Below are 56,761 nucleotides of genomic sequence, written 5' to 3' on the forward strand. Positions count from 1 at the left end.
GCGATATCGGCCAGCTGGGCCTTGCGACGGTCACCGAAGCCGGGCGCCTTGACGGCGACAGACTTGAAGGTGCCACGGATCTTGTTCACGACCAGGGTCGACAGGGCTTCACCCTCGACGTCCTCGGCGATGATCAGCAGCGGCTTGCCGGCCTGGATGACCTTCTCCAGCAGCGGCAGCAGGTCCTTCACGGTCGAGATCTTCGACGACACCAGCAGGATGTACGGATCCTCGAGGACCGCTTCCTGACGCTCGGGGTCGGTCACGAAGTAACCGGAGATGTAGCCCTTGTCGAAGCGCATGCCCTCGGTGAGCTCCAGCTGGAGCCCGAAGGTGTTGCTCTCCTCGACGGTGATGACACCTTCCTTGCCGACCTTGTCCATCGCCTCGGCGATGAGCTGGCCGATGGCAGGGTCGCCCGCGGAGATACCAGCGGTAGCAGCGATCTGCTCCTTGGTGTCGATCTCCTTGGCGGTGTCGAGCAGCTTGGCGGTGACGGCCTCGACGGCCTTCTCGATGCCACGCTTCAGGCCGAGCGGGTTCGCGCCGGCCGCGACGTTGCGCAGACCTTCACGCACGAGCGCCTGGGCGAGCACGGTAGCGGTGGTCGTACCGTCGCCGGCGACGTCGTCCGTCTTCTTGGCGACTTCCTTGACCAGCTCGGCGCCGATCTTCTCGTACGGGTCCTCGAGGTCGATCTCCTTGGCGATGGAAACACCATCGTTGGTGATCGTGGGGGCGCCCCACTTCTTCTCGAGCACGACGTTGCGACCCTTCGGGCCCAGCGTCACCTTGACAGCGTCGGCGAGGGCGTTCAGACCCCGCTCGAGACCGCGACGGGCCTCTTCGTCGTACGCAATTGTCTTGGCCATTGCGTTGAGATCCTCCACATGTCTATGGCTGACACACGAGACGACCACAGGTTGGATCGCCCCAAAGTACGCTGGCCAGGAGGTGCCCGCGACGGACGACCGAGGGTGTCGATGGAACCCGATCTCACCGTCCCGACCTGGCACTCAACAGTGACGAGTGCCAAGCCATTTTTAGCACTCAGGTGGTGAGAGTGCAAGGTCGCGCCCGACGCGCGGGACATACCGGGCGCGACCGCCTCTCAGGCCTCGTCCTGCACCGAAGCCAGGAACTGGTTCAGCAACTCGACGAGTTCGGCCTCGACGACGGCCTTGTCAAGGCCCAGACCGCTGAGTACGCCCGCGCCGTTCTCCTGTTCCAGCAGAGCCAACAGGATGTGCTCGGTGCCGATGTAGTTGTGGCCGAGGCGCAGCGCCTCGCGAAAGGTGAGCTCGAGTACCTTCTTCGTGTCGCCGTCGAACGGGATGAGAGCGGGCACGTCACCGTCGGCGGCGGGCAACGAGGCGGTCGCGGCATCGCGCACCGCGTCCAGCGTGACGCCCCTGGCGACGATCTCCTTGGCGGCCAGACCTTCCGACTGACCGATCAGTCCGAGAATCAGGTGCCCGAGGGCGATCTGACTGCTCCCCGAGGCGCGGGCCGCCTCCTGGGAGCCGACGACCACCTGCCGGGCCCGGTCGGTGAACTTGGCGAAACCGGCCTGCGGATCCATCGCGGCCGTGTCGCTCGGCCCCTTGGGCACGAACCGTTTCTGGACGGCCTGCTTGCTGACGCCCATGCTGGCGCCGATATCGGTCCAGGAGGCGCCGGAGCGGCGCGCCTGGTCGACGAAGTGGCCGATCAGGTGATCAGCGGTCTCGCCGAGGTGATTGGCGGCGACCACGGCATCGGAGAGTTGGTCGAGGACATTGTCGGGGCGGGCCTTTTTGATGCCGTCGATGAGGTCGTCGAGGCGGAAGTTCGGAGTGCTCATGCGTCAACTGTAGGTTGACGATGCGTGGGCGTCAACGGTTGGTTGACGGTCAATTCCTGGCAAAGTGGCGTCATGGGGAGAATCCGGCGCTGGGCGCCGCGCGTGGCGGGGATTGTCGTGACGATGGCGTGCCTGGTCGGCGCTGGACAGCTGCTGTGGCCACAGCCGGGTTTGGACGAACAGCCGGGGTCGACGGCGCGACAGTTGACCTTCGTGCGTGGCGCGCTCGACGAAGGATCGGATACGGCTGCGCAAGAACTGTTTCCGGAGGGGTACGTCTTTTCGAACGTGCTCTACGGTCTGGCCTGGGTGCAGGCCGCGCACGCAGATTCAGGGCTGCGCGATAACGCGCTGCGTGAATCGCGGTGGGCACTGGCGCGATTGGAGTCCGACGAGGGTCGAGCGGTCTTCAACCCTCGGTTGCAGCCCACGTACGGGGTGTTCTGGGCGGGCTGGACCAACTGGTTGCGCGGGGCGATCTTGTCGCTGGATAGCTCCGATACCGCTGCGGTTCAGCAGTTTTCCACCCGAAGCGCCGAGATCGCACAGGCGTTCTCGGCGACCGACACGCCGTTCCTCCAGGCCTATCAGGGCCAGGCATGGCCCGTCGACTCGACAGTCGCGATGGCGTCACTTCGCCTGCACGACACACTGTTCGGCGCGCGGTACACCCCGGTGATCGACCGCTGGCTCGAGCAGGCGAAGACCCGACTCGACCCCGCGACCGGTCTCCTACCGCATCAGGTTTCACCGACCGACGGATCGATGACGACCGGTGCGCGGGCGACCTCGCAGACAGTGATCCTCCGGTTCCTGCCCGAGATCGATCCAGCGTTCGCGAGGAACCAGTACACGCGGTATCGCGACCAGTTCCTCGCTCACCCAGGAGGTTTCGGTCCCGCCGTTCGCGAGTATCCGAAGGGGGTCGACGGGAGCGGCGATGTCGACTCCGGCCCGCTGGTCGCCGGGATCAGCCTGTCCGCCACCGTCGTCGCCGTCGGAGCGGCCAGGGTGAACGGTGACCGGGCGTTGGCTGCCGCGATCGGATCAGAGGGCGAGCTGATCGGGTTGCCGATCGATCTACCGTGGTCCAAGCGCTATGCGTTCGGGCTGTTGCCGATCGGCGACGCCTTCGTGGTGTGGTCCTCCACAGCACGGCTACTGACGGCGGCCCCGATGGCGGTCGAGCACGATGTGCGCTGGTGGTGGCGGCTGCCGTGGTTGGGCGTGCTCGGCCTGATCGCCATCGCGCCCTGGGCATGGACCTCGGCCCGCCTCGTCAGAGGTCGGGCCGAGCGCCACGCGACCGGACCTACCGCAACCCCACGGTGAAGGCGGTCCCCCGCACGATCAGTTCCTTCATCACCACACCGATCCGACCGGTGAACACCCTGTCCGTCGGGGTGTCATCGGCCTTCACGAGCTGCAGCACCGCGTCATGGCGGCCGAGGCTGATGCACTGCGCGACGTAGCGCCCCTCCATCGGCTGCGGTTCGCGACCGCGCGCCCGCGCCGTGATCGCCCCGACCACGTACTGCCCGGCGGGAATCGCTGTCGCACAAGCCATCCGCAGCGGACGACCGTCCACCCCGGCCATCAGCGCGGAATCGCCGACGGCGTAGATGTCGGGGTGCGATACCGAGCGCAGCGTGTCGTCGGTGCGGATGCGACCGTCGGCGGCGACCTCCAGGCCCGCACGACGAGCCAGGTCGGGAACGGTGAAACCGGTGGTCCAGACGGTGGTGGCGGCGGGCACCAGGGTGTCGTCGGCGAGCCGAACAGCATCGGGCAGCACCTCGACAACCTTGACGCCGGAACGGATTTCGACGCCGAGACGGGTGAGCGCGGCACGGATCGCCTGGTGCGCGCGCGGCGAGAGCCAAGCGCCGGGATCTTCGGAACCGAGCAGGCTGATTCGCGAATCCGGGTGCGATTCAGCGAGTTCGGTGGCCAGTTCGATGCCGGTCGGGCCCGATCCGACGATGACGATCTGACCCGACAGCTCCGTCACGTCTTCGGCGGTGGCGACGAACTTCGCGTGCTCGGCGGCACCGGGCACGGCGTTGCGGTCGGCCTGGCTGCCGAGCGCGTAGACGAGGGTGTCGTAGTGCAGCGTCCACTCACCGTCGACGGCGATGACTTTGCGCTCCGGGTCCAGGTCGGTGACCCGTGCCTGGAGGAACTCGATGCCCTTGCGTCCCAGCGACTTCCGCAGGTCGAGCCGCTTCACCGGCTGACCCGCGGCGGCCTGGTGCAGACGCACCCGCTGCACGAATTCGGCGCGGGCGTCCACGACGGTGATCTGGGTGTCGCGAGTCTTCTTCGCGAGGGCGCGGGCCGCGGTGAGTCCCGCGTACCCGGCGCCGAGGACGACGATCCGATGCTGACCGATCATGGTGTGGCTCCTTCTCTCGAAATGCCTACACACACCAGACTGATCAGCCGCCGAGTTCCTGACAGGTTCTCGAAGTGACCTGCATCACACGGTTACGGCGGCCAATTTGATCGGGTTCACGACCGTGCGAACGGCCGCGATCGAACCCGCTTCGTCGAAGTCGAATACCAGCACACCCGCCGGGACCTCGTCCTGGAACAGGATCAGACCCACGTCGCCATTGATCTCGGTGAATTCGAACCGCGACGTGGGACCGAGGAAGCGCCGCAGGTTGGACAGGTAGCGCGCGACCACATCGCCGCCGACCACCGGGATCTTGGCCGCGACCACCCGGCCGCCACCATCGGCGACCGACACCACATCGTCGGCGAGCAGCGCGCGCAGACCGCCCACATCGCCGGTCGTCGCCGCCTGCAGGAACTTCTCGATCATCGTGCGCGCGTGCTCGGCCGACACCACGTAGCGCTGTTTGCCGGTGCGCACGCGCTGACCGGCTCGATGGAATATCTGCTGGGTATTGGCCTCGGTGAGATCGAGCATCTGCGCGATCTCGGCATGCGGGTAACCGAACGCCTCGCGCAGCACGAACACGGCGCGCTCGATCGGGCTGAGTCGTTCCATCGCGGTGAGCACGGCCAGCGAGACCGACTCACGTTCCTCGACGGTCCCCAACGGACCGAGCGCGCCTGCGCCGGTCGGCACCGGCTCCGGCAGCCACTGACCGACATAGGTCTCGCGGCGGGCACGGGCCGAAACGAGCTGGGTGCGACACAGATTCACGGTGACGGTCGTCAACCACGCTTCAACATTGGCGATCTCTGCCCGGTCGGCCAGCGCCCACCGCAGATAGACCTCCTGCACCACGTCCTCGGCCTCGGTCGCCGCGCCGAACATCCGATATGCCAGCGAGAACAACCGCTGCCGATGCTCCATGAACTCGGCGACGCTGTCGGATTCCACCTGTGCCCCTTTGCCGGACGGCGTTCTACTCGTCGTTGCGCGGCCGACGCAGACGCAGGCGCGCGGATCCACGGATCGCCGGACGGCGGATCGCGGGCATCCGCCGCTGCGCACGCCGTTGCGCCCGCCGCTCAGCCGGCTTGTGCTGCCAGGTTTCCGGCCGTGCGGCCACCCAGCGGGCCGACCGCCAGGCGAACGGGATGTGCGCCAGGTACAGCGCCACCAAGATCAGCAGCAGCACGATCGGGAAGGTGACCAGCAGTGCCGCGGCCAGAGCGGTCAGCACGAGCAGGCCCGCCGCCGCCTGCGGGGCCACCGACACCGACTTCATCGCCAACGTCGGGATGGTGCTCACGCACAGCAGTGCGGCGAAGACCGTCCACGCGGCGACGAAGGCGAAACTGTCCCACCAGCCGTCGCCGAACTGCACCTTCAACGCGATCGGCACCAGCGCGATCAACGCACCGGCCGGCGCGGGCACACCGACGAAGTACTCACGCGCCCAGGTCGGGCGGGAATCGTCGTCGAGCAGCGTGTTGAAGCGCGCCAGACGCAGAACCAGGCTCACCGCGAACAGCAGCGCGACGATCCAGCCCGCGCTGTAGCTGTCGAGCAGGGTCACGTAGATGACCAGCGCGGGCGCGACGCCGAAGGAGATGGCGTCCGACAGCGAATCGAGTTCGGCGCCCATCTTGGACGTGGCGTCGAGCATGCGCGCGAGGCGGCCGTCGAGGGTATCGAGCACGGCGGCCGCACCGACCATCGCCAACGAGATGCCGAGCTCACCGTCGAGACCGAACTTCACTGCCGACAGGCCCGCACACAGGGCGAGGATGGTGACGACGCTCGGGAGCAGCCGCACTGAGCGGGGACGCTTACGGGCCTGTTCGATCATCCCAGGACAGCCAGGACGGTTTCGGCCCCGATCGTGCGCTGCCCGGGGGCAACCAGCAGTTCGGTGCCGACCGGGAAGTACGTGTCGACGCGGGACCCGAACCGGATCAGGCCGTATGTGTCACCGATGGTGAGCAGGTCGCCGACGCGGGCATCGCAGACGATGCGCCGAGCCAGCAGCCCGGCGATCTGCACCACGACGACCTGCTTGCCGTCGGCGGTGTCGATCACCATGCTGTTGCGTTCGTTGGCGTCGGAGGCCTCCGGCAGATCGGCCGAGAGGAATTTGCCCGGCTGATGCAGCACCTCGCGCACGGTTCCGGACACCGGAACGCGCTGCACGTGCACATCGAGCACCGACAGGAAGATGCTCACGCGCGGCAACGGCTTGTCGCCGAGTCCGAGCTCGACGGGCGGCACCGCGGTGTCGACCAGGGCCACTTCACCGTCGGCGGGCGCGACCACGATGCCCGGCCGGTTCGGCGGCACGCGATGGGGATGCCGGAAGAAGGCGGCGCAGGCGGCGGCAGCGGTCAGACCGGCCCGACGCACCCATTTATTACGTCCGCCGACGACCGCCACCGCCAACGGCACCGCGACGAACGGCAATCCGGCGGGGTGAAGCGGGGGTACAGCGGCCCGCACCAGGTCGACGACATGTCCGACTCCGGTGGTATCGGGCGTGCCGGGCGGGGTGGGGCGGCGTGCCACGGGCTCCCTCTTTCGTGTGATGACTACAAGCGATCACACCTTACGGGAAGCCCGGGGCAAGCACCTGTGGTCAGTGGACCGATTTACGCCCGGTGAACAGCTTCACCAGGTACAACAGCACGCAGGCACCCGCCAGACAGGTGATGAAGCTGAAGATCCAGCCCGCGCCTTCTACATCGACGCCGAACAGGCTCAGCACGAACCCGCCGAGCAGACCGCCGATGACTCCGACGACGATGTTGAGCAGGATCCCCTGCTGTGCGTCGGTCTTCATGAACTTGCTCGCGATCCAACCGGCCAGACCGCCGATGATGATCCAACTGATGATGCCGAGTCCGAGCATGATGTCCTCGATCCCTCGATGGGCCGGCGAGCAAACGCCTTGTCACCAAGATACCCCCGCCTCCCTTGTGACAATCGACACTCAGATCACGATCCGAGGCGTAATATGAGGATGCCTCATGTCTGAGCGTTCACATGGCGTCCACGCACGGGCCACGGGCGATGAGGGACAGATTTCGATGCTTCGGGTACACCCAGCGGTGCTGCCGCAGGTTGACAGGTACATAGGAGACTCACAATGGCTCGAATCGCCCAGACGACGGGTGCAGAGCACACCGCGATCCTCGGATTGGGCGTCTACCGCCCGGCTCGAGTGGTCACCAACGACGAGCTAGCGGGGCCGATCGACTCGAGCGACGAGTGGATCCGCACCCGGTCCGGCATCAACACCAGGCGCTTCGCCTCCGACGAGGAAACCATCCAATCCATGAGCGTCGCCGCCGCGCGCGACGCGATCGCCGCCGCCGGGGTGCAGGCCGACCAGATCGACTGCGTCATCGTGGCGACGTCGACCCATCTGGTGCTCACCCCGGCAATCGGCCCACGCATCGCCACCGAGCTGGGCATGACCGGCTCGGCCGCCTTCGACATCTCGGCGGGCTGCGCCGGGTTCTGTCACGCGCTGGGCATGGCATCGGACCTGGTCCGCGCGGGCACCTCGAATCACGTACTGGTGATCGGCGTCGAGAAACTCAGCGTCACCATCGACTTCACCGACCGCGCGACGGCCTTCCTGTTCGCCGACGGCGCGGGCGCGGTCGTTGTCGGCCCGTCTGCCGAACCGGGCATCGGCCCGACCGTGTGGGGTTCGGACGGCACCCAGCACCACGCCATCCGCCAGACCAAGGACTGGGTGGAGTTCTTCGACGAGATCGAGGAGAAGGGCACCGACGCGGTGCGCCCCTACCTCACGATGGAGGGCACCGCGGTGTTCCGCTGGGCCGCGCATTCGCTGGAAAAGGTCTGCCGCGACGCGATCGACCGTGCGGGTCTCACCGCCGGTGATCTCGACGCGATGATCCCGCACCAGGCCAACGGCCGGATCATCGAGATCATGGCCAGGGTGCTCGAGCTCCCGGAGCACTGCGCGCTCGCCAACGACATCGAGGACGCCGGCAACACCTCGGCAGCGTCGGTCCCCCTCGCGATGGAGGCGCTGCTACGCAAGGGCGAATCGAAGCCGGGCGACACCGCGCTGCTGATCGCCTTCGGCGCCGGGCTGTCCTATGCGGCACAGGTTGTCACGCTGCCCGCCTGGAAATAGCTGATCAGCAAATCTCACACAACCGGGGTGGCCTGCGCCGACGCAGGCCACCGACCGGTTGGCTCGCCGTGTCCACCTTGTCCCACTTGCACCACCTCGGACATGCTGGCAAACTTTTCGCTACCGACGTTTTGCTGATCGACGAAGCTCAGCCTCCAGCGTTCCCGTCGTCAACCCGAGGTGATCGGCCGTGAAACTGCGCTCATTCCTGCCACGCAGGCACACCAACGAGGTCCCGCTCCTGCCGAGCATCGGACCGGACGACGCTTTCGCGCTCCCCAGCGCGCTCGTGCCGCGGGGCACCCGTCTCAAACGCGAGGAACGCCTCGAACGTCTGCTCACCCCGAGCGAACTCGACCTGGTCCTGCACCACCAGCTGTAATTTGGAGCGCTGGCGCGCTCGAGCGGGGCCCTTCGGGCCCCTGATCTTCCCTCCCTCCGGGCACTCCTTCGTCGCACCCTCCACTCAGTCCAGATCAGGGCGGGCCCCTCGGACAGACGTATCGGATGCCCACCCACGACGCAGGGGGATACTCGAAACGTGAGCACTCCCTCGGTAACCAAACCGGCCATTCTGAGCGTTGACGACGACCCCGGCGTTTCCCGGGCGGTCGTGCGCGATCTGCGCCGCCGCTACGGCGCCGACTACCGGATTCTGCGGGCCGAATCAGGGCAGCAGGCGCTGGAGGCGCTGCGGGAGATGAAACTGCGCGGGCAGCCCGTGGCGGTATTGATCGCCGATTACCGGATGCCCGGCATGGACGGGATCGAATTCCTCGAGCAGGCGATGGACCTGCACCCGTACGCGCGCCGGGTGCTGCTCACCGCCTACGCCGACACCGATGCCGCGATCGACGCGATCAATGTCATCGATCTCGACCACTATCTGCTCAAGCCGTGGGATCCGCCGGAGGAGAAGCTGTACCCGGTGATCGACGGCTTGCTCGATGTCTGGCGCAGTGCCGAGCAACGGCCGGTGTACGAGACCAAGGTCGTCGGCGATCGATGGTCGCCGAGGTCCTCGCAGGTGCGAGAGTTCTTGGCGCGCAATCAGTTGCCGTATCGGTGGTACCCGGTCGACGAACCGGAGGGCACCCGGCTGCTGGAGGCGGCGGGCGCCGATCCGCTGACCTGTCCGGTGGTGATCACGGCCGCGGGCATCGCGCTGATCCAGCCGACCGACAGCGAGCTCGCCGAAAACGTCGGGCTCACCGTCGAACCCAGTGGGGATTTCTACGATCTGATCGTGGTGGGCGGCGGGCCGGCCGGGCTTGGCGCGGCGGTGTACGGCGCCTCGGAGGGGTTGCGCACGGTGCTGGTGGAGCGCACGGCCACCGGCGGACAGGCGGGGCAGAGCTCGCGGATCGAGAACTACCTCGGCTTTCCCGACGGGGTGTCGGGGTCGCAGCTGGCGGATCGGGCCCGGCGGCAGGCGGCGAAGTTCGGCGCGGAGATCATCACCACGCGCGATGTGGTCGCGCTTGAGGTCAACGGTTCGGCGCGCACGGTGCGGTTCGCCGATGGCGGAAAACTGTGCGCGCACACGGTTCTGATCGCGACGGGCGTGGACTATCGACGTCATCCGGCGGCGGGCGTGGACGAATTCACCGGGCGCGGTGTGTATTACGGATCGGCGATGACCGAGGCGGCCGAGTGCGCCGAGCAGGAGGTCTACATCGTCGGCGGGGCCAATTCGGCCGGGCAGGCCGCGGTGTTCCTGTCCCGCAATGCCCGTCGCGTACACCTGGTTGTTCGGGGCGACTCGCTGGAGCGGTCGATGTCGCACTATCTCGTTCAGCAGATCGAACACATCGAGAACATCGTGGTGCACACCGAGACCGAGGTGGTCGGCGCCGACGGCGACACGCATCTGGAACGGATCATCTTGCGCGACAACAGCACCGGCACCGAAGACAAGGTCGACGCGCAACGCCTGTTCCTGTTCATCGGCGCCGCTCCGCAGACCGCCTGGCTCGACGGGGTCGTCACCCGGGACGCGGCCGGATATGTGCTGGCCGGACCCGACCTGATGGTCGACGGCGCGCGACCACCCGGCTGGGAACTGCCACGCCCGCCGCAGCACCTCGAGACCAGCGTCCCCGGCGTGTTCGTCGCGGGCGATGTGCACGCCGAATCCGCCAAGCGGGTCGCCTCGGCGGTCGGCGAGGGCGCGATGGCGGTCATGCTCGTCCACCGGTACCTGGCCTAGGAGATGAGTTCGTTGATCTGCGATCCGGAAGAACTGCGCACACTGTTCCTGTTCGAGAAACTCGACGAGACCCAGCTCGCCGAGCTGTGCGACATCGGGCGCATCGAGTACGTCGACCCGGGCCCGGTGTTCCGTGAGGGTGAACCGGCCACCTGCTTCTACGTGCTGATCGACGGCGAGGTGCGGCTGACCAAGCTGTCCGGTGGGGTGGAGATCGAGACCAACCGCACCGACCATCGCGGGGTGTACGCGGGCGCCTGGATGGCCTATCTGGGCGAGCGGACGAACCAGGACTACAACGGCTCGATGTATGTGATGCGCCGCTCCCGGTTCCTGGTCATCGACGCGGCCGATTTCGCCAGGATCATGCACGAGTGGTTCCCGATGGCCGTGCACCTGCTCGAGGGCGCGTTCTTCGGCGGACAGAAGTCGAGCCAGCGGATCGCCGAACGGGAACGGCTGCTCGCCCTCGGTTCGCTGTCGGCCGGGCTCACCCACGAGCTCAACAATCCCGCCGCCGCCGCGGTGCGCGCCACCTCCGGCCTGCGCGAACGCGTGGCCGGGATGCGGCACAAGCTCAAGATGATGGCCGAGGGCAAGTTCCCGGCCGACGCGCTGGTCAAGCTCGTCGAGATGCAGGAGCAGGCCGCCGACCAGGTGGCCAAGGCACCCGACCTCAGCCCGCTGGAAGCCGCCGATCGCGAGGACGCGCTGGCGGACTGGTTCGAACAGCGCGGCATCGCCGACGGCTGGAATCTGGCGCCGACCTTCGTGCAGGCCGGCCTGGATACCGACTGGCTGGAGGGCGTGCACGCGACGCTGGAAGCGTGCCAGGCACCGGTATTCGAGGGCGCCGTGCGCTGGCTGAACTACACCATCGAGACCGAGTTGCTGATGAACGAGATCTTCGACTCGACCACCCGCATCTCCACCCTCGTCGGTGCGGCCAAACAGTATTCGCAGATGGATCGCGCGCCGTATCAGGTCGTCGACCTGCACGAACTGCTCGATTCCACCCTGGTGATGCTCAACCGCAAACTCGGTGACGGCGTCCGTGTGGTGAAGGACTACGACCGTAGCCTGCCGCCGATCCCCTGCTTCGCCGCCGAACTCAATCAGGTGTGGACCAACCTGATCGACAACGCGGTCTACGCGATGGGCGGCGAGGGCACGCTGACGATCCGCACCTTCAAGGAGAACGACTGCGCCGCCGTCGAGATCGGCGACACCGGACCGGGCATTCCCCCCGAGGCGCGTGGTCGAATCTTCGAGCCGTTCTTCACCACCAAGCCGGTCGGCGACGGCACCGGCCTCGGCCTCGACATCTCGTTCCGGATCGTGGCCAACAAACACAACGGTGACATCCGGGTCGAGTCGGAACCCGGCAACACGCGGTTCATCGTCCGCCTGCCGCTGCGACCGGCAGCGGAGGATGTCAGCACACCTATTACAGGAGGTCAGGATGTCTGAAGCGGGGATCAACCCGAGCGTGCCGCCCAGCGGCGCCGGTTGCGTCGAGTGCGACGAGAGCGGCGGCTGGTGGGTGCACCTGCGTCGATGCGCCGAATGCGGGCACGTCGGCTGTTGCGACAGCTCCCCCAGCAAGCACGCGACGAAGCATTTCGAGGCCACCGCGCACCCGTTCATGCAGAGCTACGAACCGGGCGAGGACTGGTTCTACAACTTCTCCAGTGGAGAGATGTACAGCGACGGTCCCGAACTCGCCTCGCCGACCAGCCATCCGACCGATCAGTCCGTGCCCGGCCCCGCCTCGCGGGTGCCCGCGAACTGGCAATCACTCATGAGCTGAGCCAACAGCCGAGCGACTAAGGCTTCATCCCGGCGGCGTCGGCGACCGGCTTGTCGGCATTGGACGGAACGAGGCAGACCAGCTTCACGGTGCTGAGGGCCACGTTGGGGCTGCCTTCGAACGGCCCACCGGGATTCTCCGCGAGGAGCTTGTCGATCGCCTTCTTCTCGCCGTCCGCGTCGAGCGACTTGAACTGCGTGCAGGTGATTCCGGCGCTCGCGGCGGCCGAGGTCGGCGCCGCGCTCGAGGAGGGCGCTGTGGTGGCGGCGGGCGCGCTGGAGCTCGGCGTGCCCTTGCGCAGCCCGCTCGCGTCGGCGGAGTCGTCGCCGGAACCACACCCGACCAGTGTCAGGGTCAGTGCCCCGGCGGCCAGAACGGCGAGGGAGATTCGGTTCATCTGCTGCTTTCCCCGGTAGATCGCGGCGCCGGCACCTCCGGCGCGTCCGGTGCAGCGTACCGACTTGCGGCGATAGTTCGTCATGCCAGCCAGAATGGCCGTCTGACCTTGCGGTCGCCCTATCGATTCCTGATCGCGCCGCAACGCGGCAGAATGGGGCGGTGGCTGAACTTTCGCTCACCGCCCGGCTCAACCCCTCCGCAGCCGATGCCCGCCGCGGGGTGGTGCGCTTGCACCCCGAGACGCTCACCGCGCTCGGTCTGCGCGAATGGGACGGCATCGCCCTGATCGGCGCGCGCAGGACCGCGGCGGTGGTGGCGAAGGCGCCCGCGGACAGTCCGCCGGGAGTGGCCCTGCTCGATGACGTGACGCTGTCGAACGTGGGGTTGCGGGAGAGCGCGGCGGTGACGGTGGCCCCGGTGACGGTCTTCGGCGCCAGACAGATCTCGTTGAGCGGCTCGGCGCACGCGATGGCCAGCATCGCGGCGGCCACGCTGCGCCAGGCGCTGCTCGGCAAGGTGGTGACCGTGGGTGACACGGTGTCGCTGCTACCGCGCGATCTCGGACCCGACATCAGTTCCTCGGCGGCCACGCAGGCGCTCTCGCGTGCCTTCGGCATCGCCTGGACCACCGAGCTGCTCACCGTCACGGCGATCGAGCCGATGCCGGGACCGGTGAGCGTGCAAACGAATTCGGCCGTCGGTTGGGGTGCGGGCGCGGCCGCGATCCAGCACACCCTGGAACGCGACGGCGACCCTCGGCAGGGTTCGGGAAACAGGTCCGACGCGCCTGGGCAGCAATGGCTCCCGGAGTCTGATCAGCAAGAACCCGCCGCCGCGAAGGTGAGTTCGGGGAGCACGCCGGTCCAGATCGAGGACCTCGCAGGAGTGCAGAGCCAGGCGGCCAAGCTGGCCGAATGGCTGAGCTTGGCGCTCGACGAGCCCGAGTTGCTCAAGACCCTCGGCGCACCGGCGCACCTCGGCGTGCTCATCACCGGTCCGGCCGGCGGCGGCAAGGCCACCTTCGCCAAAGCTGTTGCCGCACCACGTCGCATCGTCGAACTCGACGGCCCGAGCGTCGGCGCGACCGAGAGCGGCACCCGGCTGCGTGAGGTCGCCGAGGCGGTGGCCGATGTCGCCACCGGACAGGGCGGCGTGCTGCTGATCACCGATATCGACGCCCTGCTACCCGCCGAGGCCGAGCCCGTCGCCACGCTCATTCTCGACCAACTGCGGGCCGCGGTGCGCGCGCCGTGCGTTGCCCTGCTGGCCACCACCGCCCATCCGACACAGGTGGATTCGCGGCTACGGGCACCGGACCTGTGTGACCGCGAACTGGCACTGCCGCTGCCGACCGCGGCGATTCGGCGGGCACTGCTCGAACAGCTGCTACGCAAGGTACCCGCGGGAGAACTCGATCTCGAGGCGATCTCCGCGCGCACACCGGGTTTCGTGGTGGCCGACCTGACCGCACTGTGCCGGGAAGCGGCGGTCCGCGCGGCGGGCCGGGCCAGCCGCGAACACACCGAACCGGCACTCATCCAGGACGACCTGATCGGCGCGCTCGAGGTGATCCGCCCGCTGTCTCGTTCGGGGACAGAGGAATTGGCGATCGGATCGCTCGACCTCGACGACGTCGGCGACATGGTCGAAACCAAGCAGGCACTCACCGAAACGGTGCTGTGGCCACTACGCCACCCCGACTCGTTCGCCCGCCTCGGCGTCGAACCGCCGCGCGGCGTCCTGCTCTACGGGCCACCCGGCTGCGGCAAGACCTTCCTCGTGCGGGCACTGGCAGGTACCGGCCAGCTCAGCGTGCACTCGGTGAAAGGCGCTGAGCTGATGGACAAGTGGGTCGGCTCCTCGGAACGGGCGGTGCGCGAACTGTTCCAACGGGCCCGCGACTCGGCGCCGTCGCTGATCTTCCTCGACGAGGTCGACGCACTCGCGCCTCGCCGCGGCCAGAGCAGCGACTCCGGGGTGTCGGACCGGGTGGTCGCCGCCCTGCTCACCGAACTCGACGGTGTCGAACCCCTGCGCGATGTGGTGGTGGTCGGCGCGACCAACCGCCCCGAGTTGATCGACCCCGCACTGCTGCGGCCGGGCCGACTCGACCGCCTCGTCTTCGTCCCACCGCCGGACGGCCCGGCCCGACTCGAGATCCTGCGCACGGCGGGCCGCTCGGTTCCGCTCGCCGAGGACGTCGACCTGGCCGGTCTGGCAGAAGACCTCGACGGGTACTCCGCTGCCGACTGCGCCGCGCTGCTGCGCGAAGCGGCGCTGTCGGCCCTTCGCCGCGATATGGCCGCGGCCGACGTCACCGCCGAGGACGTCGCCCGCGCCCGCAGCACCGTGCGGCCCTCACTCGATCCCGCTCAGGTCGAGTCGCTGCGCCGCTATGCCGAGAGCAGGACCTGACCGAGCCCACACCGCGCCGACGGCGACGTCCCAGCTAGATGGGGTTTTCGGCGAGTATCGTCAAGCTGTGCCCAAAGTCGGGGATGGTGTAGATGCGGTCACGGCGTTCGCGGGCGCCGCGGTCGCGGGCATGGCGCTGTTCGTGCCGTTCACCTCCCGCACCAGCACTGCGATCGACACGCCGTATCAGGTCGCCAGCATGGCCAACAGCGTGCCGAGGGCGGCGGCGCTCGGGCTGATCGTCGCCGTCGTCGTGGCCGTGCTGATCCGCCCGGCCAACCGGCCGGGGCTCGTCTGGCTCATCGCCACCTGCTGCACCGCGGCGTTGGGGATCAATTACTTCGTCGGCCATACCATGACCTCGGCCGAGATACTCACCACCCAGAACTATGTGAACGCGCTCGTCGGCGGCGTGATCTTCGGCGCCCTGTGCCTGTGTTCGCTACAGCTGCGCTGGGCCGCGCTCGGTTTCGCGCTCGGCTCGGTGACGGTATTCGTGTACGGCGAGGTGATCGCGCTGGTCACCTCGAACATGTTGTCGACGACGGACCGGGGTGTACACAGTCCGTCAGGACTGATCATCGTCGCCGTCGTCTTGCTCGCGGTGAACACCGTCCGGCATCGGCGCAGCATCAGGTCGCCCATAGTGCCGCCACTCACCGCCGATGTGCCGATCGGTCCGATCGTGTCCGTGACGGTTCTGGCGCTGTCGGTGCTGCTCGCTACCGAACGGCTCCAGCACGCGTTCGACGGGCAGCGTGCAAATGCCTGGTACATCGCACTGGCGGTCGCGATCACGATCGGCGCCGCGTTCGTCGCGGCCCTGCTGCTGCCCGGCCGCGACGGTACGGCTGTGCTGCTCTCGGTCAGTCTTGCCGCCGCGGGCGACTCGCTCTTCGACGCCGACCGGATCGGCTGGTCCCTCGCGCTCATCCTCGTCGCAGGGACGGCGGGCATCCTGACGGGCAGGCGCTGGGCGACGCCGTGGGCCGTCCTGCTCGGCGCCGCCGCGCTCGCCGCGTTCACCACGTTCGCCGAACGCCTGCCGTGGTTGTTCGCCTGGACGGTCGGCGTGGTGGCACTGGCCGGTGTCGTCGGATACGCCTTCGGCTCGATCCGGATCAGCTACGGGCCGAGCGCCGTCCTCGGGCTCGGCGCGCTGTACCTGCCGTCGATCCTGTGGTCGATTCCCACCCGCCTCCGGAATTGGCAGAGCGGCCCGGACCCGATGGCGGAAGCCGCGGCGGGCCGCACCGCGCTGGCCATCACGATCGGCGCCGCGGCCGCCTTGGCGCTGCTGTACCGAATCCGGTCCGGCACGCCGGCGCCGACGGTCAAGCCATAGCAGTACCCCCCGCGACATGGCCGACGCGACATCCTCGGTGCCGCCGTACACACCGTCGACGCCCGTAGGATCGGGGCGCGCTACTCGACCGCTACCTACCCGACGGAGGGGGAGTTGCTAGCCGTTCTGCTCGTTCACGCACTGGCCGCCCTGCTGGCCCCGCTGTGTGTGCGAGTGCTGGGCCGCAACGCTTTCTATCTGCTGGCACTGGTCCCGCTGGGCAGCCTCGGCTGGGTGATCGCGCACTGGGGAGACACCGTGCGCACGCAGGTGCAGTGGGCGCCGCAGATCTCGATGAACATCGACCTGCGTTTCGATTCCCTCGCCGCGGTGATGTGCACGCTGGTGCTCGGCATCGGCGCGTTGATCCTGGCCTACTGCGGTCGCTACTTCGAGCGTGACGAAGCCCGGCTCGGGGTGTTCGCGGCCGAGCTGACCGGATTCGCGGGTGCCATGTTCGGGCTGGTCACCAGCGACAACATGTTGCTGCTGTACGTGTTCTGGGAAATCACGACGGTGCTGTCGTTCCTGCTCGTCGGCCACTACGCCGAGCGTTCGGTCAGCCGAAGGGCCGCGATCCAGGCGCTGCTGGTGACGGGTGCGGGCGGGCTGGCGATGCTGGTCGGGATCGTGATTCTCGGGCTCCGCTACGACAGTTTCCTGCTCTCGGATGTGCTCGCGGCCGGCGCTGTTCCGTCGGGGAGCGCGGTGTCGGTGGCGATCGGCCTGGTACTGCTCGGGGCGATCAGCAAATCGGCGATCGTGCCGCTGCACTTCTGGTTGCCCGGTGCGATGGCGGCCCCGACGCCGGTGAGCGCGTACCTGCACGCCGCCGCGATGGTGAAAGCCGGTATCTACCTGGTGGCCCGGCTTGCGCCCGCGCTCGCGCAGACACCGCCGTGGCATCTGATGCTCCTGCCGCTCGGCATCATCACGATGCTGCTCGCCGGGTGGCGGGCGATCCAGGTGCACGATCTGAAGCTGGTGCTCGCGTTCGGCACCGTCAGCCAACTGGGTCTGATGATCACGATGGTCGGTATCGGCACCCCCGACGCGGCGCTGGCGGGGCTCACGCTGCTGGTGGCGCACGCGCTGTTCAAGGCGTGCCTGTTCATGGTGGTCGGCATCATCGACCACGGCGCGGGCACCAGAGATCTGCGCCGACTGTCCGGGCTGGGGCAGCGTGCGCCGGTGCTGTGCGCGATCGCGGTGCTCGCCGCACTCAGCATGGCCGGACTGCCACCGCTGCTCGGCTTCGTCGGCAAGGAGTCGGCGCTCGGCGCGCTGTGGTCGGCCGACGTGCTGAGCCCATCGGTGCGATTCGCCCTGCTGGCGGGAGTCACGGTCGGTTCGGCGTTCACCGTGGCCTACAGCATCCGATTCGTCTGGGGCGCCTTCGGAATCACCGCCAACCCCGAGCGTGAGGTCACCTGGCACGCGCCCGGACCGCTGCTGCTCGGTCCGCCCGCGGTGCTCGCGGTGGCCGGGCTGGCGGGCGGCCTCGATACCCAGGCCGTCGATCGATGGCTGAGCCCCTACGCCGAGTCGCTACCCGGCGTCCTCGACGCCCATCTCGCCCTCTGGCACAGCTTCACCGGACCGCTCGCGCTGACGGTGGTCATCGTCGCGGCCGGTGTCGCCCTGTTCCTGATCCGCGGCCGGATCGGTGAACCGGCACACCCGCGCCTCGGCAATGCCGACCGCAACTACGACGCGGCCCTGCGCGCGATGGACCGGCTTTCGTTGCGCATCACCGGAACTGTGCAGTCCGGTTCGCTGCCTGCCAGTCAGGCCACCATCCTCGGCACGCTCATCGTGCTGCCGACGGTCATGCTCGCCGTCGGTACACGCACGGGAGTGCAACTGCGACTGTGGGATTCACCGTTGCAGGCCGCGATCGGCGCGATCATGATCGCGATGGCGTTGGCCGCCACCGTTTTGCGCAACAGGTTGGCCAGCGTGCTCGTGGTCGGAGTAACCGGTTACGGCTGCGGCGTGATCTTCGCACTACACGGCGCACCCGATCTCGCGTTGACCCAATTCCTGGTCGAGACACTGACTTTGGTCGTCTTCGTTCTCGTGCTGCGGGCGTTCCCCGCGGAGATCGCCGAAAGCCAGGGCACGGCGTTCAAATTCCGCCGGGCGCTGCTGGCTATCGGCGTCGGCATCACCGTCCCCGTGCTCGCCGCGTTCGCCATCGCCGCCAGGCACGGTAACCCGATCTGGCAGGCCATCCCCGACGCGGCCTACCGGATGGGCGGCGGCAAGAACGCGGTCAACGTCCTGCTGGTCGACATCCGGGCCTGGGACACCCTCGGCGAGATCTCGGTGCTCGTCGTCGCCGCGACCGGCGTGGCGTCGCTGGTCTTCCGCAGCCGCCGATTCGGCAGCGCGCCGCGCGCCGTCGACTCACCGAACTACGACCCCGACGCGGTGAGCTGGTTGCCCGCGGCGCGCCTGCTCGACCGGCGCGACCGTTCGATGGTCCTGCAGATCACCACTCGCCTGGTCTTCCCCACCATCATGGTGCTGTCGGTGTACTTCTTCTTCTCCGGCCACAACGCGCCCGGCGGCGGCTTCGCCGGTGGCCTGGTCGCCGGGTTGGCCCTGACCCTGCGCTACCTCGCGGGCGGCCGATATGAACTGGGCGAAGCGCTTCCGGTCGACGCCGGACACCTGCTCGGCACGGGCCTCGCCCTCGCCGCGGGCACCGCCACCGCATCGCTGCTGCTCGGCGCACCCCCACTGTCCTCGGCGGTCATCGAGGTGACGCTGCCGCTGCTCGGCCACATCAAACTGGTCACCGCCCTGTTCTTCGACCTCGGCGTCTACCTGGTGGTCGTCGGGCTGGTGCTGGACGTGCTGCGCAGCCTCGGCGCCCGCCTGGACAAGGAGCTCGGATGACCGCGAACCTCGTTCTTCTCATCACGATCGGCGTGCTCACCGCGTGCGGCGTCTACCTGCTGCTCGAGCGGGTGGTGTCGAAGATGCTGCTCGGGATGATCCTGCTCGGCAACGCGGTGAACCTGCTGATCCTCACGATGGGCGGCCCGGACGGGGAACCACCGATCCTCGGCAGCCCCGACACCTCCCCCGACGGCATGGCCGATCCGCTCGCACAGGCGATGGTGCTCACCGCGATCGTGATCACCATGGGCCTGGCGGCTTTCGTCCTCGCGCTGGCCTATCGCGCCTACATGCTGACCACCACCGAAGACGTGACCAACGACCCCGAGGACGCCCAGGTCGCCGCCCGGCGCGAACGGGAGGATCCCGAACAGTGACCCTGTCCCAGGATCTGCTGCCCGCCATCGCCGCACTGCCCGTGCTGGTTCCGCTGCTCGCCGCCGCGGCCACCCTGGTGTTCGGCCGACGCCCGCGCCTGCAGGCGATGATCACGCTGACGGCGCTGTCGGTGGTGCTGGTGATCAGCGGGCTGCTGCTGTACCTCGCCGACCGCGACGGCACCACCGCCGTGCAGGTGGGCGGCTGGCCGACCCCGATCGGCATCACCCTCGTCGTCGACCGGCTCAGCGCCGCCATGCTGCTGGTCTCGGCCTTCGTGCTCCTCGTGGTGTCCATTTACGGTGCGGGACAGAATATCTCCGACGGTGACCAACACCAGCCGACCTCGATCTACCGTCCCACCTATCTGATTCTGACCGCGGGCGTGTCGACCGCGTTCCTGGCCGGTGACCTGTTCAACCTGTTCGTCGGCTTCGAGATCCTGCTCGTCGCCTCGTTCGTGCTGCTCACCGTCGGCGCCACCGAGGAACGCATCCGTACCGGCATCGCCTATGTGATGGTGTCGATGGTGTCGTCGCTGATCTTCCTGATCGGCATCGGCCTCACCTACGCGGCGACGGGCACCCTGAATCTCGCGCAACTGGCCCTGCGCCTGGAAGCGACACCCAGTGGCGTGCGCACCGCCTGCTACGCGGTGCTGCTGGTCGCGTTCGGGATCAAGGCGGCGGTGTTCCCGCTGTCGAGCTGGCTGCCCGACTCCTATCCCACCGCGCCGGCGCCGGTCACCGCGGTATTCGCGGGCCTGCTCACCAAAGTCGGTGTGTACGCGATCATCCGCACCCACACCCTCTGGTTCCCCGACGGCGCGTTCGACGACATCCTGCTGGTGTGCGGGCTGGCGACGATGCTCATCGGCGTCTTGGGCGCCATCGCGCAAACCGATATCCGACGACTGCTCTCGTTCACGCTGATCAGCCACATCGGCTACATGGTTTTCGGCATCGGCCTCGCCACCACCGCCGGGCTCACCGGCGCGGTGTTCTACGTGGCCCACCACATTCTGGTGCAGACCGCGCTGTTCCTCGCGGTCGGACTGATCGAACGCCAAGCCGGGTCGGTGTCGCTGCGACGGATCGGCGGCCTGGCGGCAGCGAGTCCGCTCCTCGGTGTGCTGTTCCTGCTCCCCGCCCTGAATCTGGGTGGTATCCCGCCGTTCTCGGGATTCATCGGCAAGGTCGCGCTCCTGGAAGCCGGCGCCGCCGACGGCAGCGTCCTGGCCTGGGTGCTGGTCGGAGGTTCGGTGGTCACGAGCCTGCTCACGCTCTACGCGGTGGCGCGGGTCTGGAGCAAAGCGTTCTGGCGACCACGCGAAGAGGCGCCGGAAGGCCATCTCACCGCGGCGAATCTGCCGACCCTGGTGGAGGATTCGACCGATGTGCACTACGAGGACCGCACCGATCCCGGCCGGATGCCGGTGCTGATGGTGCTGGCCACCGTCGGGCTCGTCAGCGCCGGGCTCGCGCTCACCGTGTTCGCCGGGCCGATCCTCGGCATCGCCGAACGTGCCGCCGTCGACTTGGACAACCCGTCGGTCTACATCGACTCGGTGCTCGGACCGGAGCAGCGATGAGCCGACTCGTCAACCGCGACAACGCCCTTCGCATCGGCGTACTGATCTGGCTCACCGCCGTCTGGGTCGCGCTCTGGGGGGATCTGAGCCTGGCAAACACCATCGCCGGTGTGGTGGTCGCGCTGATCGTGGTCTTCGCGCTGCCACTGCCTCTGGTCCCGGTGGCCGGGCGCTTCCATCCGCTCTCGTTCCTCGAATTGATCGCTGTCAGCGTCTATTACTCGCTCGAATCGAGCCTGCAGGTGGCCTGGTTCGCGCTGCGGCCCAGCGGGCCGCCGGTTTCGGGCGTGCTGCGCGTGCATCTGGGCATCCAGTCCGATCTGGTGCTGGTGATGTGCACCGACCTGCTCAACCTGATCCCCGGCACCATGGTCCTCGAACTCGATCGTCACCGCTGCGTGGTCTACGTCCATGTGCTCGATGTGGGCAGCGACGAAGCGGTCGCGAAGTTCTACCGCACCACCCGACGTCTGGAACATCTGATGATCAAGGCCTTCGAACGACCGAGTGAACGCCGCCGCGTCGACCCCCCACCGGAGGTATAACCATGACCGTCGTCGCGATTGTCGCCGCCATCCTGCTCACCGCCGCGGCGGTGATCACCAGCTACCGCGTACTCGCGGGCCCGAGCACCCTCGACCGGGTGGTCGGCATCGACTCGCTGATGGCCATCGCCGCCTCCGGACTCGCGGTCTGGGCCGCCTACAGCGACGACACCACGGTGATCCCGGCGATCGTGGCGCTCGCGCTCGTCGGTTTCCTCGGCTCGTCCGCGGTCACCCGATTCCGGGTCAGGGACGACCGATGAGCGGGTGGGAATGGGTATCGGCGGTCCTGATCCTGACCGGCTGCGCGCTCGCGTTCACCGCGTCGATCGGCATCGTCCGCTTCCCCGACACGCTCACCCGCATGCACGCGGCCACCAAACCGCAGGTGGTCGGCCTCCTGCTGGTGCTCGTCGGCACCGGCATCGACATCCGCGACGACATCAATGTCTGGATGCTCGTCCTCACGGGCTTGTTCACGATCATCACGGCCCCGGTCGTCGCCCATCTCATCGGCCGCACCGCCTACCGAGAACAGCGTCACCGCGACGGGTTGTTCTAGACGGCGGGCGTGGCGATGCGTTCGATGGCAGGTTCGGGGGCGGTGGCGAACCAGGTGTTATGGAAGGCGATGGCCACCGCGGCCAACAGCCCGATGACGATCGCGCCCGCGGCCACCGGATACTCCGCCATCGGTACCGCCAGATAGCGGTAGGACAGCAGCAGCGCCGCGAACACCGCCGTGCCGAAGCCGACCAGCCGGATGCGGAACGCGCCCCAGCCCCGCTCTGGCGCGCGCAGCGCCGACTCGACGGTCAGGCACAGCACCGCGCCCGCCACCAGGTCGACGCCGTAGTGATAGCCGAACCCCAGCGTCGCGGTCACCGTGGCGGCCAGCCAGAACGCCCCGCCCCAGCGCATCCAGATCGGCGCGCGGGATCCGTCGACATCGCGGCGGGTGTGGATGAACAGCGACAGTGCCCACGCGGTGTGCATCGAGGGCATGCAGTTGCGCGGGGTGAATTCGTCGAACGGCAGCGCGGCCGGGTTCGAGTCGAGCGGGGGCAGCGCGGTGGGCCAGAAGTTACCCACCTGGAAGCCGTGCCCGTCGGCCCCGAACGCGAACATCGGCCCGACTATCGGGAACAGCACATAGAACAGCGGCCCGACCAGACCGAGCACCAGGAAGGTGCGTACCAGATAGTGGCTCGGCCACTGTCCGGTCGTGACCACCTTGCGCAGCTGCCACACCGCCACCGCGATCGCGGCCACCGGCAGTTCGATGTAGACCCAGTGCAGCACCGCGTACACCTCGGGCCCGAGCACATCCAGCACCCGCCCGACAACCCACGACGGATCACCGAGCGCGTGATCGGCGAGCAGCGCGTACTCGTCGAGCACGGTCGGCCGCAACGCCGAAGTCAGGTGCAACCACACATCGCCGACCTTGGTGGCCAGCACCAGCAGCGCACCGAGCGCCACGGCCTTCAACGCGTCACCGCGCTCACGACCCCGCCAGCGCACCGCCGCGACGACCGCCAGCGCGGCCAGCACGATCGTCGGCCCGTTGCCGACGGTGAACGGCTTGCCGTCGATGAGTCGCAGCGCGACCCACACCGCATCGATCCCGATCGCGGCGGCCAGCGCCATCACCCGGCGGCGCGTGGAGATCCCGACAAGTGCGAGCACGAGCCCGGCCCACGGCACCGACATCGACTTGGGCGTCCCGACGAAGTCACGGGCCAGGCTGGCCAGCGGACCGTCGAACCCGTTGACCGAGGCGACGATCTGCAGTCCGACCAGCAGCGCGAGCACCGCGACGACGGCGACAACGGCGCGTGTGCGTGGTTCACGCAGACGAGAACCGAGGGTGGCACCCCCCGAGACGGCGCGCGGATGTTCGACAAGCATCCAGACATCGTAAACGGCGGGTTAACGCCGACTCCCCGCGCAGCTGAACGCTACTGATCCAGCTCGCGCACCAGCGCGTCGACGACCGCGACCATATCGCCCTGTGTCTGCGCGGCGACCCGGCGTTGCCGCTGGTAGGAGGCGCCGTGGCGGAGAATGTCGGCCACGGCGGCCAGCTCGTCGGCACAGCCGAGACGCTTCGCGGTCGGCTCGAGCCGGGTGAGCAGGTCCATCAGATCGTCGGTGACCAAACGCTCATTGCTGGCGTCGTCGACGATCACGATCGCGTCGAGCCCGTAGCGCGCGGCCCGCCACTTGTTCTCCTGCACGTGCCATGGCGGCAGCGTCGGCAGGTCCTCCCCGTTTTCGAGGCGCTGGTCCAGGTCGACGATCAGGCAGTGGATCAGCGCGGCCACCGAAGCCAGTTCTGCCCGGCTGGACAGTCCGTCGCACACCCGCACCTCGATGGTGCCCCACTTGGGCGCGGGCCGGATGTCCCAGTGCATGCCGCCGAGTTGTTCGAACACGCCGGTTTTCATCTGGTCGTGGACGAAACCTTCGAACTGACGCCAGTTCTCGAACTGGAACGGCAGCCCGGCGGTCGGCAACTGCTGGAACATCAGCGCCCGGTTGCTCGCGTACCCGGTGTCGTCCCCGGACCACATGGGCGAGGACGCCGACAGCGCCAGCAGATGCGGATACGACAGCAGCAGCGAGTTCAGGATCGGAAAGACCTTGTCCCGGTGCGAAACTCCCACATGCACGTGCACGCCCCAGATGAGCATCTGGCGGCCCCACCACTGGGTGCGTTCGATCAGCTCGTCGTAATGCGGTGAGCGCGTGAGCTGTTGGGTCGACCACTGAGCGAAGGGGTGGGTGCCCGCGCAGAACAGGTCGACACCGAGTGGATCGGCCGCGCGCCGCACCGCGTTCATGGTGCCGTGCAGGTCTTCTACCGCACCGCCGACCGTGTCGTGCACCCCGGTCACCAATTCGACTGTGTTGCGGAGCAATTCCTTGGTGACCTGCTGCGTGCCGTCGTGCGCGCGCAGGTCACCGACCGCGTCGAACACCGTCGAGGCGGTGTTGGACAGATCACGCGTCACCTTGTCGACGAGCGCGATCTCCCACTCGATGCCGATCGTCGGCCGGGGCGAACCGCGAAACGAAACCGACTCGAATGCCCCAGCCATGGGTGCGCCTCGCTAACCGACGACGCCGCACGCCACCCGGGCGCCCGCATCACCGGTGTTCAGGGTGGTCTCGTCCGGGCCGGTGCCACCCTCGCGCGTGTAGCGCGGGGGGATGTTGCCGAAGTTGTCGGCGCCGCCGTGGATGATCAGGGCCTTGCCCTTGACGTTGTCGAGGGTGACCGTGTCGGTCCGGGTGACCAGCTTCGCGGAGCCGTCGGCGCCGACCTGCAGCGAGGTGAGGTCACCGCTGGCCGGGTGCGCGGTGGCGCCGCCGACCTGCAGATGCCCGCCTGCCGAGGCGAAGTCGCCCTCGCAGGTGCCGTTCTGGTGGAAGTGCAGACCGTGGAAGCCCGGCGTCAGGCCGCGCGCCTCGACGGTGACGACCAGGTGGCCACCCTCCTGCACGATGGTCGCGGTGCCGACCTCGGCGCCCGCACCGTTCTTGAGCGGGGCCTTCAGGCCGCCTGGCGCGCTACCGTGATCGTCGCTGTGGCCGGGGGCCGCGGTCGCCGACGATGCGGCGTGACCGCCACCGTGGCCTTCGCTTTCACCCGCGGGCGCCGACGAGCTGGTCCACACCGGCGGCGTGGTGCCCTTGACGTCACTCGACTCCTGGCTGTTGGTGCAGGCTGCGAGCCCGAGCGCGGCGACCGCGAGCACCGGGGTCACAATGCGCCAGGACGGGCGACGAGTTGTCGACGTGGCCATCAGGAGACTCCTTATCGGACTGGGGCTATACCGCTCAAGATGATGCCACAGCGGCGACACGGCCTACGGCACCGCGTGCCGCGCCTTGTTCAGCGACCGGTCAGCACGACGACGACACCCGGTGAGGTGTCGCCCGTTTTGGGTGCGACCGTTCCGCCGACCTGCTCGGCGATCGCGGTGGCCGCGGCCTTGTCGCCCGTGCCGCCGCCGTAGTACACGGTGGTGGTGGTGAGGTTCGCGCCGCTGTAGTTGCCGGTGCTCACGTTGGTCCAGCCCGCGGTGGTCAGCTCGCTCGCGGTGCGCGCCGCCAGGCCTGCGACGAGGCTGTTGTTCAGCACCCGCACCGGCACAGCCTGATCCGCCGCACCCGCCGCGGGAGTCGTGCTCGCGGTCGTGGTCGTCGGTGCGACGGTGCTCGTCGTGGTCGAGGCGGCCGCGCTGGTGGTGGTCGGCGCGGGCTTGGTGGTGGCCGGCGCCTGCGCGACCGCGCTGGAGGTGGTGGTCTCGGTCTCCGTATCCGAGGCCTGGGCATCGGAGTTCGACAGCGACATCGCACCCAGACCGGCGAAGACGATGGCCAGCGCGATCAACACCATCGCCAGCGCGCGCAACGGCGGGCCGCCGGGAGTGGGGTTCGGGTTGCTCACCCGCCCAACCCTAGCCGCAACGGCGGGTGTGTGGCCCTCATGTCAGACCTGGAAACCGAGTTTGCGAGCGGCACGCGACTTCTGCCTGCTCGCCCGCAGCCTGCGCAGCCGCTTGACCAGCATCGGATCGGCCGCCAGCGCTGCCTCGGAGTCGACGATCGCATTGAGCACCTGGTAGTACCGGGTGGCCGACATGGCGAACAGTTCGCGGATCGCGTCTTCCTTGGCGCCCGCGTATTTCCACCATTTGCGCTCGAAGTCCAGGATGTCGAGTTCGCGGCGACTCAGACCGGTGCTCTCATCGGCCGCCGAATCCTGTTCGCCCGCAGTGGGGCCGTCGGAGATCCCGGAGACATCCCGAGCTGCTGCGCCGTCCATCGTGCTCCCTCGCCGAGTATCACGAGATGGGTGAATACCGTCGTCATTCAACCATGGGTTCCCCCGATCCTTCGACCCATGTCACGGCGTGTTGACTGAAGGCCAGTAGGGGTGGCGCGGCCCACAGGGGTCCGCGGATCATCGGCCCACCCGAGCGGCGATAATGGCGAGCATGGCAATTCTCCCGATCGTGATCGTCGGTGACCCCGTTCTCCACAACCCCACCGCGAAGGTGACGGAGACCCCCGCGGAGCTGGCCGAGCTCATCGCGGATATGTACGACACTCTCGAAGAGTCCAAGGGTGTCGGCCTCGCGGCCAATCAGGTCGGCGTCGGCAAGCGCCTGTTCGTCTACGACTGCCCCGACTTCGACGCCACCGGCAACCCCGTTCGCCGCAAGGGCACGGTGGTGAACCCGGTGCTGGAGACCTCCGCGATCCCCGAGACCATGCCCGACCCCGATGACGACGAGGAAGGCTGCCTGTCGGTACCCGGCGAGCAGTTCCCGACCGGTCGCGCGGACTGGGCGAAGGTCACCGGAACCGACGAGAACGGCGAGCCGGTCGAACTAGAGGGCACCGGCTTCTTCGCGCGCATGCTGCAGCACGAGGTGGGTCACCTCGACGGTTTCCTCTACGTCGACGTGCTGATCGGGCGCAATGCCCGCGCCGCCAAGAAAGCGATCAAGCGAAACGGCTGGGGCACACCGGGTCTGAGCTGGATCCCGGGAACCGTTCCTGATCCGTTCGGTCATGACGACTGACATTCCGCTCGGGCGGCGGGTAGTGATGCGGTATCAGCTGCCCGCGGGTTATCCCCAACCGCTCACAGATGTGATCGGCGAGCTGGTGTCGCTGGAGCCGCCGGCGGTGCGCACCGCCGACGGTGAGCTGGTGTCGGTGTCCGCCGATCGCGTAGTCGCGTTGAAGGCACTGGGGCCCCGGCCTATTCGCACCAAGGAGATCCGGTCGCTGGAGACCGCGGCGGCCATGGCCTGGCCGGGCAGCGCTCACCTGTGGATCGACGGCTGGCTGGTGCGAGCGGGTAACGGCTACACCGGGCGAGCGAATTCGGCTGTCCCGCTGGGTGAGTCGGGAATACCCGCGGTGTTGTCGATCGACACCATGCACAAGATCGCGGACTGGTACACGAGTCAGGGGTTGCCGCTGCTGCTGCAACTGCCCGACCGGCTCGCGCCTGTCCCGCCGACCTGGAACACCTGGAGCGAGACCGTGGTACTCGGTCTCGACATCGCGAATTTCGTCCTGCCGCAAGGCCCGTCGATGGTCCGGATCACCGATGAGCCCGAGGACAGCTGGCTGCGGACACACCGCTACCGCGGCGAGATCCCCCTCGACCCCGCCGTGCGCGAACCGGACCGGGCCGTGCTCACCTCGGTCCTGGACGGCACCCTCGGCTTCGCCTCACTCGGCCTGCCCGAGCCCCTGGCCATCGGCCGCGGCGCGGTGACCACCGCCCCCGACGGCCGACGCTGGGTCGGCCTCACCTGTGTGGCCGTTGCGACCGCGCACCGCCGCAACGGACTCGGCGCGCTGCTGTGCGCCGAACTGATCCGGTGGGGTGCCGAGCAGGGCGCGAGCCACGCCTACGTCCAGGTAGAGGTGGGAAACTCCGGCGCGCTCGCCCTCTACCGCGAACTCGGCTTCATCGAACACCACGCCTATCGCTACGCCGCCCCCCAGAGTCATTAGTCTCGAAAGGACCGTCACTTCCGTGCGTCTCGCCACTTGGAACGTCAACTCGATCCGCTCCCGCGTCGATCGGGCGATCGCCTTCCTGGACCGCCACGACATCGACGTGCTGGCGTTGCAGGAGACCAAGTGCCGTGACGATCAGTTCCCCTTCGAGCAGTTCGAGGCCGCGGGGTACGAGGTGGCGCACGTGGGGCTCAATCAGTGGAACGGGGTCGCGATCGTGTCGCGGGTCGGGCTCACCGATGTCGAGCTCGCCTTCCCCGATCAGCCCGGCTTCGACAAGGACGCCGGCGATTCGCTGATCGAATCGCCGGTGGTCGAGGCGCGTGCGCTCGGCGCGACCTGCGGCGGGGTGCGGGTGTGGAGTCTCTACGTCCCCAACGGCCGCACGCTCGCCGACCCGCACTACACCTACAAGCTGAACTGGCTCTCGACCCTGCACGCGAAGGCGTCGGGTTGGCTGGCCGAGAACCCACAGGCCGAGATCGCGCTGGTCGGCGACTGGAATATCGCCCCCACCGACGACGATGTCTGGGCGCCGGAGCTGTTCGTGGGCAAGACCCATACCTCCGCCCCCGAGCGCGAGGCGTTCCAGTCCATGCTCGATCTCGGCTTCCGCGATGTGATGCGCCCGTTCGCCCCCGGCCCCGGCGTCTACACCTATTGGGACTACACCCAGCTGCGTTTCCCCCGCAAGGAAGGCATGCGCATCGATTTCATCCTCGCCTCCCCCGCCCTCGCCGACCGGATCAAGGACGCCTCGGTGGACCGCGAGGAACGCAAGGGCAAGGGTGCCAGCGACCACGCACCGGTGATCGCCGAATTCTGACGGACCCGCCGAGCGTTCTCGGTTACGTTGGAGGTAGAAGTTTCAGCCTGCAACGTAGCGGGAGGTGCGCTTTTATGTCGTTCTATCGTCGGGTCGGGTCGGTGCCACCGAAGCGGCATACACAGCATCGGGATGAGCGCGGCAACCTCTACTACGAAGAGCTGATGGGCGAGGAGGGGTTCTCCGGGGACTCCTCGCTGCTGTATCACCGTGGTCTACCGCCCGCCATCGTCGACGCGACCGTCTGGGAACTGCCCGACCAGACATTGACGCCGAATCATCCACTGCACCATCGACATCTGCGACTACCGCTGCTGTTCCCCGGCGATACTGCCACGACGGTCGACCCGGTGACCGGACGCAGGTTACTGCTGGCCAATGCCGATGTGCGGATCTCGTACGTGGTCGCCAAGGGTGCGTCACCGCTGTATCGCAATGCCATCGGCGACGAGCTGGTGTACGTGGAATCCGGTGCGGCCGTGGTGGAGAGCGTGTTCGGAATCCTGCCGGTACACCAGGGCGATCAGGTACTCATGCCGCGGTCGACCACCCATCGCTGGCTGCCGATGGGCGAGGAACCGTTGCGCGCGTATGTGATCGAGGCATCGAGCCACATCACCCCGCCCAAACGCTATCTCTCGAAATTCGGCCAGCTGCTGGAGAATGCCCCGTATTGCGAGCGGGACCTGCACGGACCACTCGAATTGCTGCTCGTCGGCGACACCGACGTGGAGGTGCTGGTCAAACATCGTGCGGGCAACGAGGTGATCGGCACCAAGATGACCTACGCGAGGCATCCGTTCGATGTCGTCGGCTGGGACGGTTGTCTATATCCGTACACCTTCAATATCGCCGATTTCGAACCGCTGACCGGCCGCGTACATCAGCCACCGCCGGTGCATCAGGCCTTCGAGGCCACCAATTTCGTCATCTGCAATTTCGTACCGCGCAAGGTCGACTATCACCCACTGTCGATTCCGGTGCCGTACTACCACTCGAATGTGGATTCCGACGAGATCATGTTCTATTGCGGCGGAAACTACGAGGCACGCAAGGGTTCCGGCATCACCCAGGGGTCGGTGTCGGTGCATCCGGGCGGCTATGCGCACGGCCCACAACCCGGCGCCTATGAACGCAGCATCGGAGCGGAGTTCTTCGATGAACTGGCGGTGATGGTGGATACGTTCCGGCCGCTGCAACTCGGCGAGGGCGCACTGGCCTGCGAAGATCCGGCGTACGCGTGGACCTGGTCGGGTCGTGGGCCGGGGCTCGGATGAGCGTGCTGCGCGTGGAGGTCCCCGACGATTCCCTGTTCGGGGCGGAGAACATGCCCTACGGCGTTTTCGCACCGCCCGGCGGCGGGTTCCGGGTCGGGGCCCGATTGGGCGATTCCGTCCTCGATCTGGCCGCGCTGCTGGGCGATTCGGTGTTCGCCCGTTCCGACATGAATACCTTTCTCGCACAGGGTCATCACCGGTGGCGCGAAGTCCGCGACAGGCTGCGCGAACTCGCCGACACCGCGCTGCCGGTGGATGCGGTCCATTCTGTGTCCTCGGTACGGATGGCGTTGCCGGTGCGGATCGGCGATTACGTCGACTTCTACGCCAGCATCGACCACGCCACCAACCTCGGCAGGCTCTTCCGCCCGGACAGTGAACCGCTGCTACCGAATTGGCGACACCTACCGGTGGGCTACCACGGCAGGGCGGGCACCGTCGTCGTCTCGGATACACCCGTCATCAGGCCGCGCGGCCAACGCCGCACAGCTTCCGGCACACCTGATTTCGGACCGTCCGAGCGCCTGGATATCGAGGCCGAATTGGGCTTCGTCGTCGGTACCGGCTCCACGCTCGGCGCACCGGTCACCGTCGACGAGTTCACCGAGCACGTCTTCGGCGTCGCCCTGGTCAACGACTGGTCGGCCCGCGATATCCAGGCCTGGGAATACCAGCCGCTCGGCCCGTTCCTCGGCAAGTCGTTCAGCACCTCGATGTCGGCCTGGATCACCCCCCTTTCCGCGCTGACGCGGGCACGGGTGCCGCTCCCCGCACAGGATCCCGAGCCGCTGCCGTACCTGCGCGGCGCCGACGACTACGGCCTCGATATCGATCTCACGGTCGCCTGGAACGGCGAAGTCGTAGCGCGCCCGCCCTATTCGCGCATGTACTGGTCCCCCGCTCAGATGCTGGCCCACCTCTCCGCCAACGGCGCCTCGATCCGCCCCGGTGACCTCTACGCCTCCGGCACGATTTCCGGACCGGAGCCGTCGCAACGCGGGTCCTTCATCGAATTGTCCTGGGGTGGAACCCAATCCATTACCGTGAACGATCAGGCACGTACGTTCCTGGCCGACGGTGACCAGGTGACGATCACCGCCACCGCGCCGGGCACCGAGGGGCGGCGAATCGGCCTCGGCGAAGTCGGTGGCCGAATCCTGCCCACGTCCGGCTAGCCCCAGCGGAGCTGTCGCGCGTCCACCCTGGGGCGGAGATGATACTCGACACACCTCCACCCCGAGGCGGTATCGGGCGGAATCGATCGGGGATACGGTGACGGTTCGAACGTTTCCGAACAGAGGGCACCGACGATGTTGACGAGAATCGCCCGCACCGCCGTTGCCCGACCACGGTTGGTGGTCGCGGTCGCAGTGCTACTGATGGTGTTGTGTGGCGCGATCGGCGCCACGGTGCACTCGCACATGAAATCGGGCGGGTTCGTCACCGCCGATCTCGATTCCGTGCAGGCCAGCCAATACCTGAGCGAGCACTTCCCCGGTAGCGAGCCCAACTACGTCCTCGACGTCTCCACCGAGGACGTCGCGAACTCCGCCGCCGCGCGCGAGGCCGCCGACCGTGTGATCGCGGTACTGCGCAGCCACCCCGAGGTGAGCGGGGTGCAGTCGTATTGGACCGCGCGCCCCGATCTCGAACAGGCCATGCTCAGCAAAGATCACAACCACGCGCTGATCCTGGCGAGCATCGAGGGCGACGACGCCGAACTGCCCATTCGGGCCGCGAAGCTGACCGAAGAACTCCAGGTCGACAGCGGTCCGGTCACGATCAAGGCCGGTGGGCTCGCCGCCTCCTTCGCCGATATCAACACCCAGATCAGCAAGGATCTGATCATCGCCGAGGCGATCGCGATCCCGATCACCGGTCTGCTGCTGGCACTGGTGTTCGGCAGCCTCATGGCCGCCGCACTGCCGGTGGCGATCGGACTGTTCGCCATCGCGGCCTCGCTGGGCATTCTGCGCGTGCTGACTGCCCTCACCGACGTGTCGATCTTCGCGCTGAACATGACCACCGCGCTCGGACTGGCGTTGGCGATCGACTACAGCCTGTTCATCGTCAGCCGGTATCGCGAGGAATTGACCGGGGGCGCGACCCCGATCGCGGCGGTGACCCGCGCGATCCAGACCGCCGGTCGCACGGTCGTGTACTCGGCGCTGGTCGTCGCGCTGTCGCTGTCGGCGCTGCTGGTGTTCCCGCAGTACTTCTTCAAGTCCTTCGCCTACGCGGGCATCGCCGTGGTCGCGGCCGCGGCGGCGGCCGCGGTGATCGTGCTGCCCGCCCTGCTCATCCTGGTCGGCGATCGCATCGACGCGGGCGACCTGCGCGCACCGATGCGCCGACTGTTCCGGCTGGCTCCGGGCACGGAGAAGGCGCCGCGTCAGACGTTTTGGTATGGCCTGGTCGTCGGCGTGATGAAGCGGCCGATGTCGATCGCGCTGGCCACCACCGCGTTCCTGCTGCTGCTCGGCTCGCCGTTCCTGGGCGTCCAGTTCGGCTATCCCGACGACCGGTCGCTGCCCACCGAGGTCGCCAGTCGTGAGGTGGGCGACATCCTTCGCACCGAATTCGCTGCCGATCTCGCGTCGAGCGCGACCATCGTGCTGCCCGAATTCCGTGGCAGCACAGCCGAACTCGAGACCTACGCCCGCGACCTGTCCAAGGTGCCCGACGTACCGGCCGTCCTCAGCAGCGCGGCGGTGTATCGCAACGGCCTGCGGGTGGCGGCGGGCGTGCCGGAGATGACCGACCCCCAGCACGGTGCCTACCTGTCGGTGGCCACCACGCTCGATCCCTACTCCGACGCGGGCGGCGCCCAGCTCGACACCCTGCGCACCGTGCCCGCCCCGTCGAAAGCCCTGATCACCGGCCCGGCCGCGCTGAACCAGGACTCGGTCAACGCGATCACGGGCAAACTGCCGCTGGCAGGCGCGCTGATCGCGCTCACCACGCTGGTGCTGCTGTTCCTGTTCACCGGCAGCGTGGTGCTGCCGGTGAAGGCGCTGATCCTCAACATCCTGTCGCTGGCGGCGACCTTCGGTGCGATGGTGTGGATCTTCCAGGAAGGCCACCTGTCGGGGCTGCTCGGCTTCACCGCCACCGGCACCCTCAACCTGGCCATGCCCATCCTCATGTTCAGCCTGGCCTTCGGCGCGTCCATGGACTACGAGGTCTTCCTGCTGTCGCGGATTCGCGAGGAATGGCTGGCCGGGCCCAAGACCACCGAGGGCAATACCGAGGCCGTCGCGATGGGCGTGGCCCGCACCGGGCGCATCTTCACCGCCGCCGCGGTACTGATGAGCATCGTGTTCCTCGGCGTCGCCAGCTCGGGTGTGTCGATGATGAAACTGTTCGGCCTCGGTTGCGCGCTCGCGGTGATCAGCGACGCGACGGTGATCCGTGGCCTGCTCGCCCCCGCGCTCATGCGGATGATGGGCACCTGGAACTGGTGGTCGCCGAAGCCGCTCGTGGTGCTGCACAACAAGTTCGGGCTCCATGAGGCCGAGGACAGCACGCACGACGCGCCGAAGCAGCTCGACTCGGCGTCGGTGTAGCGAGCCTCGCGCGCGACCCGTCCGGCTGTCCCCGGGCGGGTCGCGATCCCCGGCGGGTAACGTCGGCGGGGCAATTCACACCAACGGGGGCTCGCACCAGCGGGCTGAGAGGATGGCTAGCCCATATCGGGCGTTCAGGGCCGTCGACCGTATGAACCTGACCGGGTAATGCCGGCGTAGGGAGGAAATACCGTGGGCTCGAACACGTCTTCTGACAGGACGGTCGACACCGTCACCACCGGTCCGATCCAGGGCAGCGTCAAGCACTACCAGGAGGTAGACGGCCTGCGCATCCCGGTTCGTCGCATCAACCTCACCAACGGAGACAGCTTCGATGTCTTCGACACTTCAGGCCCGTACACCGACGACAACGCGGTGATCGACCTCGATGCCGGCCTGCCGAAACTGCGCGACGAATGGGACACCCCCTCCGTCGACGGCCCGCCGACCCAGCTCGCCTGGGCTCGCCAGGGCATCATCACCCCCGAGATGCGGTTCATCGCCGCCCGCGAGGGTGTCTCGCCCGAGCTGGTGCGTGACGAGGTCGCCCTCGGTCGCGCGGTGATCCCGGCCAACCACAACCACCCGGAGCTGGAGCCGACCATCATCGGCAAGAAGTTCCTGGTCAAGATCAATGCCAATATCGGCAACTCGGCGGTGTCGTCGTCGATCGCCGAAGAGGTCGAGAAGATGGTGTGGGCCGCGCGCTGGGGCGCCGACACCATCATGGACCTGTCCACCGGCAAGAACATCCACGAGACCCGCGAGTGGATCCTGCGCAACTCCCCGGTCCCGATCGGCACCGTTCCGATCTATCAGGCGCTGGAGAAGGTGAACGGCGATCCCACCAAGCTCACCTGGGAGATGTACCGCGACACCGTGATCGAGCAGTGCGAGCAGGGCGTCGACTACATGACCGTGCACGCGGGCGTGCTGCTGCGCTACATCCCGCTCACCGCCAAGCGCGTCACCGGCATCGTCTCGCGCGGTGGATCCATCATGGCCGCTTGGTGTTTGGCGCATCACCAGGAATCGTTCCTGTACACGCACTTCCGTGAGCTGTGCGAGATCCTGGCGAAGTACGACGTGACCTTCTCTCTCGGAGACGGCCTGCGTCCCGGCTCCATCGCCGACGCCAACGACGAGGCACAGTTCGCCGAACTCCGGACCCTCGGCGAGCTCACCAAGATCGCGAAATCCTATGGCGTGCAGGTGATGATCGAAGGCCCCGGCCACGTGCCGATGCACAAGATCGTCGAGAACGTGAAGCTAGAGGAAGAGCTCTGCGAAGAGGCGCCGTTCTACACCCTCGGCCCGTTGGCCACCGATATCGCGCCCGCCTACGACCACATCACCTCGGCCATCGGCGCCGCGATCATCGCCCAGGCGGGCACCGCGATGCTCTGCTACGTCACGCCCAAGGAGCACCTCGGCCTGCCCAATCGCGACGACGTCAAGGTCGGCGTGATCACCTACAAGATCGCCGCCCACGCCGCCGACCTCGCCAAGGGGCACCCGCACGCCCAGGACCGCGACAACGAATTGTCCAAGGCCCGTTTCGAATTCCGCTGGCACGACCAGTTCGCGCTGTCGCTCGATCCCGACACCGCCCGCGAGTACCACGACGAGACGATGCCCGCCGAGCCAGCCAAGACCGCCCACTTCTGCTCGATGTGCGGTCCGAAGTTCTGCTCGATGCGCATCTCCGCCGACGTACGCGAGTACGCGGAGAAGCAGGGGCTCACCGATGTGGCCGCGATCGAGGCGGGCATGGCCGAGAAGTCCGCCGAGTTCGCCGACCAGGGCAGCAAGGTGTACCTCCCGGTCGTCTCCTGACCACTGCTCCACCACCGCCGACGCCCGTCCGATCGCCGCGATCGGACGGGCGTCGCCCTCGCTGGAGCACCGCGGCTGCCCCGGATCGTCGCGCGGGGTAACGTCGGCCGGGTGGCCGATGCCTTCTACCGCCAAGACCCCGCGGACCCGAACCGATACCTCTCGACCGAGCTGACCCGGGGCCCTTGGTCGCCGGACGCCCAGCACGCGGGACCACCGTCGGCGCTGCTCGGACATGTGATCGAGCGATGTGAGCCGCGACCGGGGTTCCAGGTCGGGCGGGTCGCCGTCGAGATTCTCGGGCCGGTGCCGCTGGCTCCGCTCACCGCGCAGGCGAGGGTGGTGCGGTCGGGGCGCAGTGTCGAACTGATCGAGGCGACCTTGTCGTCGGAGCGCGGGCCGGTGATGCAGGCCAACGCGTGGCGGCTCAAGCTCTCCGAGCCCGCCCTCGATCTGCCCGCCGAGTTCCTGCCGACCGGGACCAGGCCGCTGCCCGCGGCGACGGAGCCGGAGCAGTTTCCGTCCGATCAGGAGATCGGTTTCCACACCGGCATCGAATACCGCTTCAGCGCGGGCTCTTTCGCCGCGCCGGGACCTGCGGTCTGCTGGATCCGGTTGAAGTACCCGATCGTCGCGGGGACCACCCCGAGTCCGCTGGAGCGCACGCTGGCCGCCGCCGATTCGGGCAACGGGGTCAGCGCGGTCCTCGACTGGTCGAAGTACCTGTTCATCAATACCGATCTCACCGTCACCCTGCATCGTCAGCCGGTCGGCGAGTGGGTGTGCCTCGACGCGGTGACCCATCCGCAGCCGCACGGAATCGGCCTCGCCGAATCCGCGCTGTTCGACGAGACCGGGCCGATCGGGCGCAGCACCCAGACGCTGCTCATCGCGCCGCGGGGCTGATCAGGGACGCGGCTTCACCAAATCGGCGTTGCCGTGCTTGAGCAACTCCGACTCCCCGGTGCTCGTGCGCCGGAACGGATCACCTTCGCCAGTGGTGAGCAGGCCGCGCAGGCTGCTGGTGATGTAGGCGCCCCAGGCGTTGGCGCACACCTCGTAGCATTCTCCGGCGGGAACCAAACCCGCATGGGTGAAACGGATTTCGGTGCCGTCCGCGTTCTCGGTGATCTCGAAGACGACGTCGGTGTCCTCCCACTCGGCGGTGTCGGCGATGAACGACAGGTGTGAGTCGGTGACGTGCCAGACCAGGCGCTCGCCGGGGAGCGATTCGGTGGTCGTCATGGTGCAGCGGTGCAGGCCGGGGACCTCGAAGAGGTAGCTGTCGCCGACCGTGCCGGTAGTGCCCTCGATGGTCTCCGACCACCAGGCCCACACGTTGTTGATAGCCGCGAAAGCCTCGTCGGGAGTCTTGTCGACGGTGATGGTCGCGGTGAAGTCGTTGTCGCTCATTGCGTTTCCTTCCGGCTCAGCCGTCGAGATGCCGGCGGAGCGCGTCGAGGGGGCCGTCCCAGTCACGAGACAGGGCGGCCAGGAATTGTTGTGCCACTTGCATCGGGGCGGAATCGAGGCGGTAGCGCACGCGGCGCCGCTCCCCCGGTTCCGCGATCACCAGGCCGGCGTCCGCGAGCAGGGCCAGGTGTTTCGCGATCGCCTGCCGGGTGATGGGCAGTCGATCGGCGAGATCGGTCGCGGTGGCCGGACCGTGCGCGGCGAGTGCGGCCAGTACCGACCGCCTGCTCGGATCGGCCAGCGCGACGAAGACCCGTTCGGCGGTGTCCTCCAGCTCAGGCCGCATCGAGGTACTCGACGAGCTCGCCCAGCTCGCTCTTCCAGCCGCCGACATTGCCCTCGAACGCTTCCTTGTGCGCCTCGTCGGGCAGCTGGGCGAAGCCGGTCTCGGTGACGGTCAGCCGGGTGCCGTCGCCGACCGGCTCGAGGCTGAATTCGACATAGGTGCGTCGCGGGTCGTCGTCGGGCAGTCCGTTGATCGGCCAGGTGTAGCCGAACACCGAGGGCTCCTCGACCCGCTCCACCCGTATGTCGGCGGCGAACCCTTCCTTCCAGGTCATTCGCATGTCGCCACCCGGCCGCAGGTCGATCTCGGCGGTATTGCCGAACCAGCTGCCCAGCCCTTCCGCGGTGGTGATGGCCGCCCATACCTTGGCGGGCGGATGCGCGAGCTCGACGGTCCGGACGATCTGATCAGGGAATCCCATGATGCCTCCTCATATGTTGCAACCGATTGGTTGCAACTCAGAGTATTGCAACCAATCGGTTGCGTCAAGAGTGTGTCACACGTGGTCGCCGGTGACACGGAAGCCTTTCGGAACCAGCCAGACCGTGCCGACAGCCACCACCGCGACGACGGCGGCCGAGATGTAGGACGTAGTGGTGAGGGCGACGTCGAAGGCATGGCCGGCGGCATGGGCGAGTTCGCCGCGGGCGGGTTCGGGGAGGTCGGTGGCCACCTCGGCCGCCCCGCCGATCGAACCGCTCGCCTGGTCCAGCTTGTCGGCGGGGACGGAAAGGCCCGTCATGTGCTGACTGAAGATCCTGGCGTGCAGGCTGCCGAGCAGGGCGACGCCGAAACCGACACCGACCTCGTAGTTGGTCTCCTCCACCGCACCCGCCTGGCCCGCCCGGTCCGCGGGCACGGCGCCGACCAGGACCGCGGCCGCCGCCGTCACGGCCATGCCGTCGCCGAGACCGAACGACACCAGCACCAGCGCCACCACCGGATAGGTGGTGGGTTCCGGACTCACCGCCAACAGCAGGAAGCCCAGCGCAACAGCGCCGAGACCGAAACCGAGCACCGCGCGGACACCGAACTTCTCCATCAGAAACGGCGTGAGCAGGGAGGCGGTGAGCAGCGTGAGCGCGGCGGGCAACATCCGGATGCCCGCCTGCGACGGGCTGTAGCCGTGGACGTATTGCAGCCACAGCGAGATCAGGAACATGGCCGCGCCGATCGCCATCATGGCCACCAGCGTCGCGACGGCCGCCGCGGTGAACGCGCCGTTGCGGAACAGCCGCACATCGAGCAGCGGGTCGGTAGCGGTGAGCTGACGACGGGTGAACCAGGCCAGCGCGGCGATGCCGATCAGCAGGATCGCCCAGTCCACCTCGCTCGCTCCACCTTTCGCGAGGTGCTTGATGCCCCATGCCAGACAGACAATGCCCGCCACCGACAGCGCCGCGGCGAACCAGTCCAGGCCCGCCTGCGGCGCACGGTATTCCGGCAACACCCACAGCCCCACCACCACCGTCACGACCACCACCGGCACGTTGAGCCAGAACGCCGACGCCCACCCGAAGTGCTCGACGAGGAACCCACCGACGATGGGCCCGACCGTGGCGCCGACACCGGCGACCGCCGCCCAGATCCCGATGGCCATGGTGCGTTCGCGCACGTCGGTGAAGATGTTGCGGATCAGCGACAGCGTCGACGGCATCACCATCGCACCGCCGATCCCGAGCAATACCCGCCCGCCGATCAACTGGGCCGCGCTCCCGGCGGTGGCCGCGACCACCGAAGCGATGCCGAACAGCACGAACCCGCTGATGAACAACAGCTTTCGCCCCACCCGGTCACCGAGCGCACCGGTGGTGATGAGCAGTCCGCCGAGCACGAGCCCGTAGATATCGATGATCCACAGCTGTTCCAGCGGCCCGACCTGCAAATCCTCGATCAGCGACGGCAACGCGACATTGAGAATCGTGGCATCCATCGCCACCAGCAACAGGCTGGCGCACAACACCCCGAGCATCACCCAGCGCACCGATCCGTAGGACTCGTCCCGCGCTTCGCTCACCCTGGCCACCTCACCGACCGCTCGGCCCTCGACTCCGTTGACGACAAGCTACCCACAACAGTGGCGCCCGCCCCGCAACGCTCGCGGCAGGTCCGGCCGCGATCCGAGCACGCGAAGGCGACTCGGGCCGATCACCGACGGGTGCTCAGCCGGGCAGGACCGCCTCGATGAGGGTGCGCGCGGCGCGGCCCGTGCGTTCCCGGTCGCCCGTGATCACACGGTCCTGGATGATGCCGCGTAATCCCGAGACCAGCAGCGTAGACACCACCTCGGGATCCTCGGCCAGCCCGGTCCGGCGGAGCGCGGCGGCGAGTTCGGTGACAAAGGTGGCGATCGCGGCGTTGGCGTAGTCCTGGTACGGCGAGCCGGGGGCACACGCGGCACCGAGCACCTGCAGCAGCACCCGCACGCTGTCGGCTTCGGCACCATCGGAATTCAAGTCGAAGAAGCCGATCAGCCGCTCGAGTAGCTGCGCGGGCTCCACGATGTCGGCGAACAGCGCGGCAAGGTCGGGTCGCTGTGTCGCCAAAGCCTGGACCAGCAGTTCTTCCTTGGTTCCGAAGTAGTAGATCAGCATGCGCGAGCTGGTCCCGAGCGCCGCGGCCAGCGGTCGCAGCGAGAGCTCGGCCAAGCCGTGCGACGCGATATAGGCGACGACGCCGGCCAGCATCTCGGCGCGCTTGCGGTGGTCGAGAGGACGGGCCATGGGTTGACTGTAGCGAGTGCTACAGGTATTCATGACATCATGACTGTACCGATCGCTTCAGAAACTCGGGACGGCGTCGTGGTGACCGCGTACGCGGCGACCACAGCACTGGCCGACACCATGGACGAGACCTGGTCGCGACTGCTGCGTGGCGAGAGCGGAATCCGTGCGCTACCCACGGAATTCCTCGCCGAACACGATCTGCCGGTGCGCATCGGCGGGCCATTGGTCACCTCGCCCGATGCCGAGCTCACGCGGATCGAGCAGCGCAGGCACTCCTATGTCGAACGGATGGCCCTCACCCTCGGCAGACAGGTCTGGCGGGCGGCGGGCACGCCGGAAGTCGACCATGAGCGGCTGGCCGTGGCCATCGGTACCGGCCTCGGCGGCGGGGACGCGCTGATCGATGCCGTCGACGCGATGCGGGCGGGCGGCTACCGGAAGGTCTCTCCACTGGCCGTGCCGATGGTGATGCCCAACGGACCCGCCGCCACGGTCGGACTCGAAATCGGCGCGCAGGGTGGGGTTTTCGCGCCGGTTTCGGCCTGCTCGTCGGGGTCGGAGGCGATCGCACACGCGTGGCGGCTGATCAGCACCGGCGAGGCGGATGTGGTGGTCACCGGCGGGGTCGAGGGTCACATCGACCCCGTTCCCATCGCGGGCTTCGCGATGATGCGGGCGATGAGCACCCGCAACAACGAGCCCGAGCGCGCCTCCCGGCCGTTCGACCGCGACCGCGACGGATTCGTCTTCGGCGAGGCGGGCGCGCTGCTCGTGCTCGAATCCGAGCGGCATGCGACAGCGCGTGGTGCGCGGATCCACGCCAGAGTGCTCGGCGCGGGCATCACCTCCGACGCCTTCCACATCGTGGCCTCCGACCCGGCGGGCGCCGGCGCGGCGCGCGCCATGCGCAAGGCGATCCACACAGCGGGGCTGCGGATTTCCGATATCGACCATGTGAACGCGCACGCGACGTCGACCTCGGTGGGCGATGCCTCCGAGGCCGCGGCCATCACCGCGGTCACTCCCGATGCCTCGGTGTACGCGCCGAAATCAGCGCTCGGTCATTCGATCGGGGCGGTGGGCGCGCTGGAATCGGTACTCACGATCCTGAGCCTGCGCGAGCAGATAGTCCCGCCCACTCTGAATTTCGACAACGCTGACCCAGCGATAGACCTCGACATCGTCGCGGGCACGCCGCGACCGCAGCGGATCGACTACGCGCTCAACAACTCGTTCGGATTCGGCGGCCACAACGTCGCGCTCGCGTTCGGAAAAGCGTAGCGGCGCCGCCGATCCGGAAGGGTTCGACGGCGCCGCGGTGATTCGGTGAGGGTTACGCCTTGTCGAAGCGGGTGTCGACGAAGGACTTGAAGTCGACCTTGCCGGGGATGGCCTTGGCCTTGGTGAAGGCGTCGGCGATCTCCTGTTCGGAGGTGATGACCTGGTCGGTCAGTTTGATCGGCTCCTTGATCGAGCGGGTCCAGGTGGTGCGGGAGGCGTCGACGCTGATCTGGGTCAGTTCGGCGTATTTGGTCGACCAGGTGTCGAGGTTGTCCGAGGACCACTTGGTGGCGGCGGCGTAGCGCTGGAAGAAGTCGGCGAGAGCGGCGGACTTGCCCGCGTCGGCGACGGTCTTGTTGCCCGCTACCCAGAAGTTGTAGCCGTTGGCGGCCTGGTCGGCGGTGGCGATCGACTTGGCGCCGATCTCCTTTTCCGCGATGGCGGTGTAGGGGTCCCAGGTGGCCCAGGCGTCGACGTCACCGCGGGTGAGCGCGGTGTAGCCGTCGCCGGGGGCGAGGTAGACCGGCTCGACATCGCTCAGCGACAAGCCCGCCTTCTGCAGTTGCAGCAGCAGGTTCGCGTTGGCCGAGCTGCCCTTGTAGACGGCGACCTTCTTGCCCTTCAGCGCCGCGACGGAGGCGATCGTCGAGTCCTTGCCGACCAGGATCGCGTCACCCTTGCCGGTGGCCGAGAGCGCGCCGACGATCTTGATGTCGGCGTCGGCGGCCGCGCCGAAGATCACCGGGGTGTTGCCGGTTTGGGCGATGTCGATGCCGCCCGCGCTCGCCGCCTCGACCAGCGGCAGACCGGCGGTGAAGGTGGAGAATTCGATCTTGTAGGGCAGGTTCTCCAGCTGTCCCGATGCCTTCAGCAGCACCTCGATCGAAATCGCCTTCTGATCACCGACTTTCAGCGTGACGGTGCTGAGGTCGACCGGACCCGAGGGTGCGCTCTCGGTCGCCGCGTCGTCACCGCAGGCGCTCAGCGTGAGCGTTGCGGCAACAGCGAGCGCGAGGCCTGCCAGACGGGACATCGGATTGCGTTTCACTGGAACAACTTTCGTGCGTCGGTGCGGAGGGGTTCAGTGTGTGACGCCGAGCAGCGCGAGCAGTTGCGTCGCGTATTCGGCGACTTCCGGCGCGGCGGCGGTGCGTGGGCGTGGCAGCTCGATGGACACGTCGGCGGCGATTCGGCCGTCGTCGAGGACCAGGACGCGGTCGGCCAGGGTGATCGCCTCGAGCACATCGTGGGTCACCAGCAGGACGCCGAATTCGCGCTGGGCGTGCAGGCGCAGGAGCAGGTCGTGCATCGTCAGCCGAGTCAGCGCGTCGAGGGCGCCGAAGGGCTCGTCGAGCAGCAGCAGGGTCGGCTCGGCCACCAATGCCCGCGCCAGCGCGGCACGTTGGGCCTCACCGCCGGACAGGGTGAGCGGCCACGCGTCGGCGCGACCGGCGAGGCCGACTTCGGCGAGCAGGTCGCGGGCGGCTTTCTCGTCGGCACGTCGATTGCGTGGCTTCGGCCTGCCGAGGGCGACATTGCGCACCACCGGCTGCCACGGGATCAACCGTGCTTCCTGGAAGACGATCGTCGGCCTGCCCTCGACGGAAACCTCACCGCGAGTAGCGGTATCGAGTGCGCCGAGGATGCGCAACAGGGTGGACTTGCCCGATCCGCTGCGTCCGACCAGCGCGACGATCTCGCCCGCGCCGATCTCGAGATCGATGCCGTCGAGCACGGTTCGTTCACCGAATCGCTTGCTCAGACCGCTGATTCGCGCGGCGGGGACTCGGGCCGACCGAGCGGAGATGGGGGTGACAGTCGTGGCGGCGGCAGCGGTCATGATGGGAACCTCGTCATCGAACGGCGGCGGGTGGCGGGCCTGCCGACCACCGGGAAAGGGTGGATCCCGTGGTCGGCGGAGGTGGCGGCGGACATCAGCGGTGCACCGCCGGGCGCCAGCGCAGGGCGCGGCGTTCGAGCAGTCGCACGATCGAGTCGGTGAGCAGGCCGAGCAGGCTGTAGACCACCAGGCCGAACACGACGATGTCGGTGCGCAGGAATTCGCGAGCGTTGTTGACGACGAAGCCGAGTCCCGCACTGGCATTGATCTGTTCGGCCACGATCAGCGAGAGCCAGGCGATGCCGAGACTCTGGCGCGCGCCGACCAGGATCTGCGGCAGGGCACCGGGCAGGACCAGCAGCCGCAGGCGTTCGGCGAGTCCGAGGTGCAGGGCACTGCCGAGTTCGAGCAGTTTCGGGTCCAGTTGGCGGATGCCCGAGAAGGTATTGAGGTACAGCGGGAAGAACACGCCGAGCGCGATCAGGTAGACCTTGGGTTCCTCGCCGATGCCGAACCAGATGATGAACAGCGGGATCAGACCGAACAGCGGGATGGTGCGGATCATCTGCAACGGCGGGTCGACCGCGTACTCACCGATCTTGCTCAGGCCCGCGAGCACGCCGAGCACCAGCGCGAGCACCGCGCCGAGCGCGAAGCCGTACAGCGCGCGCTGGCCGGAGACCAACAGGGCCTCGGTGAGCTGGCCGGAGCGGTAGGTTTCCAGACCCGCGTCGAGCACCGCGGACGGAGCGGGCAGCTTCTTGGCGGGGATCGCGCCGCTGGTACTGGCGAGCTGCCAGATGATCAACAGCGCGATCGGCGAGAGCGCACGCAGGAACCCCGGGCGGCGGTACAGCGGGATCCGTCGCTCGTCGGTTTCGGTGGGCCTCTCCAACAGCATGCGAGCATGGTGCCCGCCGGAAGCGGTATACCGACAGGGTTCGAATCAGCTCGAGGATTTGTCGGCTCTGCTGGAGATCTGCTGCACAGCCCAGGCATTGCCGTCGGGGTCGCTGAAGAAGACGAAGCCGACATTGTCGAGCGGGTGCGGGACCGGCCGCGGATTCTTGCCGAGCTCCTGCACCTCGCTGACCTCGACCCCGCGCGCCACCAGCTCCGCGTGTGCCTGCTCGATATCGGGGACCACGAGTTGCAGGCCCTTCAGCGAGCCGGGCGGCATCTCCGGCACCGCGCCCTTGCCGATGACGATCGAACAGCCCGAGCCGGGTGGGGTGAGTTGCACGATGCGCGCGTCGTCGGAGATCACCGAGTCGTGGTCGACGGTGAAGCCGAGCCGGTTGGCGTAGAAATCCTTGGCCCGGTCGATATCGGAGACCGGGACGATCACAACTTCCAGAGTCCAGTTCACTACGCGCCTCCGCGTTGTAGTCCGGGGTGACGCGCCAAGTCTGCCAGCTCCGAGCCGATCAGGACTTGCGTTCCCACCGCCACGCGAATTCTCCGGGGGCGGGAGGCGGCCCGGGCAGATCACCCTCGGCGGTGAGCCCGTCCACTATCACCGCCAGTACCCGTTGACGCAGTTCGGCGGTGCGCACCGGGTCGGGCATCGTGATCGCGGCGCAGGCCTCGAGGATCAGGCCGAGGTCGAGTGCGTCGATGTCGGGGCGCAGACGTCCGCTCGCGTGGGCGCGGCGAACCAGTTCCTCGCCGACCTCGCCCGAGTGCATGACGTCGGGAAACATCGATTCGTCGGGGGTGAAGGTGCCCGCGAGGCGCGCGGTGAGCGAGTGCACGTCGGCCTCGACGACCCGTTCCAGGAATCCGACGAATCCGCGCCAACCGTCCGAATCCGCCAGTGCCGCATCGGCTTCGGCGTTGAAACGGCGCAACCCTTCGTGGCAGAGCGTGCGCAGCAGCACCTCCTTGCTCGGATACCGCCGGTAGAGCGCACTGATCCCGACCCCGGCGCGTTCGGCAACGGCGGCGATCGGCGCGTTCGGATCGTCGAGGAACACCGCGCGGGCGGCGTCGAGGATCAGTCCGTCGTTGCGCGCGGCCTGCGCCTTACGGCCGGGCAAGCGTGGCTGATCTGCGGTTTCGTTCTGCTTCGGCATGAATATCAGGCTACCACTTGAAACGGAACGATCCGTTCTGCTATATTTGGAACAGAACGAAACATTCCGTTTCAATAAGAGGAGTCGACATGGCCACCATCACCCCGTTCCGGATCGCAGTTCCGCAGGCCCAGCTCGACGATCTCGCCGGCCGCCTGCGTGGCGCGCTGTTCCCGGACGAGCTGCCCGGCGTCGGCGATGCCTACGGGGTCCCGGCCGGTCGCGTCCGCAGCCTCGCCGAGTACTGGCTCGAAGAGTTCGATTGGCGCGCGCTGGAGTCCGAGCTCAACGCCTACCCGCAGTTCACCACCGAGATCGACGGGGAGGACATCCACTTCCTGCACATCCGCTCCTCGCGCCCTGATGCGACGCCGGTGGTCCTCACCCACGGCTGGCCCGGTTCGATCCTCGAATACCTCGACGTGATCGCGCCGCTCACCGAGCCGGAATCGGCCGATCAGCCCGCCTTCCACCTGGTCATCCCTTCGCTGCCCGGTTTCGGCTTCTCCGGCCCCACCCGCAGCACCGGCTGGAACCGCTACCGCACCGCTCGCGCCTGGGTCGAGCTGATGGCGCGCCTCGGCTACGAGCGCTTCGGCGCCATCGGCAACGACGGCGGCTCGATGGTCTCCCCCGAGATCGGCCGGATCGCGCCCGACAACGTGATCGGCGTGCACGTCACCCAGCTGTTCTCGTTCCCGTCCGGCGACCCGGCCGAATTCGAAGGCCTCTCCGAGGCGGATATGGCCGCGCTGCAACATCTTCAGTGGTTCCACGAGAACAAGATGGCGTTCAACACCCTGCACAGCCAGCAGCCGCAGACCCTGGCCTACGCGCTGGCCGATTCCCCGGTTGGCCTGCTCGGCTGGAACGCGCAGCTGTTCGGCGAGACGCTCGACGCGCGGTTCGTGATCGCGAACGTGGCGCTGTACTGGCTCACCGGGACGGCCGGTTCGTCGCTGCGCTTCTACTACGAGGACGCGCACGCCGCCGAGCAGCCGACCGAACCGACCACGGTCCCGACCGGGCTGGCGATGTTCGCCGGCGATTTCCAGTCGATCCGCCGGTTCGCCGAGCGTGACCACAGCAAGATCGTCAGCTGGAACTCCTACGACGCCGGCTCGGGCAAGGGCGGCGCCAACGACGCGGCCGGGCACTACGCCGCGCACGAGGCGCCCGAGGTGCTGGTCAACGACATCCGCGAGTTCTTCAACGGGCTCGCCTGATTCGATCAGGTGCCGCGGCCCACGCTCCCCTCATCGGTGCGTGGGTCGCGGCCCATTCGAATCATGCACCAGCGCAGTGTGATACGCGCACCAAAGATGCCAATCAGTGATGCACGTGCAAGTCAGCCCAGGCCGGGAACGGATCCGCGTAGCCGGTCCACGCGTTCGCGCCCGCCGCGAACTCCACCTCGGTGAGCAGCGCGGCGTCGAGTCGGCGCCGCACGTCGGGCGCGTCGAGACGCACCCCGATGAACACGAGTTCCTGTCCAGCGGGCACTTCCAGTTCCGACCACCACGCGCCGGGTTCGAAGGTGATATTCGGTCCGGCCTGCGACCAGATCGCCGCCAGCTCCGGGCGGCTCGCGATCCAGCAGAATCCCTTGCTGCGCAACATCCCCCGCAGCTGCGCCAAGACGTCGGCGAGGCGCTGCGGATGGAAGGGACGATCGGCGACGAAGGTGATGCTGCTGATCCCGTATTCCTCGGTCTCGGGGGTATGTCCGCCCGCCAGTTCCGCTGCCCAGCCGTCCGATTCGGCGGCGACCTCCGGGTTGTAGCGGCCGGTGGCGAGCACCTCGGACAGGTCGACGACGCTCTTCTCGGTGCGCAGCACGTGGGCGCGAGGGTTGAGCTTGCGCACGGTCGCCTCGACGGTGGCCGCCGCGTTCGCGCTGACCAGGTCGGTTTTGTTGATCAGCAGCACATCGGCGAACTCCACCTGGTCGACCAGCAGATCCGCGATCGAGCGCCCGTCGCCCTCACCCGCCGCGAGATCGCGGTCGGCCAGCGCCTGGCCGCGAACCAGTTCGGCCAGGAAGGTGGAGGCGTCGACGACGGTGACCATGGTGTCGAGGCGGGCTATGTCACCGAGTCGGAACCCGTCGTCGAACTCCCAGTCGAAGGTGGCCGCCACCGGCATGGGCTCGGAGATACCGGTCGACTCGATCACCAGTTGGTCGAAGCGGCCCGCGCGCGCCAGGCTGGCGACGGCCTCGATCAGGTCCTCGCGCAGGGTGCAGCAGATGCAGCCGTTGGTGAGCTCGACCAGCTTCTCCTCGGTGCGGTCGAGGTGCCCCTGGCCCGCGACCAGCGCCGCGTCGATATTGACCTCGCTCATGTCGTTGACGATGACCGCGACCCGGCGGCCGTCGCGGTTGGCGAGGATGTGATCGAGCAGCGTGGTCTTGCCCGCGCCGAGGAAGCCGGACAGGACGGTGACGGGCAGAGGTGTCAGGGTATTGGTCACGAGAGTTAATGATAATGGTTTTCATTTGCAGTGCGCGGGCGGGGTCTCGCGGCGGCGTGCGCGGCCGTAGGGTTGGGGCGTGAAGATGTTGCCGCTGACCCCCGATGGTCAGACCCCCGTTCGCGCGCTCACCATCGCGGGCACCGACTCCGGCGGCGGCGCCGGCATCCAGGCCGATTCGCGCACCATGGCGCTGTGCGGGGTGCACGCGTGCGTGGCGGTGGCGGCCGTGACGGTGCAGAACACGGTGGGCGTCAGCGGTTTTCACGAGATCCCGGCGCAGGTGGTGGCCGATCAGGTGCGGGTGGTCGTTCGCGATATCGGCATCGGCGCGGCCAAGACCGGCATGCTCGCCTCCACCGCGATCATCGAAGCGGTCGCCGAGGTATGTCGCGAGCTGGGAATCGGCCGCGACGGCACCATCCCGCTGGTGGTCGATCCGGTCGCGGCCTCCATGCACGGGGATCCGCTGCTGCACGCCGAAGCCCTCGAGGCAGTGCGTAATACGTTGATTCCACTCGCGACCGTCGTCACCCCGAACCTCGACGAGGTGCGCCTGATCACCGGCATCGACGTGATCGACGACGCCACCGCGCGCAAAGCCGCCGAGGCGTTGCACGCGCTCGGCGCGCAGTGGGCGATCGTGAAGGGCGGGCACCTGCGCGCGTCGGAGTTCAGCACCGATCTGCTCTACGACGGCGACACCTTCCGCGAGTTCACCGCGCCGCGCATCGCCACCGGCAACGATCACGGCGGCGGCGACACCCTGGCCGCGGCGATCGCCAGCGCGCTGGCCAACGGCTACTCGGTGCCCGACGCGGTGGAGTTCGCCAAGGAGTGGACCTACCGCTGCCTGGCCGCCTCGTACGACCTCGGCGCAGGTCACGGGCCCGTCTCACCACTCTGGAGACTCCACACCAACGCCTAGCGTGGCGTCGCGAACTTGTCGGTGCCCAGGTTCATACTGAACCCATCGCACCCCCCGCCGACCCCAAAGGCGTGATCGGCGAGAACAACGGAGTTCGTGTCGGGCGCGATGGATCAGCCCCGCCGGCCGCCGACGCAAGTCCGACACTGCCTGAGTCTGGCTAGAAGTCACGGAGAGGCGGAACAGAACGCGTCGCGCAGGGGTTTCGACGGGTCGATCTTCACTCCATTGAAGTGGGCGTGCGCCTGTGCCAGCGCCGAGATGCTCTCGGCCAGATAGTCGACGAAGCGCTCGACCGGCATCGCCGATACTTCGCGTTGATTCGCCCCGAGCCACCAGTCCGTGGCCGAGGCGACCGCACCGAAAATCGAATAGTTCACCAATTCGATCCCGGTCACGTCGATCGATTCCGTCGGCAGCAGGCCCGCGAAGAATTCCGCTGCCCGCCTCGCCGATTGACGGGCCGCGACCAGTGCGCGTTCGGTTTCCTTGGCCTGCTGGCTGAAATGACTGTGCAGCATGAACCGGAAGACATTCGGGTGCGCCGACACCACCGCCACATACTCGGCGGCCGCGGTGTGGACGAGTTCGGCGATCGAGTCGTCGGTGAGATTCACGCTGGTGAGCACGCGCTCCCACAGCATGTCGCGCAGGCGGTCGACGATCGCGTTGTAGAGGTCGGTCTTGTCCTCGAAATGGCGATACAGCTTCGGCTTGGCCGCACCGGCCTCCTTGGCGATATCGCCCATGCTCACATCGGGCCCGACCTGATCGAGCGCCCGGAAAGCCGCGTCGACGAACTCGATGCGCACCTGCACGCGATGTTCGCGCCAGCGTTCGGTCCGCGCGTCGACACGACGACGCGGCGCCTCGTCCGTCTTGGGGTAACCGCGCGTCACGGTAGTAATACTAGGGCGGGCCGTACCGCGGGTTACGCACCCCACCGAGAGCGGGAACACATTTGCTGAAACAGCAAAGTTTCTGGCAGTAATCAGGGGTGCCGATGCACTATCGGATGATCCGTTCACCCTGACTGACCAGGAGCATCGATGACCGAGACCGTGGCGAACGCCGAAGAGTTCTGGGAAGACTTCTACCGCGACCGTGAGCAGATCTGGACCGGTAACCCGAACCCCCTTCTGGTCCGCGAGGTCGCCGAGCTGACCCCCGGGACGGCCCTCGACCTGGGTTGCGGCGAAGGTGCCGACGCGATCTGGTTGGCCGAGCGCGGCTGGCAGGTCACCGCGGTCGACATCTCCGCGACCGCGATGGAGCGCGGTGCGCGGCGGGCCACCGAGGCCGGGGTGACGATCGTGTGGGATCGCCACGACCTCCAAGCGAGCTTCCCGGCGGGCACCTTCGACCTGGTGTCCGCGCAGTTCCTGCACTCGCCGGTGGAGCGCCCGGACGAGCGGGCCGGGATTCTGCGCAGTGCGGCGGCGGCCGTCGCGCCGGGTGGGGTGCTGGTGATCGGCGCCCACGCGGCCGCGCCGAGCTGGGCCCCCAGCGAGATGCACGCCCATGTGTTCCCGACCATCGAGCAGGTGCTCGAGCAGCTCGAGCTCGGACCCGAGTGGCAGGCCGAGACCACCGAACTGGTCCACACCCCGTCGACCAGCCCCGACGGTGTGGTCGGCCAGCGAGTCGACAGCGTGCTGCGCCTGCGTCGCGGCTGATCACGATCCCCAGCAACCTCCCAGCTCGGTCCCAGCTCGGTGGCAGCGCGGCCATCGAGTCTGGGTGTCATGACTCAGACCGAGGCCGAGCAGAAGGCCATGCAGAGCAGCCGCGCGCCGGTGCTCGACGTAGTGATACCCGTCTACAACGAAGAGGTCGACCTCGGCCTGTGCGTGCGGAGATTACATAGCTATCTGCGCGCCGGATTCCCCTTCACGGCTCGCATCACGATCGCCGACAATGCCAGCACCGACGCCACCCTCGCGGTGGCCGAGCTGCTCGCGGCAGAGCTCGACGGCGTCCAGGTACTGCACCTGGACGCCAAAGGGCGTGGGCGGGCGTTGCGGACCGCATGGGAAGGGTCGGACGCGGCGGTGGTGGCGTACATGGACGTCGACCTGTCGACCGACCTGAACGCGCTGTTGCCGCTGATCGCACCGCTGGTGTCCGGGCATTCCGACCTCGCCATCGGCACCCGGCTCGACTCGTCTTCGCGGGTGGTGCGCGGACCCAAGCGCGAAATCATCTCCCGCTGCTACAACCTGTTGCTGAAAACAACGCTGCGGGCGGGCTTTTCCGATGCGCAATGCGGATTCAAAGCCGTGCGAACCGAGGTGGCGCGCGAGCTGCTGCCGCTGGTGCGCGATGGCGAATGGTTCTTCGATACCGAGCTGCTGGTGTTGGCCGAGCGCGCGGGTCTGCGGATTCACGAGGTGCCCGTCGACTGGATCGACGATCCGGACAGCCGGGTCGACATCATCGATACCGCGCGCAAGGATCTGCGCGGGATCTGGCGGTTGACCAAGGCACTGACCACCGGCGCGCTTCCCGTGGACGAGTTGCGGGCCGCCGTCGGGCGTGAGCCGCTGGTGGCCGGGGTGCCGCTCGGCATGGTCGGCCAGCTGGTGCGGTTCGCGATCGTCGGGGTGACCTCGACGCTCGCCTACATCGCCCTGTATCTGCTGTTGCAGCCGTTGGTCGGCAGCCAGGGCGCCAATCTGGTGTCACTGCTGATCACCGCGGTGGGCAATACCGCCGCCAATCGGGCGTTCACCTTCGGTGTACGCGGACGCGGCAACGCGGTGTCGCATCAGTTCCAGGGCTTGGCCATCTTCGCGTTCGGGCTGGCGATCACCAGCGGGTCGCTGTTCGCCCTGCACCGTTGGGCTCCCGACGCTCCCGTCGCGGTGGAGCTCACCGTGCTGATCACCGCCAATCTCGTTGCGACGCTTGCTCGTTTCGTGGGTCTGCGCTGGGTGTTCCGGCACGCGGGCGTCGACGATGCCACTGTCACCCCGGTGGTCGGGTCGGCAGCCCGCATGAGCGCGCTGGGGGTGCGCCGATGACCACGACCATCGCCCCGTCGTCACCCACCGGCATCGTGAACGCCGAGCCGAACCGAAAGCGTTGGGAACGACCCGCTTTGGCGGCGCTCCTGCTCGGCACGCTGATCGCCTATCTCATCAATCTGAGTGCCAACGGGTGGGCCAACGACTTCTATGCCGCTGCGATACAGGCGGGTTCGCAATCGTGGGAGGCGTTCTTCTTCGGTTCCTCCGATGCCGCCAACTCGATCACCGTGGACAAACCGCCCGCTTCGCTGTGGGTGATGGAACTTTCGGTTCGGCTGTTCGGGCTCAACAGCTGGAGCATGCTGGTACCGCAGATCCTGCTCGGCGTGGCGAGCGTCGCGCTGTTGTGGGCGACGGTGCGCAGGTCGTTCGGACCGGCGGCGGGGTTGATCGCGGGCACTGCTCTCGCGGTGACTCCCGTTGCGGTGCTGATGTTCCGGTTCAACAACCCTGACGCGCTGCTCGTATTCCTTATGATCGGGGCCGCGTGGGCGATGACGCGTGCGGTCGCGGATGGGCGCTGGCGCTGGTTGCTGCTCACCGGCGGATTGATCGGATTCGGGTTCCTCGCCAAGCAGTTGCAGGTGCTGCTGGTGGTGCCACCCCTGGCGCTGACGTATCTGATCGGCGGGCCGCCGAAGCTGGGTAAGCGGATCGCGCAGCTGTTCGCCGCCGGTGCGGCGATGGTTGTCGCGGCGGGCTGGTGGTTGCTCGCGGTCGAGCTGTGGCCCGCGAGTTTCCGGCCGTGGATCGGTGGGTCGCAGCACAATTCGATCATCGAACTCACCCTCGGCTACAACGGACTCGGGCGGTTGAACGGCAACGAGACCGGCAGCGTCGGGGCAGGCGGTGAACTACCCGCCGGCGGGAACGGGATGTGGGGCAGCACGGGGATCACCCGGATGTTCGAACCCGCGCAGGGCGGTCAGATCGCGTGGTTGATTCCGGCGGCGTTGCTCGCGCTGGTGGTCGGGCTCGTGTTGCGTGGTCGCGCGCCGCGTGCCGATCGACGTCGGGCCGCGCTGATCCTCTGGGGCGGTTGGCTTCTCGTCACCGGGTTGGTGTTCAGCTTCATGGCGGGGATCTTCCACCAGTACTACACGGTGGCGCTCGCGCCTGCTGTCGCGGCGCTGGTGGGGATCGGGGCCGTGCAGATCTGGGGTGCGCGGGATCGGCTGTGGGTGCGGTGCGCGGGCGCGCTTGCCATCGGGCTCACCACGGCGACCGCGTGGATGTTGTTGTCGCGCAGTGCTTCCTTCCTACCCTGGTTGCGATGGGCGATTCTGGTCGTCGGTGTTGTCGCCACCGTTGCCTTCGTGTTCCCGCTGACGCGCAAGCAGTCGGTGGTCGCCGCGCTCGCCGCAGCCTTCATCGGGCTCGCCGGGCCGATCGCCTACTCCGTCGACACCCTCGCGTCCGCGCATTCCGGTTCGATTCCGTCCGCTGGACCGAGTTCCGGTGGGATGCACGGAATGGGCGGACCCGGTATGCGTCCAGGCGGGGACGATGGCAGACCCGGCGCCAGGGATGGTGCAGCCGCACCCGGCGGTACGCCCCCGGACGGTACGGCGATGGGCGCGCCGACCGGCATGCCGTCGGACGGCGGCATGCAAGGGCAAGGGGGCGCGACAGCGTCGGACGGTTCCGCGCAGGGCACGAACGGCGGTGACCAGCGTATGGGCGGCGCGGGTGGATTGCTGGGCGGTTCACGTCCGAGCGATCAGATCGTCACCCTGCTCGAGTCGAACGGCACCGAGTACACCTGGGTCGCGGCGGCGGTCGGCTCCAACAGCGCCGCCGGGTACCAGCTCGCCACCGAGCTGCCCGTGATGCCGATCGGTGGCTTCAACGGCAGCGACCCGTCCCCCACCCTCGAACAGTTCCAGCAGTACGTGGCCGACGGAAAGATCCACTACTTCGTCGCCGGTGGCCGCGGTGGTCCCGGCGGGAAAAGTGAGTCGACCAGCTCGGCGATCACCGCCTGGGTGACGGCGAACTACACCGCCACCACGGTCGACGGGGTAACCCTCTACGACCTCACCCAACCGAAGTCGTAGCTCCCTGGAACGCGCCGGGCCCGGCGGATCATCTCGATCCGTCGGGCCCGGCGTTCGTGTCTGTGTCGACCGCGCTCGGTCACGGCTGTGTCAGCGAGCGACGGCCACCGTGGCGGCGATCCACTCGGCGAAGGTCGGACCGGCCAGGGTGGCGTGCGGGGAAGGCAGAAGGGTGCCGTTCTCGAACTGCTCGCGGTCCGGGTTGGCGGAGTCGGAGGTCTCGATGATCTGGAGGGCGTCACCGCGAGCCGCCACCAGCGCGGTGGCGGCGGCGGCCATCGTCTCCGGCTGTGGACCCGCGATCTCGGGGAACGGAATATCTTCGGCGGCAATCGGACTCACAGCAAGGTCTACCAGTGCCTCGGCGACTGTTCGAGCGGCAACCAACTGGGTGCGCATGCCCTCGATGTAGGCGACGCCATCCTGGGTGCCCCACCCCACCATGACCTCGACGAGCTCGTGGAACTGCGCGGCACGCAGAATCTGCACCGGCAGAGCGCCTTTGAGCAGCTCCTGCTCATGGGCGAGCTTGGCGGCGTTGTACCCCGCGAGCGAACCGTCGATCCCGATGATCGACACCACGACGAGCCGCTCCACCCCGGCCCGCTCCCCTGCCGCATGCAGATTCCGCGCGGAGGAGGTGAAGAACTCGGTCGCCACCTGCTGGTCCGCCGAGGGCGTACTGGAGGCGTCGATGACGATATCCACCCCGTTCAGCGCCTCGTCCAGCCCCACACCGGTCTCGATATCCACCCCGTTGGCCCGCGAGAAGGCCACCACCTCGTGCCCACGCTCGACCAGCACATCCACCACATGCGTGCCCAGCCGCCCGGTCGCCCCAGCCACCGCGATCTTCTTCTGCTCCGCCATGATCCACTCCTCCGTCGCTTCTTTCGCGTTCACAGAGTCGACGAAGTAGCCGGCCGGAGTGTGACATCACCTGGTCACTGCGTCTCGAGACTTCCCCGAGGTGCGACCCAGCGGTGATTGAGATCCACCACCGACGCGACTGTTTCGAAATCGGAGTCGTAGTGGAACAGGACAAGGCGGTGTTCTATCGCAAGCACCGAAGCGAGCAGGTCATGGATGCCGACGGCGCGGTGGCGGCCCGACCGCGCGAGTTCGCGTTGGATCGTGAGAGCGCTTTGCCAGTGTTCGTCGTTGGTGGGCAGGTACTCATAGGCTGCGCGGCGTCGAAAACGAATCTGTTCGTATTCAGCCGGGCTTCGAGCGCTATAGAGCGCCTCGGAATCGAGCGGTGCACAGGTGGCGATCAACCCGGCCTCGAGCAGCGGCCCGAGTGCAGCCCCCACATCCGGATGACGCATTCGAGCGGCCGCGCTGGTGTCGATGAGATAGCGCGCCGTTATCGCCATACGTCGTCGCGCCGATCCTTGTCGGCCATTTCGGCCATGCCGCCGTTGACCAACCATTCGACTTCGCTCGCGCGCGCATGCGCCACCACGGCCGAGTTCAGCGCGGCGCGAACGGTATCGGAAACGCCAGCGGTTCCGAGCGCGTCCTGCGCGGACTCGAGTAGCTCGTCGTCGATCTCGATCAGGCGTTTGGTCATCGCACAGTCCCTCGATATATATTCCCCCGTGGTCGAACTATATACTCCGAAACGACCAGGTCACAAGGGCTCAGTGGGTGATGTTGAGGGCGGTGTGGAGGGTGGCGGCCCACTGATCGACGATCAGTTTGCGGCGGGCGGAGTCGTCGGTGAGGACGTCGGCGAGGCCGAGGCCGCGGGCGAGGTCGAGGGTGGCCTGGACCAGGTGGTGGGCGACCGGGTCGGAGTCGTCGACGCCGAGCGCCTCGACGGCGCGGCGGTGGGAGGTCCGGCCGAAGCGGGCCTCGAGGGGGAGGATGCGCTCACGCAGGGCCGGATCGGCGGCGGCGTGGGTCCAGACCTGGAGGGCGGCTTTGAAGAACGGGGTGGTGTAGGACTCGACCAGTGCGGAAACGACCGCGCGCGTTCGGCCTTCGCCCTGAGCGACCGCGTTCACCGTCTCGGCTTCGGCCTTGGCCATGTCCATCCGGAACTCGAACATGAACTCGAGCGCGGCGGTGATCAGTTCCTCACGAGTGGGGAAATGGTGTTGAGCGGCGCCACGCGACACCCCGGCCCGCTCGGCGACCACCGACACGGTGGCAGCTGCCCAGCCGGTTTCGGCCAGGCAGTCGATGGTCGCCTCCAGCAGCCGCTGCCGGGTGGCCCGGCTGCGGTCCTGCTTGGGTTCGTGGGGTGTCGCCATCGGACTATTGTGCCCAGTTGGGTGGGCGCTTCTGGAAGAAGGCCGTCATGCCCTCGATCACCTCGGGGGTGCCGAAGAAGCTCGCCGACCGCTTGGCCAATGCTTCCGCCTCGGCATCGAAGGTCTCCAGCAGCGCCGCGTTGACCAGTTTCTTGGACTCGGCAAGTCCCTGCGGTGAACCCTTGCGCAGCTCCCCTGACAGGCGTTTCACCTCGGCGGCGGCGTCCTCGGCGGCCACGGTGACCAGGCCGATCTCCTGCGCGGTCGC

At 67.8% G+C, this 56,761-nt stretch carries 58 protein-coding genes (2 of these 58 only partly in view); 28 read left to right on the forward strand and 30 right to left on the reverse strand.

Features of this window, described 5'->3' with window-relative positions; genetic code table 11:
* Positions 1-872, reverse strand: partial view of a chaperonin GroEL gene (groL, locus tag OHS03_RS26070; RefSeq protein ID WP_056816261.1) — the 5' portion only. Its footprint begins 757 nt before the window's first position; only the first 872 of its 1,629 coding nucleotides appear in the window; it begins with the start codon at positions 870-872; its stop codon lies off the left edge, out of view.
* A 239-nt stretch (positions 873-1,111) separates the two neighbouring features.
* Positions 1,112-1,843, reverse strand: a complete 732-nt coding sequence (locus OHS03_RS26075; protein ID WP_056814780.1) for a Clp protease N-terminal domain-containing protein — start codon at positions 1,841-1,843, stop codon at positions 1,112-1,114.
* Between the two features lie 72 nt (positions 1,844-1,915).
* Here OHS03_RS26075 and OHS03_RS26080 point away from each other — a divergent pair, with 72 nt between their 5' ends.
* A complete protein-coding gene (locus tag OHS03_RS26080; RefSeq protein WP_328657722.1) occupies positions 1,916-3,175 on the forward strand; it encodes a hypothetical protein in 1,260 nt (419 codons plus the stop codon).
* On the opposite strand, the gene OHS03_RS26085 is transcribed toward OHS03_RS26080, so the two are convergent.
* The 5 genes from OHS03_RS26085 to OHS03_RS26105 all read right to left on the reverse strand — a co-directional run bounded on the left by OHS03_RS26085 (position 3,156) and on the right by OHS03_RS26105 (position 7,146).
* Positions 3,156-4,238, reverse strand: a complete 1,083-nt coding sequence (locus OHS03_RS26085; RefSeq protein WP_328657723.1) for an NAD(P)/FAD-dependent oxidoreductase — start codon at positions 4,236-4,238, stop codon at positions 3,156-3,158. The two genes, OHS03_RS26080 and OHS03_RS26085, sit on opposite strands and share 20 nt — an antisense overlap.
* An 84-nt stretch (positions 4,239-4,322) precedes the next feature.
* Positions 4,323-5,198 carry an RNA polymerase sigma-70 factor gene (locus OHS03_RS26090; RefSeq protein ID WP_328657726.1) on the reverse strand — a complete coding sequence of 292 codons (876 nt, stop codon included), beginning with the start codon at positions 5,196-5,198 and terminating at the stop codon, positions 4,323-4,325.
* A gap of 25 nt (positions 5,199-5,223) precedes the next feature.
* Positions 5,224-6,093 (reverse strand): CDP-alcohol phosphatidyltransferase family protein, encoded by an 870-nt coding sequence (locus OHS03_RS26095; RefSeq protein ID WP_194826979.1) that lies wholly within the window; start codon positions 6,091-6,093, stop codon positions 5,224-5,226.
* On the reverse strand, positions 6,090-6,803 hold the full coding sequence (locus OHS03_RS26100) for a phosphatidylserine decarboxylase (protein ID WP_063004109.1): 714 nt from the start codon (positions 6,801-6,803) through the stop codon (positions 6,090-6,092). The genes OHS03_RS26095 and OHS03_RS26100 overlap by 4 nt, the downstream gene beginning before the upstream one ends.
* Positions 6,804-6,873: 70 nt before the next feature.
* Complete coding sequence (locus tag OHS03_RS26105; protein ID WP_056814809.1) at positions 6,874-7,146, reverse strand: GlsB/YeaQ/YmgE family stress response membrane protein; 273 nt, start codon at positions 7,144-7,146, stop codon at positions 6,874-6,876.
* 237 nt (positions 7,147-7,383) lie between these two features.
* Between OHS03_RS26105 and OHS03_RS26110 the strand changes: the two genes are divergently transcribed.
* From OHS03_RS26110 to OHS03_RS26130, 5 genes are all read left to right on the forward strand, one after another.
* Positions 7,384-8,409, forward strand: a complete 1,026-nt coding sequence (locus OHS03_RS26110) for a beta-ketoacyl-ACP synthase III (protein ID WP_056814812.1) — start codon at positions 7,384-7,386, stop codon at positions 8,407-8,409.
* 190 nt (positions 8,410-8,599) lie between these two features.
* Positions 8,600-8,791 carry a hypothetical protein gene (locus OHS03_RS26115; protein WP_328657728.1) on the forward strand — a complete coding sequence of 64 codons (192 nt, stop codon included), beginning with the start codon at positions 8,600-8,602 and terminating at the stop codon, positions 8,789-8,791.
* 159 nt (positions 8,792-8,950) lie between these two features.
* Positions 8,951-10,618, forward strand: coding sequence for an NAD(P)/FAD-dependent oxidoreductase (locus OHS03_RS26120; RefSeq protein WP_056814818.1), 1,668 nt, complete (start codon positions 8,951-8,953; stop codon positions 10,616-10,618).
* A 3-nt stretch (positions 10,619-10,621) separates the two neighbouring features.
* Entirely contained in the window at positions 10,622-12,088 is a 1,467-nt protein-coding gene (locus OHS03_RS26125) for an ATP-binding protein (protein WP_328657731.1), read from the forward strand.
* Positions 12,081-12,428 carry a UBP-type zinc finger domain-containing protein gene (locus OHS03_RS26130; protein WP_056814821.1) on the forward strand — a complete coding sequence of 116 codons (348 nt, stop codon included), beginning with the start codon at positions 12,081-12,083 and terminating at the stop codon, positions 12,426-12,428. The genes OHS03_RS26125 and OHS03_RS26130 overlap by 8 nt, the downstream gene beginning before the upstream one ends.
* 16 nt (positions 12,429-12,444) lie before the next feature.
* Here the strand turns inward: OHS03_RS26130 and OHS03_RS26135 are convergent, their stop codons facing one another.
* A complete protein-coding gene (locus OHS03_RS26135) occupies positions 12,445-12,909 on the reverse strand; it encodes a hypothetical protein (RefSeq protein ID WP_328657732.1) in 465 nt (154 codons plus the stop codon).
* A 77-nt stretch (positions 12,910-12,986) separates the two neighbouring features.
* Between OHS03_RS26135 and OHS03_RS26140 the strand changes: the two genes are divergently transcribed.
* From OHS03_RS26140 to mnhG, 8 genes are all read left to right on the forward strand, one after another.
* Complete coding sequence (locus OHS03_RS26140) at positions 12,987-15,242, forward strand: AAA family ATPase (RefSeq protein WP_328657735.1); 2,256 nt, start codon at positions 12,987-12,989, stop codon at positions 15,240-15,242.
* Between the two features lie 67 nt (positions 15,243-15,309).
* The gene (locus OHS03_RS26145) at positions 15,310-16,587 is read left to right on the forward strand and encodes a hypothetical protein (RefSeq protein ID WP_328657737.1); all 1,278 of its coding nucleotides are present in this window, start codon (positions 15,310-15,312) and stop codon (positions 16,585-16,587) included.
* A 114-nt stretch (positions 16,588-16,701) separates the two neighbouring features.
* Complete coding sequence (locus tag OHS03_RS26150) at positions 16,702-19,491, forward strand: Na+/H+ antiporter subunit A (protein WP_328657739.1); 2,790 nt, start codon at positions 16,702-16,704, stop codon at positions 19,489-19,491.
* Positions 19,488-19,871 (forward strand): Na(+)/H(+) antiporter subunit C, encoded by a 384-nt coding sequence (locus OHS03_RS26155; RefSeq protein ID WP_056814834.1) that lies wholly within the window; start codon positions 19,488-19,490, stop codon positions 19,869-19,871. The genes OHS03_RS26150 and OHS03_RS26155 overlap by 4 nt, the downstream gene beginning before the upstream one ends.
* Positions 19,868-21,463 carry a Na+/H+ antiporter subunit D gene (locus OHS03_RS26160; RefSeq protein ID WP_062986222.1) on the forward strand — a complete coding sequence of 532 codons (1,596 nt, stop codon included), beginning with the start codon at positions 19,868-19,870 and terminating at the stop codon, positions 21,461-21,463. The genes OHS03_RS26155 and OHS03_RS26160 overlap by 4 nt, the downstream gene beginning before the upstream one ends.
* Positions 21,460-22,008 carry a Na+/H+ antiporter subunit E gene (locus tag OHS03_RS26165; RefSeq protein ID WP_328657741.1) on the forward strand — a complete coding sequence of 183 codons (549 nt, stop codon included), beginning with the start codon at positions 21,460-21,462 and terminating at the stop codon, positions 22,006-22,008. Before OHS03_RS26160 ends, OHS03_RS26165 begins: the two co-directional genes overlap by 4 nt.
* Positions 22,009-22,010: 2 nt before the next feature.
* A complete protein-coding gene (locus tag OHS03_RS26170) occupies positions 22,011-22,271 on the forward strand; it encodes a monovalent cation/H+ antiporter complex subunit F (RefSeq protein WP_062986213.1) in 261 nt (86 codons plus the stop codon).
* Positions 22,268-22,570 carry a monovalent cation/H(+) antiporter subunit G gene (gene mnhG, locus OHS03_RS26175; RefSeq protein WP_056814841.1) on the forward strand — a complete coding sequence of 101 codons (303 nt, stop codon included), beginning with the start codon at positions 22,268-22,270 and terminating at the stop codon, positions 22,568-22,570. Before OHS03_RS26170 ends, mnhG begins: the two co-directional genes overlap by 4 nt.
* Here mnhG and OHS03_RS26180 read toward each other — a convergent pair.
* The 5 genes from OHS03_RS26180 to napA all read right to left on the reverse strand — a co-directional run bounded on the left by OHS03_RS26180 (position 22,567) and on the right by napA (position 26,845).
* The gene (locus OHS03_RS26180; RefSeq protein ID WP_328657742.1) at positions 22,567-23,919 is read right to left on the reverse strand and encodes a phosphatase PAP2 family protein; all 1,353 of its coding nucleotides are present in this window, start codon (positions 23,917-23,919) and stop codon (positions 22,567-22,569) included. The genes mnhG and OHS03_RS26180 overlap by 4 nt on opposite strands.
* A gap of 50 nt (positions 23,920-23,969) precedes the next feature.
* Complete coding sequence (locus OHS03_RS26185; protein WP_328657744.1) at positions 23,970-25,112, reverse strand: glutamate--cysteine ligase; 1,143 nt, start codon at positions 25,110-25,112, stop codon at positions 23,970-23,972.
* A gap of 12 nt (positions 25,113-25,124) precedes the next feature.
* The gene (sodC, locus tag OHS03_RS26190) at positions 25,125-25,820 is read right to left on the reverse strand and encodes a superoxide dismutase[Cu-Zn] (protein WP_056814846.1); all 696 of its coding nucleotides are present in this window, start codon (positions 25,818-25,820) and stop codon (positions 25,125-25,127) included.
* Between the two features lie 89 nt (positions 25,821-25,909).
* Positions 25,910-26,467 carry a LytR C-terminal domain-containing protein gene (locus OHS03_RS26195; protein WP_328657746.1) on the reverse strand — a complete coding sequence of 186 codons (558 nt, stop codon included), beginning with the start codon at positions 26,465-26,467 and terminating at the stop codon, positions 25,910-25,912.
* 42 nt (positions 26,468-26,509) lie between these two features.
* Complete coding sequence (gene napA / locus OHS03_RS26200) at positions 26,510-26,845, reverse strand: nucleoid-associated protein NapA (RefSeq protein ID WP_062986205.1); 336 nt, start codon at positions 26,843-26,845, stop codon at positions 26,510-26,512.
* Between the two features lie 172 nt (positions 26,846-27,017).
* On the opposite strand from napA, the gene OHS03_RS26205 reads away from it, so the two are divergent.
* The 8 genes from OHS03_RS26205 to OHS03_RS26240 all read left to right on the forward strand — a co-directional run bounded on the left by OHS03_RS26205 (position 27,018) and on the right by OHS03_RS26240 (position 36,974).
* Positions 27,018-27,608, forward strand: a complete 591-nt coding sequence (locus tag OHS03_RS26205; protein ID WP_056816275.1) for a peptide deformylase — start codon at positions 27,018-27,020, stop codon at positions 27,606-27,608.
* Positions 27,598-28,557, forward strand: a complete 960-nt coding sequence (locus tag OHS03_RS26210; protein ID WP_328657748.1) for an N-acetylglutamate synthase, CG3035 family — start codon at positions 27,598-27,600, stop codon at positions 28,555-28,557. The genes OHS03_RS26205 and OHS03_RS26210 overlap by 11 nt, the downstream gene beginning before the upstream one ends.
* 22 nt (positions 28,558-28,579) lie before the next feature.
* Entirely contained in the window at positions 28,580-29,389 is an 810-nt protein-coding gene (locus OHS03_RS26215) for an exodeoxyribonuclease III (RefSeq protein WP_328657751.1), read from the forward strand.
* A gap of 74 nt (positions 29,390-29,463) precedes the next feature.
* A complete protein-coding gene (locus tag OHS03_RS26220; RefSeq protein ID WP_328657753.1) occupies positions 29,464-30,666 on the forward strand; it encodes a homogentisate 1,2-dioxygenase in 1,203 nt (400 codons plus the stop codon).
* Positions 30,663-31,841, forward strand: coding sequence for a fumarylacetoacetase (gene fahA, locus OHS03_RS26225; protein ID WP_328657755.1), 1,179 nt, complete (start codon positions 30,663-30,665; stop codon positions 31,839-31,841). Before OHS03_RS26220 ends, fahA begins: the two co-directional genes overlap by 4 nt.
* Positions 31,842-31,976: 135 nt before the next feature.
* Positions 31,977-34,232, forward strand: a complete 2,256-nt coding sequence (locus OHS03_RS26230; protein WP_328657756.1) for an MMPL family transporter — start codon at positions 31,977-31,979, stop codon at positions 34,230-34,232.
* Positions 34,233-34,424: 192 nt separating this feature from the next.
* Positions 34,425-36,068, forward strand: coding sequence for a phosphomethylpyrimidine synthase ThiC (gene thiC / locus OHS03_RS26235; protein WP_328657757.1), 1,644 nt, complete (start codon positions 34,425-34,427; stop codon positions 36,066-36,068).
* Positions 36,069-36,179: 111 nt separating this feature from the next.
* Entirely contained in the window at positions 36,180-36,974 is a 795-nt protein-coding gene (locus OHS03_RS26240) for a thioesterase family protein (RefSeq protein ID WP_328657760.1), read from the forward strand.
* Here OHS03_RS26240 and OHS03_RS26245 read toward each other — a convergent pair whose 3' ends face one another.
* The 5 genes from OHS03_RS26245 to OHS03_RS26265 form a co-directional block, all read right to left on the reverse strand.
* A complete protein-coding gene (locus tag OHS03_RS26245) occupies positions 36,975-37,481 on the reverse strand; it encodes an SRPBCC family protein (protein WP_328657763.1) in 507 nt (168 codons plus the stop codon). It abuts the gene before it with no gap.
* 16 nt (positions 37,482-37,497) lie between these two features.
* Positions 37,498-37,827 (reverse strand): ArsR/SmtB family transcription factor, encoded by a 330-nt coding sequence (locus OHS03_RS26250; RefSeq protein WP_328657765.1) that lies wholly within the window; start codon positions 37,825-37,827, stop codon positions 37,498-37,500.
* Positions 37,817-38,248 carry an SRPBCC domain-containing protein gene (locus tag OHS03_RS26255; protein WP_056814881.1) on the reverse strand — a complete coding sequence of 144 codons (432 nt, stop codon included), beginning with the start codon at positions 38,246-38,248 and terminating at the stop codon, positions 37,817-37,819. Before OHS03_RS26255 ends, OHS03_RS26250 begins: the two co-directional genes overlap by 11 nt.
* A gap of 75 nt (positions 38,249-38,323) precedes the next feature.
* A complete protein-coding gene (locus OHS03_RS26260; protein WP_328657768.1) occupies positions 38,324-39,844 on the reverse strand; it encodes an MFS transporter in 1,521 nt (506 codons plus the stop codon).
* Positions 39,845-39,989: 145 nt separating this feature from the next.
* The gene (locus OHS03_RS26265; protein ID WP_062986189.1) at positions 39,990-40,550 is read right to left on the reverse strand and encodes a TetR/AcrR family transcriptional regulator; all 561 of its coding nucleotides are present in this window, start codon (positions 40,548-40,550) and stop codon (positions 39,990-39,992) included.
* Positions 40,551-40,589: 39 nt separating this feature from the next.
* On the opposite strand from OHS03_RS26265, the gene OHS03_RS26270 reads away from it, so the two are divergent.
* A complete protein-coding gene (locus tag OHS03_RS26270) occupies positions 40,590-41,834 on the forward strand; it encodes a KasA/KasB family beta-ketoacyl-ACP synthase (protein ID WP_328657770.1) in 1,245 nt (414 codons plus the stop codon).
* A 52-nt stretch (positions 41,835-41,886) separates the two neighbouring features.
* On the opposite strand, the gene OHS03_RS26275 is transcribed toward OHS03_RS26270, so the two are convergent.
* From OHS03_RS26275 to OHS03_RS26295, 5 genes are all read right to left on the reverse strand, one after another.
* Entirely contained in the window at positions 41,887-42,867 is a 981-nt protein-coding gene (locus OHS03_RS26275) for an ABC transporter substrate-binding protein (RefSeq protein ID WP_407942524.1), read from the reverse strand.
* A 48-nt stretch (positions 42,868-42,915) separates the two neighbouring features.
* On the reverse strand, positions 42,916-43,674 hold the full coding sequence (locus OHS03_RS26280) for an ABC transporter ATP-binding protein (protein WP_328657774.1): 759 nt from the start codon (positions 43,672-43,674) through the stop codon (positions 42,916-42,918).
* Between the two features lie 94 nt (positions 43,675-43,768).
* Positions 43,769-44,575 (reverse strand): ABC transporter permease, encoded by an 807-nt coding sequence (locus tag OHS03_RS26285; RefSeq protein ID WP_062986183.1) that lies wholly within the window; start codon positions 44,573-44,575, stop codon positions 43,769-43,771.
* Positions 44,576-44,620: 45 nt separating this feature from the next.
* Positions 44,621-45,043 carry a VOC family protein gene (locus OHS03_RS26290; RefSeq protein WP_328657777.1) on the reverse strand — a complete coding sequence of 141 codons (423 nt, stop codon included), beginning with the start codon at positions 45,041-45,043 and terminating at the stop codon, positions 44,621-44,623.
* 58 nt (positions 45,044-45,101) lie between these two features.
* Entirely contained in the window at positions 45,102-45,749 is a 648-nt protein-coding gene (locus tag OHS03_RS26295; RefSeq protein WP_328657779.1) for a TetR/AcrR family transcriptional regulator, read from the reverse strand.
* An 89-nt stretch (positions 45,750-45,838) separates the two neighbouring features.
* On the opposite strand from OHS03_RS26295, the gene OHS03_RS26300 reads away from it, so the two are divergent.
* Positions 45,839-46,975 (forward strand): epoxide hydrolase family protein, encoded by a 1,137-nt coding sequence (locus OHS03_RS26300; RefSeq protein ID WP_328657781.1) that lies wholly within the window; start codon positions 45,839-45,841, stop codon positions 46,973-46,975.
* Between the two features lie 103 nt (positions 46,976-47,078).
* On the opposite strand, the gene OHS03_RS26305 is transcribed toward OHS03_RS26300, so the two are convergent.
* Positions 47,079-48,209 (reverse strand): GTP-binding protein, encoded by a 1,131-nt coding sequence (locus OHS03_RS26305; RefSeq protein ID WP_482809851.1) that lies wholly within the window; start codon positions 48,207-48,209, stop codon positions 47,079-47,081.
* 91 nt (positions 48,210-48,300) lie between these two features.
* On the opposite strand from OHS03_RS26305, the gene thiD reads away from it, so the two are divergent.
* On the forward strand, positions 48,301-49,149 hold the full coding sequence (gene thiD, locus OHS03_RS26310) for a bifunctional hydroxymethylpyrimidine kinase/phosphomethylpyrimidine kinase (RefSeq protein WP_328657785.1): 849 nt from the start codon (positions 48,301-48,303) through the stop codon (positions 49,147-49,149).
* Positions 49,150-49,316: 167 nt separating this feature from the next.
* Here thiD and OHS03_RS26315 read toward each other — a convergent pair whose 3' ends face one another.
* On the reverse strand, positions 49,317-50,048 hold the full coding sequence (locus OHS03_RS26315; RefSeq protein WP_328657787.1) for a TetR/AcrR family transcriptional regulator: 732 nt from the start codon (positions 50,046-50,048) through the stop codon (positions 49,317-49,319).
* A 150-nt stretch (positions 50,049-50,198) separates the two neighbouring features.
* Between OHS03_RS26315 and OHS03_RS26320 the strand changes: the two genes are divergently transcribed.
* The 3 genes from OHS03_RS26320 (at position 50,199) to OHS03_RS26330 (ending at position 54,235) form a co-directional block, all read left to right on the forward strand.
* Positions 50,199-50,825, forward strand: coding sequence for a class I SAM-dependent methyltransferase (locus tag OHS03_RS26320; RefSeq protein WP_328657788.1), 627 nt, complete (start codon positions 50,199-50,201; stop codon positions 50,823-50,825).
* A 69-nt stretch (positions 50,826-50,894) separates the two neighbouring features.
* Complete coding sequence (locus OHS03_RS26325) at positions 50,895-52,172, forward strand: bifunctional glycosyltransferase family 2/GtrA family protein (protein WP_328657790.1); 1,278 nt, start codon at positions 50,895-50,897, stop codon at positions 52,170-52,172.
* On the forward strand, positions 52,169-54,235 hold the full coding sequence (locus tag OHS03_RS26330) for a glycosyltransferase family 39 protein (protein ID WP_328657792.1): 2,067 nt from the start codon (positions 52,169-52,171) through the stop codon (positions 54,233-54,235). Before OHS03_RS26325 ends, OHS03_RS26330 begins: the two co-directional genes overlap by 4 nt.
* Positions 54,236-54,325: 90 nt before the next feature.
* On the opposite strand, the gene OHS03_RS26335 is transcribed toward OHS03_RS26330, so the two are convergent.
* The 5 genes from OHS03_RS26335 to OHS03_RS26355 all read right to left on the reverse strand — a co-directional run.
* The gene (locus tag OHS03_RS26335; protein WP_328657793.1) at positions 54,326-55,105 is read right to left on the reverse strand and encodes an SDR family oxidoreductase; all 780 of its coding nucleotides are present in this window, start codon (positions 55,103-55,105) and stop codon (positions 54,326-54,328) included.
* Between the two features lie 74 nt (positions 55,106-55,179).
* Positions 55,180-55,611 (reverse strand): PIN domain-containing protein, encoded by a 432-nt coding sequence (locus OHS03_RS26340; protein WP_328657795.1) that lies wholly within the window; start codon positions 55,609-55,611, stop codon positions 55,180-55,182.
* Complete coding sequence (locus OHS03_RS26345; protein ID WP_056814932.1) at positions 55,602-55,808, reverse strand: hypothetical protein; 207 nt, start codon at positions 55,806-55,808, stop codon at positions 55,602-55,604. Before OHS03_RS26345 ends, OHS03_RS26340 begins: the two co-directional genes overlap by 10 nt.
* 70 nt (positions 55,809-55,878) lie before the next feature.
* A complete protein-coding gene (locus OHS03_RS26350) occupies positions 55,879-56,493 on the reverse strand; it encodes a TetR/AcrR family transcriptional regulator (RefSeq protein ID WP_056814935.1) in 615 nt (204 codons plus the stop codon).
* Positions 56,494-56,497: 4 nt separating this feature from the next.
* Positions 56,498-56,761 carry the final stretch of an enoyl-CoA hydratase family protein gene (locus OHS03_RS26355; protein WP_328657797.1) on the reverse strand. Its footprint extends 519 nt past the window's final position, so the window shows 264 of its 783 coding nt (coding positions 520-783); its start codon lies beyond the right edge, outside the window; the stop codon is at positions 56,498-56,500.

It is taken from the genome of Nocardia salmonicida (assembly GCF_036142455.1).
Lineage (GTDB): Bacteria > Actinomycetota > Actinomycetes > Mycobacteriales > Mycobacteriaceae > Nocardia > Nocardia salmonicida.

Bases quoted from the DNA above. Each gene is read 5' to 3' on its own strand.
- OHS03_RS26085 (WP_328657723.1), bottom strand. From the start codon at position 4,238: ATGATCGGTCAGCATCGGATCGTCGTCCTCGGCGCCGGGTACGCGGGA.
- OHS03_RS26180 (WP_328657742.1), bottom strand. From the start codon at position 23,919: ATGCTTGTCGAACATCCGCGCGCCGTCTCGGGGGGTGCCACCCTCGGT.
- fahA (WP_328657755.1), top strand. From the start codon at position 30,663: ATGAGCGTGCTGCGCGTGGAGGTCCCCGACGATTCCCTGTTCGGGGCG.
- OHS03_RS26135 (WP_328657732.1), bottom strand. From the start codon at position 12,909: ATGACGAACTATCGCCGCAAGTCGGTACGCTGCACCGGACGCGCCGGA.
- OHS03_RS26230 (WP_328657756.1), top strand. From the start codon at position 31,977: ATGTTGACGAGAATCGCCCGCACCGCCGTTGCCCGACCACGGTTGGTG.
- mnhG (WP_056814841.1), top strand. From the start codon at position 22,268: ATGAGCGGGTGGGAATGGGTATCGGCGGTCCTGATCCTGACCGGCTGC.
- OHS03_RS26350 (WP_056814935.1), bottom strand. From the start codon at position 56,493: ATGGCGACACCCCACGAACCCAAGCAGGACCGCAGCCGGGCCACCCGG.
- OHS03_RS26245 (WP_328657763.1), bottom strand. From the start codon at position 37,481: ATGAGCGACAACGACTTCACCGCGACCATCACCGTCGACAAGACTCCC.
- OHS03_RS26220 (WP_328657753.1), top strand. From the start codon at position 29,464: ATGTCGTTCTATCGTCGGGTCGGGTCGGTGCCACCGAAGCGGCATACA.
- OHS03_RS26285 (WP_062986183.1), bottom strand. From the start codon at position 44,575: ATGCTGTTGGAGAGGCCCACCGAAACCGACGAGCGACGGATCCCGCTG.
- OHS03_RS26270 (WP_328657770.1), top strand. From the start codon at position 40,590: ATGACTGTACCGATCGCTTCAGAAACTCGGGACGGCGTCGTGGTGACC.
- OHS03_RS26130 (WP_056814821.1), top strand. From the start codon at position 12,081: ATGTCTGAAGCGGGGATCAACCCGAGCGTGCCGCCCAGCGGCGCCGGT.
- OHS03_RS26280 (WP_328657774.1), bottom strand. From the start codon at position 43,674: ATGACCGCTGCCGCCGCCACGACTGTCACCCCCATCTCCGCTCGGTCG.
- OHS03_RS26075 (WP_056814780.1), bottom strand. From the start codon at position 1,843: ATGAGCACTCCGAACTTCCGCCTCGACGACCTCATCGACGGCATCAAA.
- OHS03_RS26300 (WP_328657781.1), top strand. From the start codon at position 45,839: ATGGCCACCATCACCCCGTTCCGGATCGCAGTTCCGCAGGCCCAGCTC.
- OHS03_RS26265 (WP_062986189.1), bottom strand. From the start codon at position 40,550: ATGGCCCGTCCTCTCGACCACCGCAAGCGCGCCGAGATGCTGGCCGGC.
- OHS03_RS26155 (WP_056814834.1), top strand. From the start codon at position 19,488: ATGACCGCGAACCTCGTTCTTCTCATCACGATCGGCGTGCTCACCGCG.
- OHS03_RS26335 (WP_328657793.1), bottom strand. From the start codon at position 55,105: ATGGCGGAGCAGAAGAAGATCGCGGTGGCTGGGGCGACCGGGCGGCTG.
- OHS03_RS26295 (WP_328657779.1), bottom strand. From the start codon at position 45,749: ATGCCGAAGCAGAACGAAACCGCAGATCAGCCACGCTTGCCCGGCCGT.
- OHS03_RS26210 (WP_328657748.1), top strand. From the start codon at position 27,598: ATGACGACTGACATTCCGCTCGGGCGGCGGGTAGTGATGCGGTATCAG.
- OHS03_RS26345 (WP_056814932.1), bottom strand. From the start codon at position 55,808: ATGACCAAACGCCTGATCGAGATCGACGACGAGCTACTCGAGTCCGCG.
- OHS03_RS26325 (WP_328657790.1), top strand. From the start codon at position 50,895: ATGACTCAGACCGAGGCCGAGCAGAAGGCCATGCAGAGCAGCCGCGCG.
- OHS03_RS26125 (WP_328657731.1), top strand. From the start codon at position 10,622: ATGAGTTCGTTGATCTGCGATCCGGAAGAACTGCGCACACTGTTCCTG.
- OHS03_RS26165 (WP_328657741.1), top strand. From the start codon at position 21,460: ATGAGCCGACTCGTCAACCGCGACAACGCCCTTCGCATCGGCGTACTG.
- OHS03_RS26255 (WP_056814881.1), bottom strand. From the start codon at position 38,248: ATGGGATTCCCTGATCAGATCGTCCGGACCGTCGAGCTCGCGCATCCG.
- napA (WP_062986205.1), bottom strand. From the start codon at position 26,845: ATGGACGGCGCAGCAGCTCGGGATGTCTCCGGGATCTCCGACGGCCCC.
- OHS03_RS26275 (WP_407942524.1), bottom strand. From the start codon at position 42,867: ATGTCCCGTCTGGCAGGCCTCGCGCTCGCTGTTGCCGCAACGCTCACG.
- OHS03_RS26340 (WP_328657795.1), bottom strand. From the start codon at position 55,611: ATGGCGATAACGGCGCGCTATCTCATCGACACCAGCGCGGCCGCTCGA.
- sodC (WP_056814846.1), bottom strand. From the start codon at position 25,820: ATGGCCACGTCGACAACTCGTCGCCCGTCCTGGCGCATTGTGACCCCG.
- OHS03_RS26330 (WP_328657792.1), top strand. From the start codon at position 52,169: ATGACCACGACCATCGCCCCGTCGTCACCCACCGGCATCGTGAACGCC.
- OHS03_RS26095 (WP_194826979.1), bottom strand. From the start codon at position 6,093: ATGATCGAACAGGCCCGTAAGCGTCCCCGCTCAGTGCGGCTGCTCCCG.
- OHS03_RS26110 (WP_056814812.1), top strand. From the start codon at position 7,384: ATGGCTCGAATCGCCCAGACGACGGGTGCAGAGCACACCGCGATCCTC.
- OHS03_RS26170 (WP_062986213.1), top strand. From the start codon at position 22,011: ATGACCGTCGTCGCGATTGTCGCCGCCATCCTGCTCACCGCCGCGGCG.
- OHS03_RS26080 (WP_328657722.1), top strand. From the start codon at position 1,916: ATGGGGAGAATCCGGCGCTGGGCGCCGCGCGTGGCGGGGATTGTCGTG.
- OHS03_RS26250 (WP_328657765.1), bottom strand. From the start codon at position 37,827: ATGCGGCCTGAGCTGGAGGACACCGCCGAACGGGTCTTCGTCGCGCTG.
- OHS03_RS26105 (WP_056814809.1), bottom strand. From the start codon at position 7,146: ATGCTCGGACTCGGCATCATCAGTTGGATCATCATCGGCGGTCTGGCC.
- OHS03_RS26205 (WP_056816275.1), top strand. From the start codon at position 27,018: ATGGCAATTCTCCCGATCGTGATCGTCGGTGACCCCGTTCTCCACAAC.
- OHS03_RS26185 (WP_328657744.1), bottom strand. From the start codon at position 25,112: ATGGCTGGGGCATTCGAGTCGGTTTCGTTTCGCGGTTCGCCCCGGCCG.
- OHS03_RS26320 (WP_328657788.1), top strand. From the start codon at position 50,199: ATGACCGAGACCGTGGCGAACGCCGAAGAGTTCTGGGAAGACTTCTAC.